Origin of the sequence: Paenibacillus sp. FSL R5-0470 (genome assembly GCF_037975205.1) — a bacterium.
GTDB lineage: Bacteria > Bacillota > Bacilli > Paenibacillales > Paenibacillaceae > Paenibacillus_AQ.
In genome coordinates this window covers 461372-519042 of the sequence record NZ_CP150238.1, presented here as the reverse complement: position 1 = coordinate 519042, position 57671 = coordinate 461372, and the positions used below count along the sequence as shown (strand labels likewise).

General features: G+C 45.2%; 55 protein-coding genes, 2 pseudogenes and 1 riboswitch (2 of these 58 running past the window's edge). Of the genes and pseudogenes, 19 read left to right on the top strand and 38 right to left on the bottom strand.

Features of this window, described 5'->3' with window-relative positions; translation table 11 throughout:
- Positions 1-100, bottom strand: the 5' portion of a protein-coding gene (locus MKY99_RS02320) for a YwbE family protein (RefSeq protein WP_042184438.1). 98 nt of this gene lie to the left of the window's left edge; 100 of the gene's 198 nt are visible here — the first part of the coding sequence; it begins with the start codon at positions 98-100; its stop codon lies beyond the left edge, outside the window.
- Positions 101-161: 61 nt separating this feature from the next.
- Here MKY99_RS02320 and MKY99_RS02315 point away from each other — a divergent pair, with 61 nt between their 5' ends.
- Positions 162-464 carry a hypothetical protein gene (locus MKY99_RS02315; protein WP_042184436.1) on the top strand — a complete coding sequence of 101 codons (303 nt, stop codon included), beginning with the start codon at positions 162-164 and terminating at the stop codon, positions 462-464.
- 28 nt (positions 465-492) lie between these two features.
- Here the strand turns inward: MKY99_RS02315 and sdaAA are convergent, their stop codons facing one another.
- The 3 genes from sdaAA to MKY99_RS02300 all read right to left on the bottom strand — a co-directional run bounded on the left by sdaAA (position 493) and on the right by MKY99_RS02300 (position 2960).
- Positions 493-1371 carry an L-serine ammonia-lyase, iron-sulfur-dependent, subunit alpha gene (sdaAA, locus tag MKY99_RS02310; protein WP_042184434.1) on the bottom strand — a complete coding sequence of 293 codons (879 nt, stop codon included), beginning with the start codon at positions 1369-1371 and terminating at the stop codon, positions 493-495.
- Positions 1368-2078: an L-serine ammonia-lyase, iron-sulfur-dependent subunit beta gene (sdaAB, locus tag MKY99_RS02305; protein ID WP_339244491.1), complete on the bottom strand. Its 711-nt coding sequence runs from the start codon at positions 2076-2078 to the stop codon at positions 1368-1370. The genes sdaAA and sdaAB overlap by 4 nt, the downstream gene beginning before the upstream one ends.
- A 300-nt stretch (positions 2079-2378) precedes the next feature.
- A complete protein-coding gene (locus MKY99_RS02300) occupies positions 2379-2960 on the bottom strand; it encodes a DUF4269 domain-containing protein (RefSeq protein WP_339268432.1) in 582 nt (193 codons plus the stop codon).
- Positions 2961-3089: 129 nt separating this feature from the next.
- Here MKY99_RS02300 and MKY99_RS02295 point away from each other — a divergent pair, with 129 nt between their 5' ends.
- Complete coding sequence (locus MKY99_RS02295) at positions 3090-3989, top strand: SDR family oxidoreductase (RefSeq protein WP_339268430.1); 900 nt, start codon at positions 3090-3092, stop codon at positions 3987-3989.
- 32 nt (positions 3990-4021) lie between these two features.
- A complete protein-coding gene (locus MKY99_RS02290; protein ID WP_094874201.1) occupies positions 4022-4477 on the top strand; it encodes a hypothetical protein in 456 nt (151 codons plus the stop codon).
- Between the two features lie 7 nt (positions 4478-4484).
- On the opposite strand, the gene MKY99_RS02285 is transcribed toward MKY99_RS02290, so the two are convergent.
- From MKY99_RS02285 to MKY99_RS02245, 9 genes are all read right to left on the bottom strand, one after another.
- Positions 4485-6107: an NAD(P)H-hydrate dehydratase gene (locus MKY99_RS02285; RefSeq protein ID WP_339268427.1), complete on the bottom strand. Its 1623-nt coding sequence runs from the start codon at positions 6105-6107 to the stop codon at positions 4485-4487.
- 46 nt (positions 6108-6153) lie between these two features.
- Positions 6154-6786 (bottom strand): NAD(P)H-binding protein, encoded by a 633-nt coding sequence (locus MKY99_RS02280; RefSeq protein ID WP_339268425.1) that lies wholly within the window; start codon positions 6784-6786, stop codon positions 6154-6156.
- A gap of 217 nt (positions 6787-7003) precedes the next feature.
- On the bottom strand, positions 7004-7417 hold the full coding sequence (locus MKY99_RS02275; RefSeq protein WP_339268423.1) for a GNAT family N-acetyltransferase: 414 nt from the start codon (positions 7415-7417) through the stop codon (positions 7004-7006).
- 245 nt (positions 7418-7662) lie between these two features.
- On the bottom strand, positions 7663-8736 hold the full coding sequence (locus MKY99_RS02270; protein ID WP_339271471.1) for a glycoside hydrolase family 88 protein: 1074 nt from the start codon (positions 8734-8736) through the stop codon (positions 7663-7665).
- A gap of 109 nt (positions 8737-8845) precedes the next feature.
- Positions 8846-10801: an alginate lyase family protein gene (locus tag MKY99_RS02265; RefSeq protein ID WP_339268421.1), complete on the bottom strand. Its 1956-nt coding sequence runs from the start codon at positions 10799-10801 to the stop codon at positions 8846-8848.
- 79 nt (positions 10802-10880) lie between these two features.
- Positions 10881-12503 carry an extracellular solute-binding protein gene (locus MKY99_RS02260; protein WP_339268419.1) on the bottom strand — a complete coding sequence of 541 codons (1623 nt, stop codon included), beginning with the start codon at positions 12501-12503 and terminating at the stop codon, positions 10881-10883.
- A gap of 58 nt (positions 12504-12561) precedes the next feature.
- Entirely contained in the window at positions 12562-13422 is an 861-nt protein-coding gene (locus MKY99_RS02255; protein WP_339244483.1) for a carbohydrate ABC transporter permease, read from the bottom strand.
- Between the two features lie 10 nt (positions 13423-13432).
- The gene (locus MKY99_RS02250; protein WP_231573375.1) at positions 13433-14353 is read right to left on the bottom strand and encodes an ABC transporter permease subunit; all 921 of its coding nucleotides are present in this window, start codon (positions 14351-14353) and stop codon (positions 13433-13435) included.
- A gap of 281 nt (positions 14354-14634) precedes the next feature.
- On the bottom strand, positions 14635-16899 hold the full coding sequence (locus MKY99_RS02245) for a helix-turn-helix domain-containing protein (protein ID WP_339268416.1): 2265 nt from the start codon (positions 16897-16899) through the stop codon (positions 14635-14637).
- 254 nt (positions 16900-17153) lie between these two features.
- Here MKY99_RS02245 and MKY99_RS02240 point away from each other — a divergent pair, with 254 nt between their 5' ends.
- Positions 17154-17462: a hypothetical protein gene (locus MKY99_RS02240; RefSeq protein WP_076285185.1), complete on the top strand. Its 309-nt coding sequence runs from the start codon at positions 17154-17156 to the stop codon at positions 17460-17462.
- Positions 17463-17569: 107 nt separating this feature from the next.
- Here the strand turns inward: MKY99_RS02240 and MKY99_RS02235 are convergent, their stop codons facing one another.
- The 5 genes from MKY99_RS02235 to MKY99_RS02215 all read right to left on the bottom strand — a co-directional run bounded on the left by MKY99_RS02235 (position 17570) and on the right by MKY99_RS02215 (position 21379).
- On the bottom strand, positions 17570-17794 hold the full coding sequence (locus tag MKY99_RS02235; RefSeq protein ID WP_042184406.1) for a YezD family protein: 225 nt from the start codon (positions 17792-17794) through the stop codon (positions 17570-17572).
- Between the two features lie 111 nt (positions 17795-17905).
- Complete coding sequence (cysW, locus tag MKY99_RS02230; protein WP_042184404.1) at positions 17906-18769, bottom strand: sulfate ABC transporter permease subunit CysW; 864 nt, start codon at positions 18767-18769, stop codon at positions 17906-17908.
- A gap of 139 nt (positions 18770-18908) precedes the next feature.
- Positions 18909-19040, bottom strand: a complete 132-nt coding sequence (locus MKY99_RS02225; RefSeq protein ID WP_339268413.1) for a hypothetical protein — start codon at positions 19038-19040, stop codon at positions 18909-18911.
- Positions 19041-19296: 256 nt separating this feature from the next.
- Complete coding sequence (gene cysT, locus MKY99_RS02220; RefSeq protein ID WP_042184402.1) at positions 19297-20151, bottom strand: sulfate ABC transporter permease subunit CysT; 855 nt, start codon at positions 20149-20151, stop codon at positions 19297-19299.
- Between the two features lie 100 nt (positions 20152-20251).
- A complete protein-coding gene (locus MKY99_RS02215; RefSeq protein WP_339268411.1) occupies positions 20252-21379 on the bottom strand; it encodes a sulfate ABC transporter substrate-binding protein in 1128 nt (375 codons plus the stop codon).
- A 388-nt stretch (positions 21380-21767) separates the two neighbouring features.
- On the opposite strand from MKY99_RS02215, the gene MKY99_RS02210 reads away from it, so the two are divergent.
- Positions 21768-24035 carry an alpha/beta hydrolase gene (locus tag MKY99_RS02210; protein ID WP_339268409.1) on the top strand — a complete coding sequence of 756 codons (2268 nt, stop codon included), beginning with the start codon at positions 21768-21770 and terminating at the stop codon, positions 24033-24035.
- A 128-nt stretch (positions 24036-24163) separates the two neighbouring features.
- On the opposite strand, the gene MKY99_RS02205 is transcribed toward MKY99_RS02210, so the two are convergent.
- Positions 24164-25213 carry a lactonase family protein gene (locus tag MKY99_RS02205; RefSeq protein WP_076300104.1) on the bottom strand — a complete coding sequence of 350 codons (1050 nt, stop codon included), beginning with the start codon at positions 25211-25213 and terminating at the stop codon, positions 24164-24166.
- 249 nt (positions 25214-25462) lie between these two features.
- Here MKY99_RS02205 and MKY99_RS02200 point away from each other — a divergent pair, with 249 nt between their 5' ends.
- The 3 genes from MKY99_RS02200 (at position 25463) to MKY99_RS02190 (ending at position 27594) form a co-directional block, all read left to right on the top strand.
- A complete protein-coding gene (locus tag MKY99_RS02200) occupies positions 25463-25723 on the top strand; it encodes a GlsB/YeaQ/YmgE family stress response membrane protein (RefSeq protein WP_042184394.1) in 261 nt (86 codons plus the stop codon).
- 235 nt (positions 25724-25958) lie between these two features.
- Positions 25959-26459: a cytochrome c biogenesis protein CcdC gene (locus tag MKY99_RS02195; protein WP_042184392.1), complete on the top strand. Its 501-nt coding sequence runs from the start codon at positions 25959-25961 to the stop codon at positions 26457-26459.
- A 172-nt stretch (positions 26460-26631) separates the two neighbouring features.
- Positions 26632-27594, top strand: a complete 963-nt coding sequence (locus tag MKY99_RS02190; protein ID WP_042184390.1) for an L-lactate dehydrogenase — start codon at positions 26632-26634, stop codon at positions 27592-27594.
- Between the two features lie 71 nt (positions 27595-27665).
- Here the strand turns inward: MKY99_RS02190 and MKY99_RS02185 are convergent, their stop codons facing one another.
- Positions 27666-29912 (bottom strand): heavy metal translocating P-type ATPase, encoded by a 2247-nt coding sequence (locus tag MKY99_RS02185; protein ID WP_339268406.1) that lies wholly within the window; start codon positions 29910-29912, stop codon positions 27666-27668.
- Positions 29913-30144: 232 nt separating this feature from the next.
- On the opposite strand from MKY99_RS02185, the gene MKY99_RS02180 reads away from it, so the two are divergent.
- The gene (locus MKY99_RS02180) at positions 30145-30906 is read left to right on the top strand and encodes a CPBP family intramembrane glutamic endopeptidase (RefSeq protein WP_076300102.1); all 762 of its coding nucleotides are present in this window, start codon (positions 30145-30147) and stop codon (positions 30904-30906) included.
- Between the two features lie 55 nt (positions 30907-30961).
- Here MKY99_RS02180 and MKY99_RS02175 read toward each other — a convergent pair whose 3' ends face one another.
- The 4 genes from MKY99_RS02175 to MKY99_RS02160 all read right to left on the bottom strand — a co-directional run bounded on the left by MKY99_RS02175 (position 30962) and on the right by MKY99_RS02160 (position 33798).
- Entirely contained in the window at positions 30962-31327 is a 366-nt protein-coding gene (locus MKY99_RS02175) for a metalloregulator ArsR/SmtB family transcription factor (RefSeq protein WP_042184384.1), read from the bottom strand.
- A gap of 109 nt (positions 31328-31436) precedes the next feature.
- Complete coding sequence (locus MKY99_RS02170; RefSeq protein ID WP_339268404.1) at positions 31437-32171, bottom strand: ABC transporter permease; 735 nt, start codon at positions 32169-32171, stop codon at positions 31437-31439.
- Between the two features lie 2 nt (positions 32172-32173).
- Positions 32174-32890 carry an ABC transporter permease gene (locus MKY99_RS02165; protein WP_076285176.1) on the bottom strand — a complete coding sequence of 239 codons (717 nt, stop codon included), beginning with the start codon at positions 32888-32890 and terminating at the stop codon, positions 32174-32176.
- Complete coding sequence (locus MKY99_RS02160; RefSeq protein ID WP_042184378.1) at positions 32887-33798, bottom strand: ABC transporter ATP-binding protein; 912 nt, start codon at positions 33796-33798, stop codon at positions 32887-32889. Before MKY99_RS02160 ends, MKY99_RS02165 begins: the two co-directional genes overlap by 4 nt.
- Before the next feature lie 113 nt (positions 33799-33911).
- Here MKY99_RS02160 and MKY99_RS02155 point away from each other — a divergent pair.
- Positions 33912-34405: pseudogene (locus MKY99_RS02155) on the top strand (NAD-dependent dehydratase); the annotation flags it as partial.
- Positions 34406-34780: 375 nt separating this feature from the next.
- On the opposite strand, the gene MKY99_RS02150 reads toward MKY99_RS02155, so the two are convergent.
- The 6 genes and pseudogenes from MKY99_RS02150 to MKY99_RS02125 form a co-directional block, all read right to left on the bottom strand.
- Complete coding sequence (locus MKY99_RS02150; RefSeq protein WP_339268402.1) at positions 34781-35836, bottom strand: hypothetical protein; 1056 nt, start codon at positions 35834-35836, stop codon at positions 34781-34783.
- The gene (locus tag MKY99_RS02145) at positions 35826-36401 is read right to left on the bottom strand and encodes a sigma-70 family RNA polymerase sigma factor (RefSeq protein WP_339268400.1); all 576 of its coding nucleotides are present in this window, start codon (positions 36399-36401) and stop codon (positions 35826-35828) included. The genes MKY99_RS02150 and MKY99_RS02145 overlap by 11 nt, the downstream gene beginning before the upstream one ends.
- Positions 36402-36727: 326 nt before the next feature.
- Positions 36728-36981 (bottom strand): annotated as a pseudogene (locus MKY99_RS02140) (hypothetical protein).
- A gap of 220 nt (positions 36982-37201) precedes the next feature.
- A complete protein-coding gene (locus MKY99_RS02135) occupies positions 37202-38617 on the bottom strand; it encodes a HAMP domain-containing sensor histidine kinase (protein ID WP_339268398.1) in 1416 nt (471 codons plus the stop codon).
- Entirely contained in the window at positions 38614-39288 is a 675-nt protein-coding gene (locus MKY99_RS02130) for a response regulator transcription factor (RefSeq protein WP_076285173.1), read from the bottom strand. The genes MKY99_RS02135 and MKY99_RS02130 overlap by 4 nt, the downstream gene beginning before the upstream one ends.
- A 148-nt stretch (positions 39289-39436) precedes the next feature.
- Positions 39437-39856, bottom strand: coding sequence for a pyridoxamine 5'-phosphate oxidase family protein (locus MKY99_RS02125; protein ID WP_042123646.1), 420 nt, complete (start codon positions 39854-39856; stop codon positions 39437-39439).
- A 161-nt stretch (positions 39857-40017) separates the two neighbouring features.
- Between MKY99_RS02125 and MKY99_RS02120 the strand changes: the two genes are divergently transcribed.
- The 7 genes from MKY99_RS02120 to MKY99_RS02090 all read left to right on the top strand — a co-directional run bounded on the left by MKY99_RS02120 (position 40018) and on the right by MKY99_RS02090 (position 46408).
- Positions 40018-41232, top strand: coding sequence for an MFS transporter (locus MKY99_RS02120; RefSeq protein WP_339268395.1), 1215 nt, complete (start codon positions 40018-40020; stop codon positions 41230-41232).
- Between the two features lie 80 nt (positions 41233-41312).
- A complete protein-coding gene (locus MKY99_RS02115; protein ID WP_042184368.1) occupies positions 41313-42764 on the top strand; it encodes a hypothetical protein in 1452 nt (483 codons plus the stop codon).
- A 149-nt stretch (positions 42765-42913) separates the two neighbouring features.
- Positions 42914-43024, top strand: a riboswitch (TPP riboswitch).
- 160 nt (positions 43025-43184) lie between these two features.
- Positions 43185-44231: an ABC transporter substrate-binding protein gene (locus MKY99_RS02110; protein ID WP_339268393.1), complete on the top strand. Its 1047-nt coding sequence runs from the start codon at positions 43185-43187 to the stop codon at positions 44229-44231.
- Between the two features lie 61 nt (positions 44232-44292).
- Positions 44293-44433, top strand: a complete 141-nt coding sequence (locus tag MKY99_RS02105) for a hypothetical protein (RefSeq protein WP_339268391.1) — start codon at positions 44293-44295, stop codon at positions 44431-44433.
- 64 nt (positions 44434-44497) lie between these two features.
- The gene (locus MKY99_RS02100; protein ID WP_036682688.1) at positions 44498-44791 is read left to right on the top strand and encodes an MTH1187 family thiamine-binding protein; all 294 of its coding nucleotides are present in this window, start codon (positions 44498-44500) and stop codon (positions 44789-44791) included.
- Positions 44788-45549, top strand: a complete 762-nt coding sequence (locus MKY99_RS02095) for an ABC transporter permease (RefSeq protein WP_076300092.1) — start codon at positions 44788-44790, stop codon at positions 45547-45549. Before MKY99_RS02100 ends, MKY99_RS02095 begins: the two co-directional genes overlap by 4 nt.
- Positions 45550-45565: 16 nt before the next feature.
- Positions 45566-46408: an ABC transporter ATP-binding protein gene (locus tag MKY99_RS02090; RefSeq protein ID WP_149646224.1), complete on the top strand. Its 843-nt coding sequence runs from the start codon at positions 45566-45568 to the stop codon at positions 46406-46408.
- A gap of 114 nt (positions 46409-46522) precedes the next feature.
- Here MKY99_RS02090 and MKY99_RS02085 read toward each other — a convergent pair whose 3' ends face one another.
- The 7 genes from MKY99_RS02085 to MKY99_RS02055 all read right to left on the bottom strand — a co-directional run bounded on the left by MKY99_RS02085 (position 46523) and on the right by MKY99_RS02055 (position 54172).
- Entirely contained in the window at positions 46523-48073 is a 1551-nt protein-coding gene (locus MKY99_RS02085; RefSeq protein WP_076285167.1) for a flavocytochrome c, read from the bottom strand.
- 292 nt (positions 48074-48365) lie between these two features.
- Positions 48366-48746, bottom strand: a complete 381-nt coding sequence (locus MKY99_RS02080; protein ID WP_339271469.1) for a RidA family protein — start codon at positions 48744-48746, stop codon at positions 48366-48368.
- Positions 48747-48769: 23 nt separating this feature from the next.
- Positions 48770-50257: a Na+/H+ antiporter NhaC gene (gene nhaC / locus MKY99_RS02075; protein WP_339268387.1), complete on the bottom strand. Its 1488-nt coding sequence runs from the start codon at positions 50255-50257 to the stop codon at positions 48770-48772.
- Between the two features lie 79 nt (positions 50258-50336).
- Entirely contained in the window at positions 50337-51512 is a 1176-nt protein-coding gene (locus tag MKY99_RS02070) for a MalY/PatB family protein (RefSeq protein ID WP_339268385.1), read from the bottom strand.
- A 36-nt stretch (positions 51513-51548) separates the two neighbouring features.
- The gene (locus MKY99_RS02065) at positions 51549-52226 is read right to left on the bottom strand and encodes a PAS domain-containing protein (RefSeq protein WP_042184354.1); all 678 of its coding nucleotides are present in this window, start codon (positions 52224-52226) and stop codon (positions 51549-51551) included.
- Between the two features lie 237 nt (positions 52227-52463).
- On the bottom strand, positions 52464-53213 hold the full coding sequence (locus tag MKY99_RS02060) for a WecB/TagA/CpsF family glycosyltransferase (RefSeq protein ID WP_339268382.1): 750 nt from the start codon (positions 53211-53213) through the stop codon (positions 52464-52466).
- A gap of 77 nt (positions 53214-53290) precedes the next feature.
- Entirely contained in the window at positions 53291-54172 is an 882-nt protein-coding gene (locus tag MKY99_RS02055) for a nucleotidyltransferase domain-containing protein (RefSeq protein WP_339268380.1), read from the bottom strand.
- Positions 54173-54357: 185 nt separating this feature from the next.
- On the opposite strand from MKY99_RS02055, the gene MKY99_RS02050 reads away from it, so the two are divergent.
- Positions 54358-55401 (top strand): YncE family protein, encoded by a 1044-nt coding sequence (locus MKY99_RS02050; RefSeq protein WP_339268378.1) that lies wholly within the window; start codon positions 54358-54360, stop codon positions 55399-55401.
- A 68-nt stretch (positions 55402-55469) separates the two neighbouring features.
- Here MKY99_RS02050 and MKY99_RS02045 read toward each other — a convergent pair whose 3' ends face one another.
- The gene (locus MKY99_RS02045; RefSeq protein ID WP_076285163.1) at positions 55470-56993 is read right to left on the bottom strand and encodes a DHA2 family efflux MFS transporter permease subunit; all 1524 of its coding nucleotides are present in this window, start codon (positions 56991-56993) and stop codon (positions 55470-55472) included.
- Between the two features lie 192 nt (positions 56994-57185).
- On the opposite strand from MKY99_RS02045, the gene MKY99_RS02040 reads away from it, so the two are divergent.
- Positions 57186-57671: the 5' portion of a TetR/AcrR family transcriptional regulator gene (locus tag MKY99_RS02040; protein ID WP_256716355.1), read on the top strand. It continues 405 nt past the right edge of the window; 486 of the gene's 891 nt are visible here — the first part of the coding sequence; the start codon lies at positions 57186-57188; the stop codon falls past the right edge of the window.

The window sequence follows — 57671 nt, the reverse complement described above, 5'->3', positions numbered from 1 at the left end:
TCACCGTACCGTGTGTTAGCTTGCCTGTAGGCTGATCCTGCTTAAGTACAATATCCACTTCAAGCCCAGGACGAATATCCGCTCTTACTTGTCCGTTCATGATGTAATCCCCTTTCATGGGTTATAATGTTGTCAACTACAATAGATAAGGATGAGAAGTTATGGCCTTCGGCATCAATAGAGAAGAATTATCCCGGTGGAAAAAAGCGGTCTCCGCAGGAGAGATCGCCTTCTTGACTCATTATTGGCTGGATCCACGCTTTCCCGGCATCACTACCGTCACCAAGGTGGGCTGTAGTGATCTTACCACACTGAAACACTGGTGCGAGGAGAACGGATTGCCTGCCCAATATATTCATAATCGTTCATCGTTTCCCCACTTTGACCTCATTGGACCTAGGCAGGCAGAAATCCTTCGACAAGAAGGTCAATGGGATCAGCTGGAACGTTTCAAACTGCTCTAAATACAAATTGTGATTTGAGACGTATTAATTACTTCTTTTTGCGTAAATCCTGCATGATTTTACGGCCGGTAGGTGTCTGTGCTAAACCGCCCCCTGCAGTCTCGCGGTGTTTCTCTGGCATAGCTGAGCCTACCTCGAGCATGACCTTGATAACTTCATCTGAAGGAATCACACTACGAACACCAGCCAGTGCCATATCTGCGGCGGCAAGTGCAGTAACTGCACCGAATCCGTTTCTAACAATACAAGGAATCTCAACAAGTCCGCCAACCGGATCACAAATCAGGCCTAAAGTGTTCTTAAGTGCTAACCCGACAGCATGCACTGCTTGTGCAGGCGTTCCGCCGCGTAGCTCGGTTAACGCGCCTGCTGCCATCCCAATGGCAGAACCTACCTCAGCTTGACAGCCGCCTTCCGCACCCGATACAAAGGAGTTATTGGCGATGACATAACCGATGGCCCCGGCTGCGAACAATCCGGATACCATGTAGTCATCATCCCAGCCAAACCGTTCCTGACAGCTGAGAAATACACCCGGAATAATCCCGCATGAACCAGCAGTAGGCGTCGCAATGATCCGGCCCATAGAAGCATTCACTTCGGATACAGCCAACGCGTAAGCCATAGCTTGACCTGCAGGTCCACCTAGGCATGGCTCATCAGCCGCGTTGTATGCTCCTACACGCTGGGCATCCATGCCTGTAAGGCCGCTGCGCGAAGTTGTATCTTCATGCATCCCGCGATGAACAGCCTCTTTCATCACGCCATAATATTCACGCATCGTGGAAAATTCATGATCACTGGAACGTCCAGATTCCGCACTTTGCTCTTCGAGCATAAGTGCTCCAATCGTGAGACCACGTTCCTCACACAATACAGCCAGCTCGCTAAGTGTTTGAAAATTCATGTTAAACTTTCCTTCCCCTTCTCATCTTGCTTACCTTCGTTTAAATTAACCAGCTTCACGGATTTCACAGCAGTGAGCGCTTTAAGCGCTTCAAGAAGCTCCGGTGTAGCCGCTTCATCCAGCTCCAGCACCGTTAAGGCTGCACCACTACGATTCTTACGATCGAGAGACATATGCCCTATATTAAACTGTCCGTTACGCATCACTTCCGTAACACTTGCCAGAACACCTAAATAATCCATATGATTAATCAGAACCGTCGGATAGATCCCCGTAAGCTTCACTCCAAAACCGTCGATATCAACAATCTCGATGTTTCCGCCACCAATAGATGTCCCTGTTAGCGTCAGTTCGCTTCCTGTTTCTTGTCCGATGAGATGCAGCTTAACGGTGTTTGGATGTGGGAACAGACCTGTTCCTTGCTTAAAAGAAACTTCCATCCCGGATTCGACCGCCAGTTCTAGGGAATCTGGAAGCCGATGATCGTCGGTAGTGAAATCAAGTAACCCTCCAACAATTGCCCGATCTGTGCCATGTCCCTGATAAGTTGCTGCAAAAGAACCGAAAAACGTTACTTCAGCCACACGCGGTACTTCACCCAACACCTGCCTTGCGGCCCTCCCGATCCGTGCCGCCCCAGCGGTATGTGAGCTTGAAGGACCGACCATCGCCGGACCAATAATTGAAAATACATCCTTAAAACGCATAAAAGACCTCCTGCCTGCAAGAATAGGCAATTATCGTACTCCTATATAGTATACTGCACTAGCAGTCGGAGTTCACCGTGACATTTGCTGTGATATCCAAATGCCTGACTTTGCGTATTCAAAGGCTAGTATTTCTATTTCATGTCTTGAGTATCACAAGATATCCTGGGAGCACAGCATAATTCCACCTCTATACTGCCAGCCCATCCCTTCCCAGAACCCTCTTCCATGTTCATTGGTTTCAATAACCATCAGGTGGCACTTGGCAATACCGGCTGCGCGGAGATTCTCAAGACAAGATCATACTTGTTCCCTCGCTTGAACAGAATGGCATAAAGCATGAAGAGCGCTCCGAGGAAGCTTTTCAAGCTCCAGCAGCGCTTCGTAAGGATCGCCCTCTAATCCCATAGCTTTCGCAAAGGCAGGCTCTGTCTTCCATCCGCTTGATTTTAAAAGAATGATCCGTTCGCGAAAATCATCATCCATCTGAGCTAAAATTTCAGCTTCAACGATCATATGCAAATAACCATTCTGGAGCTCCGTTCGCCTTGGCTGTCCAAACAGTTCGATAGGCCAGCCCTTTACCATAAAGTTAATTTTCGTTCGAGGAATCCCTTGAACCACTCGTGATTCGCTAACAAACCCCTCCATGGCTCCAAAATATCGAACAACTAGCGCCTTAAAATCCGCAGGATTTTGAACCTCACATATGATATCCAAATCGCTGCCCTCCACTTGAATTCCAAGCGGTATTGTCCCAACCAACAAAGGGTTATAGTCCTTTAGCAAATTCATAATATCGAGCTCTAAAAGAAGGTTATAGACCTCTTTCTGAACCGCGGTTCCATGAATCAAATCATCGATATTTCGCCAATCATTCATTTTGGACAAGCGCCTCCTCCGACTCGGGTTTATAAACGCATATGTATGTATTGATGACAGCGCACGCTTTTCTGGGCGCATGCATAGAAATATACGGAAGGTAGAACGCAAGGAGGTTATTTCAAAAAAATGAATCCCATCTACCCCTATTATGGGGAGCGGACAGTATGTAAAGAGCAGCCTATTGCTTTTCCTCCACAGCATCAAGATCGTCAGCCGGGCCTGGAGAGTCTGATGAATCCTCGTCCCATCAGTGAAAACCCGGAAATTATCGGCAGTGGAAAACTGAAGGGAAAGGTTGCACTCATCACCGGAGGCGACAGCGGAATTGGTAAAGCCGCAGCCATTGCTTTTGCAAAAGAAGGTGCAGACATTGCTATAGCTTATTTATACGAAGCCTCAGATGCGGAAGTCACTCAAAAGCGGATCGAAGAATTAGGGCAACGTTGTCTAAGGATTGAAGTTGATTTACGCCATAAGGAGAATTGCTTCAGGGCTGTGGAGCATACGATCCGCACCTTCGGCAAGCTGGACATTCTGGTCAATAATCACGGGGTCCAATATCCACAAAAAAGTATTTTGGATATAACAGAAGAGCAATTGTACCAGACGTTCCAGACGAATATCTTTTCATTCTTTTACCTCACTCAGGCCGCACTTCCACATCTTAAAAAAGGTGCATCCATCATTAATACCGCTTCCATTACTGCCTATCAAGGAAATAAAGAGCTCATAGATTATTCCTCCACCAAAGGGGCGGTGGTCTCTTTTACCCGCTCTTTAGCCTTATCTCTCGTAGACGCTGGCGTCCGAGTCAACAGTGTAGCTCCCGGTCCGGTATGGACCCCACTGATTCCCTCAAGCTACTCTGCAGAGGAAGTTAGTATCTTTGGTACAGATACACCCTTTAAACGTGCTGCACAGCCTTATGAGCTAGCAGGAGCATATCTATTTTTAGCGGGCCCTGATTCTTCATATGTTACCGGGACATGTATACATGTCAACGGTGGAGATATGGTCACCAGCTGATACACAACACACCACGAGAGGAATGTATACCTATGAATAAGATGCCCGATTATGATATTCCTTCAGTCCGTTTAACAAGCGGAATGTATGCCTTAACAAAATTAGCCTGCGCAGGGCTAACGTACGTCCTTATCTCTTTACTTATGCTTGGGTTTCCACAACATAACGGCATACCAGAGGGTTGGCCACTTTCGATCCCCTATGCGATTTACGCTTATGGACTACCAGCCGCACTAGTAGCCGATGTTCTGCTGCGCCTCCTGCGTTCCACTTCCCACATCGTTTCCCTTGTTGTATACGTAGCCGCAGGTTTCGGTGCAGGTCTATGGCTGGCAGCAGAACAAGGTGCAGAGCTACTGCTGTGGGGCTTGGCTGGAATTTTGGGACTGTTGCTGCTACGAGTGACGCAACTGGGTGTAGAGCGTTCCCCTCTGTTACTGCCTGTGTTTGCACTATTTCTTCCGCTGCTCTGCTTGCTGCTGCTATAAGCTGCACTCAGAGTGCTTCTATGATATCACCGGCAATGATAGCCGCTGGATTATTCCGCTGACGGGCGGCTCTCTCCCCTGCTAATCCGTGTAGATATACACCAAAAGCTGCTGACTGCGCCTCATTCAGTCCCTGAGCCAGCAGGCTGGAAATGATGCCCGTTAGCACATCACCGGCTCCACCAGTACCCATGCCGGGATGGCCTGTGGTGTTTACATAAGCTTGCCCTTCAGGCGTTGCTATAACCGTATGTGCTCCTTTTAATACAAGGGTAACCCCATGCTCTTTCGCATATCCCATAGCCAGACTGATGCGGTCCCGTTGCACCTCAGCTGTTGTTATACTAGCAAGACGGGCCATCTCACCTGGATGAGGCGTCAGAATCACCGGATGGCGTCTACTTGCCCAGCTCTTGTAATCAGCTTCAGCTAATATATTTAAAGCATCCGCATCGATCACCAGAGGACAATCCGTCTCTTCCCAGAGATTGCGAAGCCATTCTGTATCAGCCTCGAACCGACCAAGACCGGGACCAATGGCAAGAACATCTCGCTCTTTACTTAGCCTCAGCAGCTCTGAAACGCTCCCTGCTTGCCAGGTTCCATCTTCATTGCCCCCAACATCGGCTAACATGAGCTCAGGGGCAGAACCGATGATACAGGGCAGCAGCTTCTGAGGAAGCGCCCATGTCACTAATCCGCAGCCTGCCCGGAGCGCAGCACGGGCAGAGAGCAGTCCGGCGCCGCTCATTCTTAAGGTGCCGGCTGCAAGAAGGACATGCCCATAAGTACCCTTATGGCCTTCAGGCGAACGCCGGCGGGCCAGATCTACGCCCAGATGGGCATGCAGCACTTCCGGTGTCAGCAGGTGAACCTGCACACCGCTTTCAGGGGCCAAAGAAGACGGAATGCCGATGGCCCGGACCTTCACATGCCCCGCTGCGCCTGCACCGGGGTATTGCAGGAGACCTCGCTTGAGAAACGCGAGGCAAACCGTCACCGACGCATGAATGCAAGACTCATGTGTCTCACCGGTGTCCGCGTTCAGACCACTCGGGATGTCCGCAGACACGATCACTTTGCCGCTGCTATTCGCTGCGGCAATCAGCTCCGCATAGGCACCGCGCGGGGCTCCCGCGGCGCCAGTGCCGAGCAGCGCATCCAAGATGCCGCTGCACTCGGCAAGGTCCAGCCGATCCCTGCCGTATACCACGGCAGGAAGGCCCATAGCTGCAGCCGCATCGCGCTGCAGGGCGGCCTCGCCGGAGAGCGACTCCGGCGGCACCGCATAAACGAGCGTGACGGCGATGCCGGTCTCGCGAAGATACCGTGCGGCGGCGAGGCCATCGCCGCCGTTGTTGCCTTTGCCGACGAGGATGAACCATCGCTCGGTGGCGGCATTGTCCAAGGTCAGCGCATGATCTGCGCTGACCTGAAATGCATCCTTCCCAGCGTCTTCCCATCCGGCTGCATTTCTGCAGCCATCTCCACCTCTCCGCCGGCACAGCGCAACGATCTCCTCTGCGATCACTCTTCCCGCATTCTCCATCAGCGCAATAGCTGGAATCCCCAGCCGCTGGATTGTTTCTCCGTCCAGCCGCCGCATTTGCTCAGCAGTTACCAGAAACATGGTTCGGCCCCTTTCCGCTACACTTCAATCCACAACTAGCTTGATATCAATAAGCTACAGTAAATCTCGTCCGGCTAAAATTCCCTTCCTCCAGCTCGTCCACCATAGCTACAGCAAAATCCTCAACACTGATAATACTTTCGCCGTTCTCATCAAAAACGAGACGGTCGAGTCCAATGCGAAATTGACCTGTACGTCGACCGGAATGAACTACCGCAGCAGGACTGGCATACGTATAATCCAGTTCTGTGTTTTTGTAAATTTCATAAGCTTCCGCATGTGCCTCTGCCAGTGGTCTAATCTGAGCAGGAAAATCTGCCGTATCCATCAACAGCTCTCCTGATTCAGTCTTCAAACTCCCTGCACCACCCACAACTAACAGTCGATTTAGCCCAGCTTCTTGTATTCCCTCTACAATTGCCTTAGCTGCTGTTATCAAATCCTTCTCTTGGCCGAGTGCTGGACCGTATGCACTGATTACCTCTTCATGTCCACGGACTGCAGCTGCGACTGAAGCAGGATCTAGAACATCTACAGTCGTGATGTGCAGACGTTCATGTTCAAGGGTTACTGATTCTGGAGTCCGTACCGCAGCTGTTACCTCATGTTTTCTTTTTAAAGCCTCCTGTACAATCGCCTTTCCAATCGTTCCTGATGCACCCAATACTACAACATCCATCTGTCTTTTCCTCACTTTTTCCGGGTAAGGCCAGCGTGCGGCCTTCCTGCTTATTTATATTTTTCAATACTCGTCTCAATAGCCTTTCCCTTACAACCTTTAATCATTATTTATCCCCTGCGGTCCATTTGAAATCAAATCGCATCCGTTAACTTCCAAACGAAAAACCCCTTCACCAATACAAGGGGCACTCTCTACTAAGTAGCATGTCCTCACATTAAGGACGTAAAAACATTCCCTGAGAACGTGGCATGACCGATTCAAAGCCATATTGTGCATACAATTTAGAGGCTTCCCCATCCGCGATTAGACTGACATAAGCCTTGTCCGGTACAGTATGAAGAAAATCCCTGATTTCCCCCATGATCAATTTTCCTAAACCGCGACCCTGATAAGAAGGCTTCACTGCGATATCCGTAACCTGAAAAAAGCATCCCCCATCGCCAATCACCCTGCCCATCCCGACCAAGGTATCTTCCTCATACAAGGTTACTGCAAAAATAGAACGAGGCAGCCCTATCGCAGCCCCTTCTTCGCTCATTGCACTCAGACCGGCCTCTTTTCTCAGTGCTAAATACTGTTCCACTGAAGGACATTCATGACGTATATCCAGCTTTCCTGTTGTCCCCATACCTTTCTCCTCCTAGCATCCTACAATAAAATAGAATTAGCGCCGTTCAGCATTGCTGTTCCAACTATATACGACTCAATGGTGCACAGGCAAGACTTGCCTCCGTCGAATATACAATAGCCGCCTGGCACATAGGCTAGGCGGCTTTTTTTATCAATGATTTTCATTATTATGAAGTGTTATCTTCTTATTAAAAAGGCGATTACTCCCAATATTCTGGTTAACTGATCTGGTATATCGTTTTACTACCACAAGAACAAGTCGTTCCCCTTTAACTTAAAAATAGCTTCCATAAAATAATAATCGCCATAAATGATTGAAACATGAATGTCTTTATGATGATACGCTGCTGAACCGCCCATTAAAAGATGATCGGAATCGGTCGTCCAGTCGCAGCGAGTAGCGTCCACTTTTTTCACGAGCTTCAGCGCGGCGTTCAGGTAGACCTCCTTTTCGTGCTCGCCAACAACTTGGGCGATCTCGATCAGTCCGCAAGCTGCGATCACCGCTGCCGTGGAGTCTTCGTAAGCGGGCTCCTTCGGTTGCCGGAAATCGATTGGAATAACCCCGTTATCCGGAATATTAGCCATAAAATAATGCGCCACCCGTTTGGCTGCCTGCAAATACTCCGGCTTTCCCGTATGCGTATAACTGATCATAAAGCCGTATAAAGCCCAGGTCTGCCCACGTGTCCAGGACGAGCCATCCTCGTAGCCTTGGCCGCCGTAAGTTCGGACCACGCCTCCATGGAACGGATCAAACTCCACGATATGATTCACGGACCCGTCCGGCCTGATAAAAGCTTCTAGAGCGGTGTCCGCATGCCTCATTGCGATATGCGCATATCGCGGATCTTTAGTCTCTTCGCTCGCCCAATAGAGAAGCGGTAGATTCATCATGCAGTCCACGATCGCCCACCCTCTTGTATCTTCGCTGGCCGTATCATCGTTCCAAGCGCGGATAAATCCGCCTGCCAGATTAAATCGTCCAGCAAGTAAGTTGGCGGCGTGCATTGCCCTCTTACGAGATTCCGGATTTCCGGTAACTTTATAATTGGCCAAGCTCGTAGGCAACCACATAAATCCGACATCATGATGCAGACCGTAGAATTGATGGAAGCAGGCATCCAATGCATCCTCCGTAAAATTGGCGATTTCCTTGTACTTTTGAGCGCCGGTTTCATGGTACATGAGCCACATCATACCGCCCCAAAATCCATTCGTCCACCAATTGATATCTTTTTCGATCTGATTATCGTGCGTGCCATTTCTTGTCGTGTATGGAATTTTGTTTCTTGATCGTTCACATACGACGTCCATTTTGTCCGTTAGTTTAGCTATGACATTATCTACCCAAATTTGATCATCAGCCTGAAGGTTCAACAATCTGCTCACTCCTATTTTTTAACTTTCTAAGGGTCACCCCTTTTCAAGCCCGTTTGCTTATGTGCATATCTCTTTCGTTTATCGAAACCAAGTACTGATCTCCAATCTCGAAGCTAAATACACCTTCCTCTTCTTCAATAATCTGAACGGCAGGCTGTTGCCCCCCTTGAAAAGGAATAAGCACGGTCAAGAAAGTCATAGTACCGCTGTACCTATCCTGAAAGCGGACCCTTGTCGAAGGCCTTGAGATATCGGTCTCATCGGACAGCCTTCCCTCCAGAAGATCCAATTTCCCCGTATGGCTTGTCGCAATCGCCAGATTTGCAATATCGCTAGTCCCAATCACGCCGCCTAGGCTCTCTTTCACCTCGACAAAATCCAGATGGAAATAGCGCTGGACGCTATGGGCATTCAGCCCTTCTACCCGATCTGCAATAAGCACGAATCGATTATCCACTAGTGAAATATGCCGATGATGGACAACCGGATCATAGTTTGTATGGCTGGCGCTGGCGAGCTGGTAGAAGCCTCTATCCTCTACATTGTAGATTCCACCAGGCTTTTGTGGCCCAAATGTAAAGGAATTAATATACTCGAAATGATCTCGCTCATCGATCAGCAGCGTAGAGTGATAATTCGAGCTCTTAAACTGCTTACGGTCCTCATCATTCCGATAACAAAAAAATCCGGGATCGCAAATCATGTCTTTTCCGAGCGCCGTAAAATCAAAGCTCATCAGATCGATATGGGCATGGGCATTCTGAATCGGGCTTTTACATGTAAACAAAAAACTGAGAGCCTTCGAATCCCAGCCACTGCGGATAATTGCTTGATCCAATGTACGATTCCAGAATGTCGTGGGCTTATCCAATACAAACTCTCTATCCTGCAAGGAATACAGCTCCTCCACAAATTGGCGGACATCGAGCGCTCTCCATACATGCTTACTAGCTTCCCTTACAACTTCGTGTACATCAATCAAATTCGTTGCAAGCCCTAGCCAGGAGCTATCATTCAAGGCATAATACCCATAAACACCAGACATTACCGCAAGCGGATTTGCAAAAGAGTCTCCGACAGGTACACATTTCCCGGTTGGTCTTAACGAGTAGATCGAGTAATCCAAATTCTTTCTGAACCGTCCCATGTACTCCGCAGAGAACTCAAAATCGAAACGTTTAGCCAGAACGACAGCCAGCCCGAACCAGAACATGCAGCCATTATGATACGATGGACAGCCTTCAATTTGACCGCCATCCTCTGTCAGTTGCGCCATGCTGCACTTTTCGATGCCCTCTATCGCAAAAGCCTTCCATTCCTCGGCTTCTTTCAGCTCGGGAAAGTAAAGAGCAGTCGTCAGAAGGCCCAAACATTCCATTAAATAATGGTTATGATCCGCTTTAGGCCACAGCTGAGGAGACACGTTACGCAAAGCTTTTACTTGCTTGTAAATGACTGTTAAATACTTCTCCAAAATTTCTTCTGTGAACAACTCCGAAGGGCCTAGATGCTCCAGAACAAGCGGCCAAATTTTGTAGCCCCGGATACCAATCTCCAAAACCCTCAGCGGATGGCATTCCGTAAAATAGCCAATCGGCTTAGCCAGTAAGTCCTCAGGAATAGTGACCGTTTCGATCCAGTCCAGCATTTCATCGATGACCTTGAGTCCGTATTTCGCGTCCTTGGATAGCGAGTAGGCTTCCAGTAAATCCTGCCAATGCGTCATGCGATTCAGCTGCCATAAATATTCATTGTCATTATGTCTGCGCTCTAGCCAGCTAGGCGGATTCCCGACAAACTCTCTGACTCCCCCTGTACCAGGAAGCATGATCATTCCTTGATAGGCGAATTCGGCATTCGCAATCGTCTCGCGCACGTGATCAGGCATATGTGCTGCGATATAGGCGGCTTTCTCGTCCATCGGCTCAAGCCGTGAGCGCAAGTTAGCTAACAGCTCCGTCGTAGTCATCGGCTCTTTCAGCAATGATTGCAGATTCATTTATTCATCTCCATTATGTTATTTTGAATTCGAAATGCCCCCTCCGAAATCATCAAGACTCCGGAAGGAGCGATTCCAGCTATTTCATGTAACGGTCGTATGCACCTTGCTCCAGAGCAAGCAAATCCTTGATGCCCAAGCTTTCCAGCTCTTTAATATACTTGCTAAATGTCTCATCGTTTACTGGTTCCACGCCGAGCACCCAACGCTGCAGCTTTTCCTCCACATAAGTCAGTACGCCCGCATTTAACTCCTCAAATTTGGTCCGTTCATCATCTGTATAAGAAATCGGCGGATAAGCCTTCATAATATAGCCATTGTCAATGTATTCCTTGATGCCTTTCAACGCAGTTGCGTTTGTCCATTGTTCTTCGTAAGCGTAGTCTTGATGGAAGGCGAGCTCGATCTGGGCTCCCTCTTCCTGAAGCTGTTGAATGACTGTCTTTTCTTTATTTTTCAATAATGAATCTTTAAACTTCGGTTTGCCGTCCACGAGGTCGTAGTCCTTACCTTCGATGCCAAAGTTCATCAGTCTCCGACCCTCTTCGGAAAACCAGAAATCCATATATTTGATCGCTTCTACGGGATGCTTGGTAGTCGCCGAGATTCCCCATCCGCTTGCATGCGTCCCCTTGCGAGAACTTTCTTCGATTACTTTGCCTTCAGTGTTCGCTGGAGGCGTCATCGGAACAAAAGAGAAGCCTGGAATCTCAGTCGCAAGAATGTCATTGAAGTTAGCTGTGCTGGCGAACCAGTCGTGCGTCATGCCGCCGACATTGTCTCCGAGCAAAATGTTACGCGCCTTCTCTCCGCGGGTGAAAATTTCTTTATCGATCAAGCCTTCCTTATACCACTTCGCAATATTTTCGATGGCAGTCTTATAACCCGGCTCATACATGCCGTACTTGACGACACCGTTATCCGCGTAAAATCCGCGTTTGGCCGCATCGGCCCCGCCTTGCACGCCCCACTGAATCAGTAGATCGTAAATTCCATCCAGCTTGGACCGGCTGAAGTATGGGATTTCATCGTTTACTCCATTACCGTTCGGATCTTTTTCTTTGAAGGCTTTCAAGAGCGCATACAGCTCATCTACAGTTTTCGGCTGCTCTAGTCCCAATTTATCCAGCCAATCCTGACGTACAAACCAGCCTCTTGCAGCCGGTCCATCTGGCGTAAAGTTAAGGAAATACGTTTTGCCGTTATAGGCTTTCATATATTTAGCTGAATCTGGATGTTCGGAAAAGAACTTTTTAATGTTCGGGGCATATTTTTCAATCAGGTCATCTAGCTCAAGAAAGGCCCCTTCAATCCCAAGGCTGTCGTACTGCTCCTTAATTTGATGATGGACCAGATCCGGAATTTTTCCGGAAGCCATCATTGTATTGAACAGTTCTTTACTATTCGTCGAGGCCTTAGATGCAGTACCCTTTAGCTTAATATTGGTCATGGCTTCCGCTTCTTTGAAGACAGGCCAGTTATCGTCGAATATAAACTTATCTGAGTAGTGCATATGGAGCGTCAGTTCAACCGGCTCTTTAGAGATCAAGTTCCCGGATAGTTGTTCTGTATCCGACCCTTTTGAATCATTCGCTGAACTTCCACTATTTTGCGGAGCGTTATTGTTACTACAGCCTGCCAGCAGCATACCGACTGACATCATGATTATTGCAGATGATTTCATCCATTTTTTGTTACCCATATTCATGACCTCCCAATATTGGTTTCTTGATTTCATAGTAAAAGGATTGAAGTAGCCATTAGCCTTTGACGGAACCGATCATGGCGCCTTTGACGAAATATTTCTGAATGAAGGGATAAGCTGCAACAATCGGTATAATGGAGACGATAATAGTTGCATAAATGATCGTTTCCTTAGAATATACCGCCATATTCCCCATTTCGTCGCTCACGTTCATTTCTACGATGAGTTTCTTTAGCAAGACTTGTAGCGGTACCTTACTCTCGTCGCTCAGTAGGATCATCGTCCAGAAATAGCCGTTCCAGCGGTGCACCGCATAGAATAATCCGATCGTTACAAGAGAGGCTTTAGACAGCGGCAGATACACCTTCCATAAAATCGTCAGATCATTTGCTCCGTCAACCTTTGCCGCTTCCTCGAGTTCCTCCGGAATACTCTGGAAGAACGTTCTCATGAGGAAGACATAGAAGGTCGTAATCGCGAAACCGATAATGATCGTAAACCTGTTGTCAAGCATGTTCAAATCTCTGAAATTGAGATACATCGGAATCATGCCCGGTTGGAACCACATTGTCAGCGCGATAAAGAAGCTGATGGCCGTACGCCCCATAACCCGTTTCTTGGACAGGGCATAGGCGCCGCAAATGGTGAGAATTAAATTGACGATTACGCCGAATATCGTGTAATAAAACGTGTTAAAATAGGCAATCCAAATCCCCTTTTCCGATAATACCTTTGCATAGGAGTCAAAGTTAATATCGCGCGGCAGCAAGATCACCTTGCCGGTAACGACCGCATCAGAGGAGCTGATGGATGCGGATAAGACATAGACAAACGGATATAATGCAAGCAAAGCGATTATTCCAAGAAATACACAGTTAAAGATATAGAACAGCTTTTCGCCTCTGGTTTTTTTCATCTTCCATCACCTACCATAATCCAGTCTCTGTTAACTTCTTGCTCATCTTGTTGGCAAATACGACTAGAATAAATCCAACGACGGCATTGAACAGTCCCACCGCTGTCGCCAGGTCGTAACGTGCATCCTGTAAACCGGACCGGTACACGTAAGTGTTAATAACGTCGGCCGTCTCATAGGTGGCTGGCTGATACAGAAGAATGATCGCCTCATAGCCTACTTCCAACATGGAGCCCACCTTCATGACAAGCATGATTGCGATCGTCGGAATGATGGCGGGAAGCGTGATATGCCACATTTGCTTCCATTTATTAGCTCCATCGATAACCGCTGCCTCATACAAAGCCGGATTGACACCGGACAATGCAGCTATATAGATGATGGTACCAAATCCCGCTTCCTTCCAAATATCCATGGACCCGATAAAAATCGTACGGAAATAATCGGGATTGGTCAGAAAGTATTGCTTTTCTCCACCCATCATTTCGATCAGGATATTGATAATGCCGTTGCTAGGAGCCAAAAAGTTAGTAACGATCCCAGCTACGACAACGACCGAAATAAAATGGGGCAAATACGTGAAGGTCTGCACCGTTGCTTTGAATACCCCATTCTTCAATTCGTTAAATAACAAAGCGAGGATAATCGGCACAGGGAACGCAAACAGCAATTGATACAAACTGAGCAATACTGTGTTTTTTAATAGCCGCCAGAAATATGGACTTTTAAAAAAGGTCTCGAAGTGTTCAAATCCAACCCAGGGACTCGCTTCAATTCCTTTATATACACTGAAATCCTTAAAGGCGATTTGCAGGCCGTACATCGGCTTATACGCAAAGATGATATACCAAGCCAGAAACGGTATCAGGAGTAGATAAAGATAACGGTCCCTGATCAGGTTGGTTTTTATTTCTTTAAAGTTAAGCAGCACTCTCTTCTCCTCTCGCAACGATGTTTAGCTGATCCCCTCAGGAGCGCTCCCAATTGAAAGGTCAGCGTTGCAATTTAAACTATAGGAATGAATGTAAGCGCTGTCTATCGCCATTATTTCATCTAGCGGCAACTCTTTATGTCTGGGTTCATAATGTGCATTATTTTATGTATCAACAATTTCTCGTTATATAGAGAAACGCCCGTCGAACATACAATAGCCGCCTGGCAATTAAGCTAGGCGGCTTTGTTTTGAATCAACGGTTCTCATTACTTGAAGCCTCATTCCTTCTCGTTAAGCTTCTTTGCGTATTGGCCAGGAGCTAACCCTTCATACTTGCGGAACATGCGAATAAACGTGTTTGCATTGTTGCACCCGACCATTAGTGCTAAATCTCCAATTTTGATATCTTTCTGCTGACGCATAATCTCTTTAGCTTGCTGCACACGATAAAAATTCAAGTAATCTTTAAAATTTTCTCCGGAATGATTTTTGAAAGCGATACTGACATAACCAGGAGAGAAGTTAAACTCCTCCGCTATCATGCTAAGCGATAAATCCCTATTGTAGTTGTCATGAATATATTCAATCATCCGCTTTACCGTACTGTTATCCATCATTTCATTCTGCTGATCAATCGTATCCATCATGGCGCCGAACAAGGAAGTAATGGCGGAAACCATAAGCTCCTTCGATTCGCCGTGCTGTACGATGTCCAGAGATTCCTTATGAGCTTGAACGAACTCTTCGAAAGGCATATTCAACTGCTGGATAATTCGGCTCAGCGTAGCCAACACAAGCAGGCTGAACTGGTCGAGCTGCTGCCTGGTTAACTGCCTTTGCTCCAGATTTTCCGATAGCAGGCGGTTTAGCGTATTTAAAGCATTCTCCCGCTTGCCGCGAATCACATAGCTGATCAGCTCGCGTTCCGTATCGATAGGATAATAATAGCTGACCATCTGCACTTGACTGAGTTGTTTATAAGTAATGACAGAAGTCTTGTCCACTGCCGATCTCCTCTTCAGAATATCAAGCGCCTGGATAAAGGAGCGGTCAATTTCCCCAGCAGAAATTACAGGCTGGCCTACAGCTGCAGTCAATCCGTATGCATGCGCGTCCTCGATTTGAGCCATCGCTTTCATGAGCTTCTTCTGAATGGATTCTGTATCGGATTCACTGATTATGAAGACAAATTTGGTGAAATCATGATCAAGCAGTTCACAAGGGAAATGAACTTTCAACTGCTCATGAATAATCAAGGAAGTCTTTGATTTTATCGTAAGAATCGCATCTTTCGAATATTGCTCCTCCAATTCCTTAGCGTTCGAGAATGAAATCACACAAACGCTCAAGTTGCTAGAAAGGCTTTGCAGTTGATGTGCATTTAGCAGGTCATCCACCTTGTCAGGTGGAACGAGTCCATGGAGCAAATCCCGCAGGAACTTGTCTCTCATCGAGAGCTTGTGCTCATGTAGCGCGGATTTCATCTGTTCATTGGCTTTACTTATACTCGTCGCTGTCTCGTTCAAGAAAGCGAATTCATCTGCTCCCGCAGGCTCACCGTAGCTCTTGAACAATCCGACGAGATGACCCACAGGCCGGTACATACGCCTGGAAACTGCATAGGCGAACGCAAGTCCCACAAAGATAAGAATGGCTAATAGAAGTACAGCCCCTTTTAAATTAGGGGAAAAGGAGTCTACCAAAGAGTAGTTCTGTGTAACATACATATACGACCATTGCGGCATCGTATTCGAGCGGATTAAATGGAAATCGAATTCATCATTGGATAGCTTCTTATAATCCACGGTTGCCTGTTCATCCAGTTGTGCCAGTGGATAGGCAAGCAATTGCTTTTTCCGTTTATCGTCAAAGTTTGATTTAAGCGTTACGTATCGGCCATTCTCGATAATGGCAAAAGCTTCTTGCGCATCAGGCGATAGGGGTGGCAGCAGCAATTGTTCAAAGAATGAGACAACAAAAAATAATGAATTCCCTATTCCTACCCGTTCCGGATTAAGGATTCGTATGGATGCGCTTTCATTGTTCGTCGACGTTATATTTTGACTGCTCGATATCGTTATGTTTGGACTCGTACTGTCTGTACCTAATTGTGCCAAATCCTCATTAGTGATTCCCATATCTTCCATATAGCGTCTTCTATCCGACGAAATTTGCGGCGTAATAACCAAATCGTCGTTAGTCTTCATTAAATCGATGCTATAGCCGAATTCAGAGAATGCATCTATATGATTTTTCAGTGCATAAGAGGCTTGCGTGATCTCATAGTAATCGCGATCTTTTTCAGCGAATTTAACAACATGATCATCTAATCTCAATTGTGTAATTAAATTGAAAGAAACACCGAGTTTCGTGTCAATTTTGTCGCGCGATTGCATGAGAAAATTCTGCTGCTTCTGGCTTAATTCCGATCGCACATTTTGGCTGTCCTTAAAAAAAGAAAGGCAGACAGCAATCATAGTGTAAGCGAATATAATAACCAGATAAGCGATAAGTAGTTTTGTGAAAAAGGATTTTCTAAGCAATGTGATCTCCCCTTGATGATTCCTTTATAAATTGAAAATCACCCAATGGTAAAATTCGTATCCTTATTGGGTGAGCGTATATCTTTACACTCTTTTGGAAATATCTAACTCACACTATATATGAATATGAAAATACCGTCCATTCCCAAAATTCATACACATCCGCCAAAGTGGTAAGTATTATATTCTTGAATCCTATTACTCACTGTGTGGAATAGTATATATAACAATATTCTAAAAAGGTTGGTGGCATAATGTCTCCTGTAGCAAAGCTGTTTAAATGGGGAACGTGTGTGTATGAGGCATTTCTGGCTCTGCCTGTCCTCGGCGGTCTCTTTATTATAGCCAATGGTTGGGTCCCACTTGCCGTTGCCTTCTTACTCCACGCTGTAGCCATTGTAATCCTGCAAAGAGAGCGGAAACCCATCGTAGGGAATGTTCTAGGCATTATCACCTCGATTTTAGCGTTTATCCCACTCTTAGGTTGGATCATGCATGGCATCACTGCGCTCGTACTGCTCGTTGAAGGGATTTCCTCTTCACGTCAGGCAAATCGTTATTAATAAGAGCACCTAAATCGTCAGAAAAATAACCCGCCCCTATTCAGGAGTGGGTTATTAGCGTTTATTCTTAAATATGATATATACCTTTATGATTGCCCGAGATTGTATCAACGTCCTGCCGATTGGGAATCGGCCCGCCGGGTTCCACTCTCATTAATGTAACGCCCGTTTGCGTTGCCATTGCCATTCTCAAAACGTTTGCGTTCCGTACGCTCCATCTGAACAATCTGACCTTCATGCACTACGATGTGCAAGGAGCCAAATTCCATATCATCCAGAAGCCCTGCAATCCGCGTAAGCCATAAATCATCCACTTTCAGCGGTTTAGCCATTCTCTAGCCTCCCTTTCCCCATCCAAAGGATTATATCCGCCTAAATTCCATAATTCCGTTATTACCAACCCGTATACTATGAATTAACTTAGCACGGAACCAAAAGTACTGTCAATGGGCATTTTTTCGTGATAACCAGCTTTTAATAATCATCGTCACCAAAGCCAACAACAGGAGCAGTGAAGCTACTGCAAAAGAGGCTGAAAATTGATATTCATTGTACAAAATCTCAACATGCAGCGGCAGTGTATTCGTCTCCCCACGTATATGCCCGGACACCACAGAAACTGCGCCGAACTCGCCCATGGCCCGCGCATTACACAAAATAATACCGTACAATAAACCCCATTTAATATTAGGAAGCGTGACTCTGAAAAAGATTTGCCACCCATGTGCTCCGAGGGTAATCGCTGCCTCTTCCTCCTGTGTCCCTTGATCCTCCATCAGTGGAATCAACTCACGTGCCACAAAGGGAAAGGTCACAAACAGCGTGGCCAACACGATGCCTGGAAGCGCAAATACGATCTTGATATCATGGGCGCTCAGCCAAGGGCCAAACCAACCGTTGGCGCCGAAGACGAGCACAAAGATCAGACCGCCGATGACAGGCGATACTGCAAAGGGGAGATCTATCAAGGTAATGAGAAACCCTTTGCCGCGAAAACGAAACTTGGTTACTGCCCATGCAGCCGCTACGCCAAAAAAGGTATTCAGTGGTACAGTGATCGCTGCAACAAGCAACGTCAGCCGTAAAGCGGATCGGGCATCTGGATCGGTCAGAGCAGCTATATATACGTCCCAGCCCTTTTTCAGCGCCTCTGTCAGCACAACAATCAAAGGCAAGGCAATCAGCCAAAAAAGGACTAGTCCAGCAGCTCCGATCAACACCCATTTTACAGCCTTGGTTTCCGTTGTCGCTGGCGAGGACGTATTCTTCTGTAGCCGGGGGGCTTGGAGTGGGATGGTGCCTGCCACAAGTTATTCCTCCTTTAAAGGGTTTTACGAAAGCATGATTAGCTTCTGAAAAATGCCGAACAACGGGAAATATGATGTGTCTTCGAGTGAATTTGGGAGTTATCGGATGGTCTGCTATCTCCGAATTTGTTGACCCTAATTACTGGTAATGAGTCACTCCAAGGAATATTGGACTTCCGATCGCTGTTATCCTCAGATTTCCTGATTTGAACCGCTCCTCGCGGTAGAAATCCGAGGATAAAGGCGAACGCTGGCGCTTCTCCAGTTCCAAAATTCCTCTCCGCTCCTTTTTTACCAGTCATCTGGTTTCAAAACTCGAGATCGCTATCGCTCCTCCAACTACAAAGCGAATTTACTCTGCGACTCCTCAATTTACCGAGGTTCTGCATTTCATGGAAGCGAGTATGCTTCGTAAAATAAAGTCGTCATTTACCTGTTCGGATGTAGCCTCGCTAATACTCGCTCAGCAAGTTCTAATACAAAAACATTAGAGAATAGGGAATAAAATCTGAGTAAAACCGAAAGACTTACCGCGAAGTCTTACGCACCCAACGCTGGAGCGTATTAATGACTAACAGCATTAAAAAGGAAATGAGAAGCAGGAGCAACGCAACGGCGGTAGCACCAGCGTAATCATACTGCTCCAGTTTGGACATAATAAGTAAAGGAGCAATCTCCGTTCTCATCGGCATATTGCCGGAGATGAACACAACAGAGCCGAATTCACCAATACCACGGGCAAATGCCAAAGCAAAGCCTGTTAACAACGGCGGGAACAGCTCAGGCAGTACTACTGAACGAAAGGTTCTCCAGCGGCCTGCACCGAGGGTTGCCGAGGCTTCCTCCATATCTCGGTCCAAATCCTCCAGCACCGGCTGTACCGTTCGCACGACGAACGGTATCCCGATGAACATTAAGGCAAGGGTAATGCCAAGCGGAGTAAATGCCACCTTTAATCCTAGTGGCTCAAGCCACGCCCCGATCCAACCATTTGTGGCATAAAGAGCCGTCAAGGAGACACCAGCTACAGCTGTCGGTAAAGCAAACGGAAGATCGATCAGCGCATCAAATATTCTTTTGCCCGGAAATTCGTAACGCACTAGTACCCACGCCAGCAAGAGACCTAGAATAGCATCCACAAAAGCAGCAGCCGCTGCCGTAGACAGGCTGACACGATACGAAGCCAATACACGCGGATCGGTAGCTACATCCCAGAATTTCGCCCAGCTCAGCCCAGTAGAATTGAACAACAATGCTGAAAGTGGCAAGAGTACCACGAGACTCAGGTAAAGTACGCTGTACCCCATCGTTATCCCAAAACCGGGTAGTATCCTTCGCCGCGTTGTCGCCGATACAGCTGTAGTCGTTGCGGTGACATTCATCCCCTATTCATCCTTTCTCGCCTTCGGCAGGTTAGCCGATCAGCCCCTTACTAGGGACAAATCTCTTAAAGAAAAATATAATTTTCGTTTTATTAATCTGTTATTTAGCACCCGGCACATAGATCTTGTCAAAGATCCCGCCATCGTTAAAATGCTTCTCTTGCGTTTCTTTCCAGGTTCCGAATTTATCAGCCAATGTGAAGAGCTTTATTTCCGGAAACTTATCTTTATATTGTTCTTTCACGCTTTCTAGCGTTGGACGGTAGTAGTTCTCAGCCGCGATTTTTTGTCCTTCCTCCGTATAGAGATACTTCAAGTAAGCCTCGGACACTTCACGCGTATTTCTTTTATCCACAACCTTATCTACTATTGCTACCGGCGGTTCAGCCAGAATGCTCTCAGATGGATTTACGATATCGAATTTATCTGGACCAAGCTCTTCTACAGAAAGGTAAGCTTCATTCTCCCATGCAATCAGCACATCGCCAATTCCACGCTCTACAAAAGTGGTTGTAGAACCGCGCGCACCCGTATCCAGCACCGGAACATGTTTGAACAATTCTTTTACAAATTCCTCAGCCTTAGCTTCGTCGTTATTGTTGTGGTCTAGCGCGTAACCCCACGCCGCCAAGTAGTTCCAACGTGCGCCACCTGATGTTTTCGGATTTGGTGTAATCACTTCTACGCCTTCCTTAAGCAAATCCGGCCAATCTTTGATTCCTTTTGGATTTCCTTTGCGTACTAAGAATACGATCGTCGAGGTGTACGGTGAACTGTTATGATCAAATTTACTTTGCCAGCCTTCATTAATAAGTCCCTTTTCCTGCAAGGCATCAATATCATAACCAAGTGCTAAGGTCACAACATCCGCTTCCAGACCATCAAGTACAGCACGGCTTTGTTTCCCCGATCCACCGTGGGATTGTTTAATGGTGACCTTCTGTCCTGTTTCTTTCTCCCAATAGGCAGCAAAAGCTTTATTATAATTCTCGTACAATTCGCGAGTAGGGTCATAAGATACGTTCAGTAGTTCTACTGGATCTTTAGATGGAGTTTTTGTTGCTTCAGCCGCATTTGTGGCCTCCGCTGAATTGGTTGTTGCTGGTGCGTCTGTTGCCGAACTAGCACTATTGCCGTTGTTGTTATTGCTGCCGCAAGCAGTAGTAAGCCCTGCCGTCAGCAACAAGCTAAACCCTACAAGAAGCCCTTTATTCATCTTTTTCTTCATCTTTTCCACTCCCCCATGTTTTTCTTGCCATCATTTCTTTCCTGTGGATAACAAAAAGAACGGAGGAAAGCCCACGTATGGCAGGTCAAACCGGTCCTATGACACGTGTCTGCGAGCCTAATGCAGGCGTTCCTCCGTCTGTACGGTAAGAACTTTCTTCAATTATTCCTATCTACTTAGTTGGTTTATATGGATATAATACTGAAACCCTTTAACCGTGTCAAACCTTTTTTTCCAACCAATGACAAAGGAATCTTTCAAATCCCACGCTATACAGGCAATGGTGTGGGTTCCTGTAAGATCCACTTGTTATTGATGCTATAAAGTAATATTATTGCTACAGCTTATGGTCTAGAGAAATTACCGCTTAATGTCGGGAGTGAGAATCATGGGTATGGATTTAGAGTACGTCCCTGCGCCGATAAGACCACGGCTTCATAGGAGAATGTCTCAAGAAATTAGTCGAAGGATTAGGGGAACTTACCGTTATGATACAACGGTCTGGAGGACAGCAATCGCTGGTCTTTGGATCGTTTGCTTTTTAGCCTTCACCACTGCCGTATTAGGTATACCCACTGGATTAGGGGTGCCAACAGATATTGCACTTGCTGCAGGTACGAGTACCATTCTGCTGGCCATTGCCAGCAATATCATTGCTGTACTGATCGCGTTGACCGGACTGCGCATCCCACGACTATTCGCAGGCTGTGTATTGAGCGATGTTGGAGCGATTCTACTAATCTTATATTACGCAGACTTTGAGATTGAAGCTGCGGCTCTCATTGCTGTTCTACTATCCGTATTAGGTGCATTGGGCGGATTAGCCATCGGACTGCTGCGCAGCAAAAGAATAACCATGGGACTTCTGCTTACCATTACGGTAACTTTTTCCCAACTTGCTCTGGCAAACGGAGTGCAGGAAATACCTACTTTGGAACCCATTGATATCAGTGATTCTGATGTGATTCCATTGACAGCCGCAAGTCCGTCACAACCTGGCAATCAAGCCTATCAGACCTTCACTTATGCCAGCGGTAAGGATCTGCATCGGACCGAATACGGCAAGGATACCAATGTGATCTCTTCTACAGTAGATGCTTCTGCTTATATTAAGGATTGGTCAAAACTCCGCACTTTATTCTGGGGATTTGATTATAATGCACTTCCACTGAACGGCCGAGTATGGATGCCTGAGGGCGATGGTCCCTATCCGGTAGTTCTGATGGTGCACGGAAATCATATGATGGAAGATTACTCTGACGGAGGGTACGCTTATCTCGGTGAACTCTTGGCCAGCCGGGGGTTTATCGCAATTTCGCTGGATGAGAATTTCCTGAACTATTCTGCTTGGTCCGGTATTCCGGACAATGATTTCAAAGTACGGACCTGGATCATTCTGAAACACCTGGAACAGCTAGCAGCTTTCTCGGATGAACCAGACAATCCTTTTTATCAAAAAATAGATTTCACAAAAACCGCCCTGCTCGGCCATAGCCGTGGAGGACAAGCTGTTGCTATGGCAGCAGACGCCGAACGTTGGTTCAAAAATGATCCCGTTATGAAGGCAGTAGATCGTTTTAATATAGCCTCTGTGGTCGCCCTTGCCCCTACGGATAAAACGATAGACGATCAGCAAGCCCGTCTCAAGGATGTCAACTATTTGACTCTGCAAGGGGCTCGTGATGGGGATGTACATGATTTCTATGGTGACCGCCAGTATATACGTACTTCCTATTCTCCTGGATCCCCTGCTTTCAAAAGCTCGCTGTATATTGCGGACGCCAATCACAGTCAATTCAACAGTGATTGGGGCGCGTATGATCAGACATTACCTGCTGGCCTCTTTTTAAATCGAGCGCAAACTATGGATGCAGACAAGCAGCGGCAAATCGCTAAAGTGTATGTATCAGCTTTTCTAGAGACCACTTTGCATGGAAAAGACGAATACCAGAGCTTGTTCCGGGATTACCGCAGCGGACTGAAATGGCTACCGGAGACCACTTACTACAATCGATTCCAGGATGGGGGATATCGGCCTGTAGCCACATTTGACGAGGACCGCAACAAGAATACCGTTAATCTCGGAACAGCAGAAGCATCCGGATTATCCTGGTCGGAAGAGCTCGCGAAGGATCGTGAATCGAAGAGCAAAGCCACATATGGTGTCGTTCTTGAACGCACAGCCAAAAAAGACGAGGAAGCTTATTACAACATTAAGCTTAAAGACAGTGTTGTTACTGAAATGGCCCTTTCAGACGCAGATGGCCTTACATTTTCCTTAGCAAACCTCAATGGTGATATCAAAGATGAACTAAGTATTCCGCTACCTCCCAATGTAGAGGTTGAGTTAACTGACAAAAATGATACCTCGGCACGCTTGCCGTTAAGTGAGGTAATGGATATTCTTCCACTTCCGCAAACTCAGTTCACGTTATTCCCATGGCTTGAAGAACGGATTAATGATGGGAAGTACGGTGATCTGTCCGAAGCTGTATTTCAGACCTATGAGATGCCGTTCGAACAGTTTCAGGAGGAAGAACCTGAGCTAGAGCCTGAGAACCTGACGGAAATCACCTTCTACCTTGAAGCCGAGGGAGATAAAATCATGCTAGATGACATCGGCTTTTACGATCTAGGAATTCGAAATATGTTTTAAGGTAACTTGCCATTATACCATTTAAGGCCTTCCCTCAGCACATGTACAGCTGATTGGAAGGCCTTTTATTTTGATGAATTTGGGGGAATAGCCTCTAACATTGAAACATACAATAACCTATTCCCAGCCTACACGGCTTGAATACAGACCGGTGTCTTTATCTTCAGCTCGTTCCCTGTAGGAATTAATCTGCCACTGTCACTATCGATGGAGAACGAAGTAATAATATCACTATTTTGATTCGCAGCGAGCAGCTTGCCACCAATAATGGCGAAATTACGCGGAGTACGTCCGCCTGTAACCTGCCAATCTACCGCTTCAAGATGACCTGTTGAACCCTCAATATGGAACAAGGCGATACTATCTTGTCCCCGGTTTGAGACATACAAGAATTTACCACATGGCGATACATGAATATCGGAAGCTGTATCATCACTACCCGCATTATATTGCTCTGGAAGCGTGCTGACATGCTGTAAAATGCTGAGATTTCCATTCTGCTCATCATTAGCAAATACCGTTACGGTACAGTTTAGCTCATTCGCCAGATAAATCCATTGTCCTGAAGGGTGTACCGCCAAATGGCGTGGGCCTGAACCTGGTGGAAGATTAATCTCCCGATGCTTAGACAGCTTACCTTCTTCAAGGCGATAAATCAGGATTTGATCCAGTCCCAAGTCGCAAACCAGTATATGCTTGCCGCTTCCATCCGGAATGACGGAGTGTGGATGCGGAGCTTCCTGACGGTCTTCACGAATTCCTGAACCTACATGTTTCACTTGATCAGACATGACCTGAAGCGAACCATCCTCATTTACTGGAAATACGTTGGCATTGCCACCGGAATAATTAGAGACGAATATGTAATCTTGCTTAGGACTGATCGAGACATAACAAGGAGCGCCACCTTCCGTAGGACGACTTCCAAGTGGACTCAACGCTTTAGTAACAGGATCAATAGCAAAAGCATAGACCTCGCCCTCATCCTTCTCACTAACCGCATAGAGCACGCTGCCTGTGCTGTTTACTGCTAAAAACGATGGATTCTCAATGCCCTTAGTACCCTCAAGAATCTTCATTTCCCCTGATGACGGACTAAGTGAGCAGAGTAGAATAGCTTCCTCACCTTCAGGGTTGTACGTTCCCACATAAAACAATACCTCATTAAGCCGTTCCATAGTAGCGACTCCTTTGTTTGTATAAATTGTATTTACTTCTTAATTACCCTTTACTGATAGCAACTCACTCAGTATTTTATAATATTTTTTCACTATAGCATGTTTATAGTTGTAATACATTATCGAGTTCAATTTCGAAGCCATTTCCTAACTCTCCCGGCAGTAGTAAGTTTTTACAAGTGGTTTAAACATGATTGGCAAGGTTAATAGTAGACATCGAAAACAACAAAACGAAGGAGTTGAAGTAACATGAGTTTTTTATGGATGTTAATTGTTGGTGGGATCATTGGTTGGTTAGCGGGTCTGATTATGGGCAGAGATATTCCAGGCGGGGTAATTGGTAACATTATCGCAGGTATTATCGGTTCATGGCTCGGTGGCGTGCTTCTGGGAAGCTGGGGACCTAAAGTAAGTGATTTCTATTTCTTCCCTTCTTTGATCGGAGCCGTTGTTCTGATCTTTATCGTCAGCCTTATTCTTCGCTCAACAAATGGGCGTAGCCGTTCATAAGCTTAGGCTGAACCAATAATTGTTGGACTACTTATATTATTAAAAAAATAGCAGGTCAAGGTTAACTACCTTGACCTGCTATTTGGTGTTTTCGGCCTCTTTCTACTTAATGTAGTATGCAGTGCTTTTCACGGAGCTACTACCTCCATACAGCGGCTACACTTCAATGTTCTGCCATCGTTTTTCTGTTATAATGGAGATAAAAGTGACTCAAATCATAGAGAGGTCGTGAATCATGGGTAGCATTAACCCCTCACTCCTACATATCGGCTCCACTATAGGGACCTTGCTCATGGCGCTAATGGTTATTTTTATTCGTCTAAAAGCTAGCGCACGTCCGGTTACCATTCGAAAAATATGGATTCCACCTCTCGGGATGTCGACTGGCTTTGCCATGTTCGTTGTACCTGAAGTTAGGTTTCCTTTATGGTGGGCAGCACTCGCCTTTTTGATTGGCTGGTTCATCTTCGCGTATCCTCTAATACGCAGCACAAACTTCGAACAACGGGATGGACAAATTTATGCTCAGCGTTCTAAGAGCTTTGCTTTCATTCTGCTCGGACTCCTTTTAGTTCGCACCTTACTTCATGAATTTATTAATAGTTATGTCAGTATCCCTCAGTCCGGTGGATTATTCTTCATCTTAGCCTTCGGAATGATTCTTCATTGGAGATTCTTTATGTACAAACGTTATAAAGCTATGACCTCCTCGGAGGCACAGTCCTTACAGTCATAAGTATATGTTGTTATTCTAAGAAGCCATTTCAATTCATACGATTGAGATGGCTTCTTACGTGGATGAATACCATGTAGGAAAAAACATTTTTCTGTGTCCGATGTTAGGTAACTTGTGGAGGGATACGTTAAAATATATGCATACCTAACAATAGAAAGCGAGGTCAAGGCAATTGAAAAGTAAATCAAGAAAAGTTGCCATCGTCGGTGCCGGGATGGTCGGTTCCAGCTGCGCCTACTCCATGGTCAATCAGGCCATTTGCGACGAGATCATGATGATCGACCGCACCTATGACCGCGCTATGGCACAAGCACTTGATCTCTCACACTGCATGGATTTCACAAGCACACGTACCAAGGTGTATGCAGGAACCCATAGCGACTGCGCAGGAATGGATGTAGTTATCTTAACCGCCGGCGCTAATCCAAAGGCAGGGCAGACAAGACTTGACGTCCTTGAAGCCTCTGCAGTCATTACTAGAGAAATTATCACCAACATTATGGCTGGGGGATTCGATGGAATATTCGTAGTCGCCGCTAATCCAGTCGATATTGTCACTTATATGGTATGGAAAATATCAGGGCTGCCTCGCCACAGAATCATTGGTACAGGAACCTCCATTGACTCTTCGCGCCTAAAGACACTACTGTCTGATGTGTTCTCCATAGACCCACGCAGCGTTAACGGCTACGCACTTGGAGAACATGGTGAATCCCAGTTTGTAGCTTGGTCACATGTGACGATTGGCGGCAAGCCCATCCTGCAAATTATGGATCAGCATCGTGAGCGGTTCCAGCATCTGGATCTGGAGGATATCTCCCGCAAGACCAAAGATGCGGGCTGGGAGATATTCACTAAAAAAGGCTCCACACATTTCGGTATTGGCAGCGCACTGGCTTACATTACTCGTTCCATTCTGAATGATGAGCATAAGATCATTGCCGTATCCGCAATTCTGGATGGAGAGTACGGGCAAAGTGGTATATGTACCGGCGTACCTGCCATTATTGGCAACACTGGAATTCAAGAACTACTGGAGCTTAACCTAAACACCGAAGAAGCGGAGAAATTCAACGCCTCCTGCAGCATTGTTCGCTCAGGCATTGAGAGCCTACACTTGGAAGACAGCATTTAATCTCCTGCAAACGGAAAAAATCGCTCTTTGGGGATCGGTAGATAACACCAATACCCTAAAGAGCGATTTTTTTATCCTTGATCTTTAACCTTTAATGCTCGGATACTGTTCAGTACAGCCAGCACGGTTACCCCAACATCTGAGAATACAGCCTCCCACATCGTGGCAATCCCAAATGCGCCGAGAATAAGAAATATAGCTTTAACACCTAAAGCGAAAATAATATTTTGCCATACGATCATCCGTGTACGCTTGGCAATGCCGATAGCAACAGGAATCTTCGAAGGTTCATCGGTCATAATTACAATATCTGCCGCTTCAATCGCAGCATCGGAGCCCAGTCCGCCCATTGCGATCCCAACATCTGCTCTAGCTAGTACTGGGGTATCGTTAATTCCATCACCGACAAAAATAATTTTCTCGCGATGTGACTTTTCACGATCCAGCTTCTCGATGGCCTCTACCTTATGCTGCGGCAAAAGCTCCGCGTGAACCTCATCTACACCTAACTGCTTCCCAACATCTTCAGCTACAGAAGAAGCATCGCCAGTTAACATCACCGTTTTACGGATGCCAAGCTTCTTGAGGCTCTGAATAGCCTGCTGCGAGTCTTCCTTCACTTCATCTGCAATCACCAGATAACCCCCATACTGATGATCCACCGCGATGTGAACAACTGTACCGCTCTGCGCAGGCACCTCATAAGTTATGCCCTCTCGCTCCATCAGACGCGCGTTACCTGCAAGTACGGTCTTGCCTTCAATCGAAACCTCGATCCCATGACCGGAGATTTCGTTGTAATTCGAGATCGCTTCCTTAGAAATCTGTTCTCCATAAGCTGCCCTAATCGATTCGGCAATCGGATGGTTCGAATGGCTCTCCGCATAAGCAGCTGTCTGCAGCAATTCATCCTTAGAATTGCCACCTGACGGATAAATTCCTGTAACCTTAAATTGCCCCTTAGTCAACGTTCCGGTCTTATCAAAGACAACTACTTTCACATCATTCAGCGCTTCAAGATAGTTGCTTCCTTTAATCAGAATACCACTGCGTGAAGCTGCTCCAATCCCTCCGAAGAAACCAAGTGGAATCGAGACCACAAGCGCACATGGACAGGAGATTACGAGGAATACAAGCGCCCGGTAAATCCAATCTGAGAAGGTTGCCCCGCTAATCACTAGCGGAGGAACGATAGCTAGCAGCACAGCTGTGATCACTACTATAGGTGTGTAAGCTCGTGCAAACTTAGTAATAAAGTTCTCTGTTTTGGCTTTGTTGCTTGAAGCATTCTGTACCAACTCCAGAATTTTGGATACGGCTGATTCTCCAAAGGTCTGTGTAACTTGCATTGTAATAACGCCGTTCCGATTAATAAATCCACTTAATACTGTGCTTCCCGGTCCAGCCGAACGCGGTACAGACTCCCCGGTAAGTGCTGATGTATCCATCATGGCGCTTCCCTCAAGGATCGTTCCGTCCAGAGGTACCTTCTCACCCGGTTTCACAACAATCACATCACCGATCGCTACTTCCTCAGGGGAGACTCGTTTTAGATCATTTCCAAGCTTAAGGTAAGCAAATTCGGGACGGATATCCATAAGTGCCGTGATAGATCGACGTGAACGGTTTACTGCTAGACCTTGGAACAACTCTCCGATTTGGTAAAAGAGCATAACCGCTACGCCCTCTGGATACTCACCAATCGCAAAAGCACCGATGGTTGCAAGAGACATCAAGAAATTCTCATCAAATACCTGACCCCGGATAATGTTCTTAACCGCCTGCCAGACAACTTCACTACCCACGATGAGATAGGCTGCTAAGAAAATCAGCAGTTCTACTACACCCTCCACCGGTAAGAATATTCCGGCAAGCGCGAGTATCCCACCGCCACCTAACCGCAGTAGAATCTTACGGGTATCGCCTTCTCCATGCTCGTGGCTGTGGCCATGGCTGTGACCATCCGCATCATCATGCTTATGTCCGTCTGCAGCCTGATGATCGTGTTCATGGCCATGTTTGTGATCCTCTCCATGCTTATGACTACCGTTATTCTGCAGCTTGCGACTGCCCTGAGTCTTCTCTCTTACATTTACATGGGGCTCAAGCGCCTTCACCGTTTTCTTTGCTTCAACAATCGCCGATTCCTCATAACCTGCGGCGGTTTCCATCGTCATTGTCTTCGTAACAAAATTAACGGAACAAGACGATACGCCCTCGATTTTCTTCACTTTATCTTCGATTTTCCTTGCGCAATTGGCGCAATCTAAGCCTTCTAATTCCCACTGACGTTTTACTTTTCCTTGCATCGTATCCATACGGCACATCTCCTCAAATAAAAACCATATATGAGCACTTGTTCATATGTTTTCTTATTGCTATTATATTCCCTTTATTTTTGAAGGTCAATACGTCATATACACCATTTTTCTCCGCTCTCATAAAAATTAAATAAATTGATTTTTTCGTGAAAATATGGTAAATCATGTATGATTGCACCCGAGATGAATTGGCAACTAAATTACACAGAAGGAAGGATGAATGTAGACCATGTCAAAGCTAGCCAAGACGTCTTCTTTTTCACAGAAATACCCAGTTTGGACCGTTGTTATTATTGAGGTGCTGTTACTTTTAGCTGTATCTGCCGCCGGGACTTACGCTACAATTAAAGAGCTTTCGTATACCGCCCCTGTACTGATCTCCTTTATTCCAATCGCGCTTGTACTGATCATCTACTTCACGGTTAAGAACAAATGGAGTGATCTTGGCTTCCGTCCTCTGAATACCATTTCCTCTGGGAAGTGGATTTATTACGCACCTCTAGCTGTCGTCCTGATCACCATATCCTTTAAAGGTTTTCGTGAGATCAGTACGTCTGAGGTGTTGTTCTTTATCTTCTTCACCCTGCTTGTAGCCTTTGTGGAAGAAAGTATTTACCGCGGATTGATTTTCAAGACTTTACTCACTAAGGGCGCTAAAACGGCTGTGATTACTTCAAGCATACTCTTCTCTATTACCCACTTGCTTAATGCTTTATCCGGTACAGACATGACGCAAATCCTCCTACAGCTCGTATATTCTCTTCTGATCGGTTTTGTGCTTACCTTGTTGATGCTGAAAAATAATAATATTCTACCGCTGATATTGTTTCATTTTGTACATAATCTAATTCAGTTTGTTGGTAACGATAATACAAGCGAATATATGGGGATCGATCTATTCATCCTTCTCGTACTCGCTGTGCATTGTCTCTGGCTGGCTCTATCCTTTAGAAAACCAACCCTATCGAGCAACCTAAATCAATCTAGTTAACGCAAAAGAGCGGTTCTCCAATAATCGGAGAACCGCTCTTTTTTGAAAAGTACAGCTATTCATGACGGACATGTTCATGCGTCTGCAGAAAAATCTGCTCTACATGCGCATCGTTGAGCGAATAAAATACCGTCTTCCCTTCTTTACGACGCTTCACAATTCGTAAATTCCGTAAATAACGGAGCTGATGGGATATCGCAGATTGGCCCATATCAAGGATCACAGACAAATCGTGTACACATAGTTCTTTCTGGGACAAAGCGTAAATGAGCCGCACTCGTGTGGGATCACCCAACGCTTTGAACATCTCTGCCATTTTATCCGTTATTTCTCGGTCAGGCAGAATCAATGCAATGGATTCCGGTTCAAGCTCCGAACCCTTGCATGTGTTATCGCAATCTTCTAATGCCGTTGGCTCCATGCTATCGCCTCCTCCACCAGCTAGTCAGCTTTGCTGATTGTTTTCCTCAATTATATGAAAACCAGCTCTGGATGTCCATGGAGAAGGCGTTTATAAGAATCGCTGTAAATCAGACCGCTTTACGATAAAAGGAGAATAGTCCTGCCGCAAAAAATACAATAAAACTACCGCCCACTACCATCATCAGCGTTTCGAACGGTAAATTAAAAGCCCCAAACGTGTCATCACCATACGGCATCATAGCCAACATCGGTTGTACCCAAGGATAATAGGGGCCATAGGTTGAAGAATTGGCGATCAGCATATTAGGAATGGTCAGACTCACATTCAGCGCCAGCGGTGCGCCAAAACTGCTCCAGCCTTGAGAGATAGCCAGTTGCAGTGCAGCGAGTGGCAGACAGGCAATAAAGCCGCCAAATACCGAGCTAAGCAGCAGCGACCAAGGGATAGAATCCGGAATATTTCGGAATAAACCCATTCCCAGCACCATCACCAGGAACGTTAGTTGAACCGCAGCCAGCAATCCGATAATCATCACATATTTTGAGAGGTACACTGATAACCGAGTCACAGGCAGAGACAGCAACATCTTCCAGCCTCCGTCATGATGCTCATAACGACAGATCAGCGCTGCGAAAATACCCGAAAGCACAGGTAGAAACAGCAAGGCATGCATCATGGACATCACATTTAACAACAGTTCCCAACTCATCTTCTCCCCTTGATTATCCGCCAATGCCCCGGGAAGTAATGCTAAAATCGGACTGCCTATAACTAAAAGCCAGACATATGATTTAGACATTTTTAATCGTTCTGCCGACAACACTCTCCAAAATGAATTCATCGTTAATCCACATCCTTTCGTGCGAAGTGCAGTGCACCCGGCAAAAGAATCAGCAGCCCCAGCAGCAACCCTGCACCGCTAAATAAGAGACGATGCGAAGATTCCCAAGCCATATATGGCCATGTTAAAGGAACCCACTCCGAAAGTAACATGGAGAAGATAGACACCAGAGATAAGGTTATTCCAAGAGCAACTGGCAATGTCTGATTACGGTTAGCCAGAGAAAGCCACAGCTGCAAAGCGATAACCGGCAATGCTGCAATATAGGACATAAAGCCAATTCGTAACACATCCAAATACGGAATCAGTTCGACCTTGAAGCCCAAAACAAGCCCTAAACCAACTGTACCCACCGAGAGCAGCAAACAAGAAACAGCCACTAGCACCAAACATAACACCAGCTTAGCCATAAATACTGAAGTACGTGAGATAGGTAGTGCCAAGAGCTGCTTCCATGAGCTCATCTGATGTTCTACATTTGCAATCAACGAGCATACTAAGGTCCCTCCAAGAAAAAGAGCAATGGGCACAAATGCAGCTACATTGTTCAGAAGCCCACCCCATAAATCCGCACTATACTGCTCGCGAAGATAATCATAACGAAGGCCGAAGTTCAAGCCTTGCATGGCTACAAGTCCAAGCGGTCCAAGAAACACTAGAAACCAGAGTCCCTTGCCACGGATTTTGAGCCAATCCGCCGACAGTGCCCGCCACATCATGATTCCTCTCCTCCTACAACCTGCAGGAAGAAGTCCTCAAGTGATTGTCTCCGCTCCTCTACACGATAAATAGCATGCCCATTCTCTACCAACGCTTTGACTAGCAAGGCAACTCTTGCATCGATCATCCGGGAGAAGACTAGCTTTTGGTCTTGAAGTATCCCTGTGTACCCCCGTTCTTCAGCAAGACGCAGCGCGGCCTCCGGGTCCGAGACTGCTAACCGCATTTCTCCCCCGGCTTGCCGCTGCAGATTCGTTATACTATCTTGGTACACCATTTGCCCTTGACGAATAATCCCTACGGTATCCGCCATTTGCTCAATTTCACTAAGCAAGTGACTGGATACTACGACGGTAATCCCTTGTTCCTGCGGCAATCGTTTAATCAGTCCGCGAATTTCCTGAATCCCTGACGGGTCAAGTCCGTTCGTCGGCTCATCCAGAATAAGCAGCTCCGGTTCCCCGAGCAAGGCAGCAGCAATACCTAGTCTCTGCTTCATCCCAAGGGAGAACCCTTTAACTGGACGCTTCTCTTCCCCTGTTAAGGAAACAATATCTAGCACCTCAGCAATCCGTGACTTCGGAGCACCAAGGATACGCCGGATGGCTTCAAGATTATCCACAGCGCTTAAGTGCCCGTAATAGGATGGAGACTCGACAAGCGACCCTACCTTCCGCAAAATTTGCAGTTTATGCTTGCGAAGATCCTGGCCGAAGACTTCAATTCTTCCTGATGTTGGAGTGATCAGTCCAAGCAGCATACGAATTGTTGTTGTTTTCCCTGCCCCGTTCGGGCCAAGAAAGCCATAGATCTCTCCCTTGCGGATGTTCAAATTTAAATTTTCCACCGCAGCCCGGCCACGGTATTTTTTTAATAAATCCTTCGTTTCAATCACTGTTTCTTTCATGTTCCTCACCTCGGTAATAGCATAACGTCCCAAGGTTAAGAACAAGGCGGCACGAAGTTTAAGTTTTGTTTAAATTTAACGATATGGATGTTCAATGAAAATAAAGTCCTAGACCGCCGCTGTTTAATCAGCAAGATTTCTTAGAACAACGGCATAAGGGTAAGGCTTGGACTTGGTAGCCACTCCGTCCTTCTGTAGTCTGCGGCTTCTCGCAAAGGCAACAGTATGGGCGGCGATCGACGAGCGCTGTGCGAATCAGGCATTCAACATTACGAACGGCGACCTGTTTCGTTGGAATGAGTTATAGCCGAAAATCGCTCAATACTTTGGCATGGAAACAGCGCCTCCGTTGCAGATGTCTCTAGACGTTGTCATGGCGGACAAGGAGCAGCTTTGGAACAAAATGATTGAGAAGCATGGGCTTGCTCGGCATTCCTATAAAGACGTATCCTCTTGGCTATTCGGCGATTTCGTGTTTGCATGGGACTACGATTTTTTTGCCGACGGAACTACGGCTCGACGTTTAGGCTTTCACGAATTCGTCGATACCGAAGAAATGTTTATGAACATCTTTGACGACTTCCGCAAGCGTAAAGTCATCCCGTAGATTACCGTATAAATTAAGAATGCCTACCTTATACGTGCTCAACATTTGGTTTTGTTTTATGTGGTTTTAAGCTTTGCAGCGTTACTAATTTTACGCCTAAGAATCTCCGTTCTGTCCATTCGTGCTTTTGATTAAAAATCAAATGACCCGCAGGAGGGGACACTTTTTAAAAGTGTTCCATCTTACGGGTCACCATTCAGAATCGAGGTTTTTGTACTCCTATTCTCCGACCAACCCAACACTGATTGTATTGCCTTGAACAAATACCTGGAAGAACAGTTTAGTTCAGTCCTTGTCCTTTTTAGTGTAATTCAACATGATCGTTTTTGGCTCTGGATTATCCATTGGGTTCTATACCTCATGCGCCTTGACTTGTTATTTCTTCGATGGTGTTTCATTTTTGTGTTCAATAATTTGTAATACTTTTGGTTCAATAGCTTTTAACTGTTGTTCATTTGAACGATTACCTTTAGGAACTTCACCATTAATTTCACCTTGAATTTGTCCATCAACCTGTGTTTTTGCAATGACATCAATTACTTGTTGTTTAGAGACATTTTTAGATGCTGCAATCTCCACAACAGATTTACCTTTTGCTAATTCTTGTTTTAATTCTTCTGGGCTAATTTTTAGTAAAGAAAACAGTTTTGCATCATTTAGATAGGCATCAGCAGAATAATCAGGCTTACCATTTCTAGAGAAAAAACCTTCTACTTTAATGTTTGAAGGTGTAGTCTCACCTCCGATCAGAGAAACACTGATTGTATTGCTCTGAACAAATACCTGATAGAACGGTGTTTTTGATCCCTTTTTGGTGTAATTCAACATAAACGTTTTTTGATCCGGGTTCTCCATTTTCTCCATAGCAAATTCGTACTCTTCGATGTTGCCATACATTTTATCAATTAGATAATCTACCTTCGACTTGATTTCCTGATCGGATAAAGTAGTGATTGGCTTCTCTTTAGGCTCCCAGTTCTCTTGAATCACGTGTTCAATCGCACCCGTAATACTGTTTGTATGAAGGGTAATCTTTTTACCGGTTCCTTCTTTTTCCTGCAGTATGATGCTTGTTTGGACACCTTGAATGCTGCTTGCATCGATTATCTCAAAAGATTTTGTTTCGGGAAATGTGCTATACAGCTTCTCAAGTGTTGCTTTGCCAACCTCATCCACCTTGACTTGTTCAGCAGTCATTGGTGTTCTAGTAAACATTTCAATCAGGGTAGGGGCCGCATATGCTGCGGTTGGAATTAAAATCGCAGCAGCAACTATTCCACCAATCAATCGTTTTTTCATGGTTATTCCGCTCCTTTTTGGTTGTAAATATTGAAAATAAGACTGTTCTATACGTTTGGAAATAACCGGGGGGCACTCCATAGTTTCTGCCTCTTTGTGCAGATGTTCACGGATTTTGCGTTCAGTTAGCATTGATCTTTTCCATCCTTTCTGGGGGGAGATTCCATAAGTTTTTTCGAAGCGCCTGAAGGCCAGCATGATACCTGGACTTGACTGTACCCAGCGGAATATCGAGCAATGTCCCGATTTCCCCAAGAGTATAGTCGTGAAAAAAGCGGAGGATGATCACCATTCGTTGTTTGTCGGTCAGTTTTTGGATTGCCTTCGATATCATTTGGTTCGTCCCATCCATCAACACAGCAGGTTGATCCCAATGAGACTCTTCCCGAGAGAAGGCACGAATGCGTTCAAAAATTCGGAATCTCCGCCAGCTCTTGACCCGAAATCTCTGCACTTGACGGATTACCAAGCCGTGTAGCCAGAAGTGGAAAGGTCGGTTCGTATCGTAGTTAGCAAGTGATGTCCACATTTGCATATAGATCTCATTCATGACATCTTCCCGATCCTGCTGATGATCCACCAGAAAGGAGACTGTCCGGTAGACGTCCTGATAGGTGGCATCATACATCGTATGAAACGCCTGTTGATCACCGTCTTTCATTTTTATGAGTAACTGGTACATGTATTCACTTTGCATTCAGAGGGCCCTCCTAAGTAAGCTGCTTACACACTATATTGTCTCTCTATCAAAAAAAAGTTCGGTTTCCTTTGTTTTTTTTGCAAAAGGCTGATTGTCGGCGGCCATCGATCAGGAAGACTACCAGAAGTGCAACGCCCCATATGGCAGCCATGGCCTGTCTAGTGCTTTATTTTCCAGTCTAATCACACTGATCACTGGCTATCGTAAAGGGGTATCAAGTATTAAACATTACGTCCACTACGAGAATAAAACAAAAGCCGGATTCCCTAGAGTAGGAAAACCCGGCCTTTAAACTATTGAATAGTCCTTAGTGTATATTTTCGTTAAAATGTTGGCGGGCCCCCTGTAAGCATTGAATTAGCCAGAACGGTAGCCTTTCCCTCGTACTTTCTCTCTATATGCGAATCCCCCCAACGGCACATCAGATGTAGGAGTTCCTTTAGACTCCAGCTCTTAAATTCATTATTACGTTTCTTACCGAATGTCAGATGAAAGAGAATAACAGGTTTCCATTTCCCACCATCACCTCTAAAGTTGCCTCTACTGCAGTGTTGTATATTTTTTCAGTCTTTTTCACACAACTTGCCCCTTTTCGAAATATTTCAACACAGGTCATTGGTAACTCCTAAGAATTGGAACCATTAAATGGCCCTATTAAACATTATAACTACAACCAAATATATTACGCTATTCTGCTCGTTATTTGTTAAAACGGGTGCCGTTGAGCTCGTTTTTATTGACTATTTTTTCCCGTGAGAGCTTAATGACACTGGTAAGTCTAAGATTTTATTTTCTTTCTACAGTGGATTAAAGATTACTACGGAAGTTCCATCTCCTGTACTCTCCATATCCCACTCTAACTCCATATGCTTCATTAACAGATCCACGATGGACAGCCCTAATCCTGCCCCTTTGTAATCGGATGGACTCTGGATACCTCTGCCGTGATCCGTAATCAAAATAACACGTTGCCCATTACGGGACTCCGTAGAAATCCCTACATAAAGACCACTGCTGGCATGACGTACAATATTCTGAAACAGATTATCAAGAATACGGCGGAACCAGACCTCATCCACCATCCAGAACAGCGGATCAGCCTCCAAGTCAATATCGATCTCGAAGTTCTCTTTTTCCCATACGGGGTACCAAGCAGCAGCACTTTCCCGCAACAAGCGCAAGACATCTTTACGCTCCTTCTTCAAAGTGATCCGTCCGCTGTTGAGGAGATTGTAGGATAAAAGATTCTCGATCAAGACGCTAAGATCCGCTATACGCTTATCCATTAGCTCTAAGGACTGTTGTCCTTGCGGGGTTAAGCTCTCTTTAGTCATTACATGGATGTGGCTGCGAATAACCGTTAGTGGTGTACGCAAATCATGAGATAGGTTAGATACTAGACGCTTACGAAGCTCTTCCTCTTCGATTTCCCTCTTTCGACTTTCGTCAAGCTTCGCCACCATCGTGTTAAAAGCTTCCTCCAGTCTGCCAATCTCATCCAGCTTGCCCGTCATAATAGACTTAGGCATTCTATCCGGTCCCGTAATCGTCATCGCGGTTTGCAGCTGTAGTAGCCGTTTACGTATTTTTCTAAAGAACAGCAAAGAAACCAGTGCGAACCCTCCAAAAAGTACAAAGAGCACAAAGTAATACAAAGCCCAAGCCCCGACTCCCCCATAAGCCCCTTTGTTGAGCAGCTTGTTTGGAATTTGCATTACCATAAACCCTTTACCCGCATCCACTCGGTCTCCCATGAAGGCGACGATGGCTAAAGGATCACGCTTTGTACTTTCTTTCATAAAAAAAATAGCCTCAGCCGCCGTCCACTGCTCCGGAACTCCGCTGCCATGATCCGGATTGCCTTCATCAGGTGTGAGAATCAACTGGGTCATTCCCTGCCCATCTACCCAAAACATAGTAGCCTCAGTGTATTTCCGGCTCATTTCATGTAGCCGCTCATTTATGCCTTCTGAAGAAGCAGCTTCCAATTGAAGCGCCTCTTTATGCCACATGGTCTCCAGCGCTGCAACACTCGAATACAGAGAGGTGTCTACAGGTGGAGCCCCTTTAGTCACTTCATTAACCATATTGTAGAGAACAAAAGATAACGGCAGGACCACAGGGATAAAAAGCAGTGCAGAAACAATAATAAGCAAATATCCCGATAGCAAAGAGGAGTTACGCTGCTTGCGAATGCGCCCTAACCCCCTCATGCTCTTACCCGATATCCGATCCCCCGGACAGTTTCTATAATTTCGGGATTGCCCGGATCAAGTTCTAACTTTTCGCGCAAATATCGTATATGTACCATCAAAGTTTTGTCCCCTTCGAGATAGGCTTCTCCCCAAACGGCTTCATAAATCTGCTCCTTCGTCATAATCTGGCCAAGATGACGCAGCAAATAAGAAAAAATCTGAAATTGCTTACCCGTAAGCATGACTTCTTCCTGTGTCTGAGCATTTATTACTCGGTTATCCCCTTCATATACGACTAGGTGTTTAAGCGTGAGCGAATCCTGAACAGATGCCCCATTCCGCCTGAGCAGCACTTCAATTCTGGCAGCCAATTCATCCGGATGAAAAGGCTTCGTCAAATAATCATCGGCGAATTCAAGCCCCTGCAGTTTATCATCAATAGAGGTTCGCGCAGAGAGCATCAAGATCGGAAGCTTAGGGTACGCCCGCTTCAATCGTTGTCCGACAGTAAAGCCATCCAGGCCCGGAAGCATTACATCCAGAATGGCTAATTGACAAGGCGCCGCTTCCTCCGTCGCTCCCTCCCCGCTCCGCAGCCAACGCACACTATAACCACGCTCACTTAAATCCGCAGACACGACGCTGCCGATTTCATGGTCATCTTCAATATATAACAGAGTAACGGTCATGTATTTTAAGTCCTCCCCTGAGAAATTACGTAAAAAGTTGAAGTCATTATAACATGTTTTAACAGGTCACTCAGGGACTTATCTTTTAAAAAAGCCCTCCTAAACCCGTGGGGGATAGGAAGGCTTTCGGAATCGATTTTAAATTGGTTTAGGGAGTCCACACGCCGTGCTCTTTATTACTGCCAACATACTCAATACGCGTTGGAGTAAGTTCAAGAATCACATAATTAGGGTCATCAGGCCCTGTAAACCATGGCTCCAGCTCTTTGTTCCACACCTTTGTGCGCAGCCCTTCATCTTTAGAAACGGCAACGGTGGCTTCAATCTCCAGCACGTCTTTGCTTCCGCCTGACTCATATCCAAGCAGCAAAAAAGCATTCGGATTATTCGATAATTCCTCCACCTTATGAGTTTTGCGATTCGTAGCTAAATAAATCTTCAAACCCTCATGGAAAATGGCCATGTAACGTACTTTCGGCTTATTTCCTTCTTCGATCGTACCAAAGGAACCAAACTTGTTGTCATCCAATGCTCTAATAATGAGTTGCTCCAGTTGTTTGTTATCCATTACGTAAATCTCTCCCTTCAAGCATGTAAACAAAAGTTTATATATCCAAGCTCACCGTTTGGATTTATCATAACAATGGTGCTTATTATAATGTACCCTTCCGGTTCACATTGAATCCGACCTTACTCCATAAACTACTTTCAATATAAGGAGCTTACTTCGTGAAAAAACTGATCTGGATCGGCTGTCTTTCCTACTTTGTCATTGGACTTGCTCATGTAGTGCTGGGATCTATTCTTCCCGTTCTGCTACAGCATTATGACCAAAATTATAGTGCCGGCGGGCAATTAATCTTTAGTCAATTCGCTGGTTTTCTGGCTGGTGTGCTTGTCTCTCCCCTACTCAATCGCCGTTTCGGGAAACGAGGAGGCATTATTATCGCCACCGCTCTTCTCCTGACTGCTGAGATTGCGTATGCTTTTCTACCCCCTTGGGAGTGGATGTATGTCATTGCTGTTGCGGCTGGCTTTGGTTTCGGTATGATCGAAGCCGTCATCGGCACCATCATTATCGGAGCTGTGACAGAAGGAACCGCGATCGCGATGAGCCGACTTGAAGTCCTATTTGGGATAGGAGCACTTGTAATGCCTCTTATCGCCAGTCCGCTCATTGCTAACGGAGCATGGAGATTGGCATTCCTAATTGTCGCTGGCTTCTCATTACTTTCCCTCATTCTCTGGGGAAGAGGCCATTTTGGGAATCTGCAGCGCATACTGGACGAGCGAGCACCCCGCAAAGTCTCAGCATCCGCACATTCCTCGCAGTCCAGCACACAGCTTCCGTATAAAGGGAAACAATGGATTCTGCTGGGCATCTTCATCCTTTTCTTCTTTCTTTATGTAGGTACGGAGATGAGTCTGGTCAACTTTATGCCCGCCATCTTTATCGCAAAGCTAGGGATGACAGAATCTGCTGCGGCGCTGACAGTCACTTTCTTTTGGCTAGCTATGTCTACGGGAAGATTGTTTGCTGGAGTGATTGCAGAGAAAATTTCTTACCGTGTATATATTTTAAGTAGCTGTTTACTGACCTTGTTACTGCTGGCTCTTTTTCCGTTCACAGATAATCTATTAGCTGCATTCATCGTAATTATGCTACTTGGGCTATTTATGTCCGGTATTTTCTCCATAGCTCTAGTCTTCTCCAGCAAGATGCTGCCAGGAGCCGAAGAATCAACACCCAGCATAATGATCGCTGCTGGAGGTGTCGGTGGAGCTCTGCTGCCCCTATTCATGGGCTGGTCTATGGACCATCTAAAGGTGGTACAAACTGCTGGATTACTTGCCGGTTTTGCCGCCTTCTTGTTCTTGCTGAGCATTGCCGCATGGAGGTTCCAATCCAGGCAAGCAGTCCAAAGAAAGAGTTCCAGTATTTAGAATGTTAAAATGGTATCAACCTAATCCTTTTAGGGTAATGTCATCTATAAGCATATTCTGAGCACAAGGATGGACGATGAATGGATAAGCTTTCAACTGAGCCTTTATTACATACTGCGCTTATGCAGTTTATTTTTCCCTTTTCAATAAAAAAGGGTGATTCTAAGAAGCTTATCCAACAATTGCAGGATGATGGCTTCACACGTTTTTTTCTGGATAATAAAGAGTTAGAAAATGCCTATTACGGAGAAGATCACTGTGTTTCCCATGAACGGATGGAGCGCACCTATTTACCGTTTGCTGCACACATTCTTTTTCCACGCAAGAAGGATGTAGACTCTTTCCGCCGCTTTTCCAGAGTCAATAATCTGGACTGTATTCTAGAGATTCCTCAGCAGTCTATATTTTTTAAAATTCTCTCGACGGATATATTCATATGTCCTTTTCAGCTTGGATTTGTGACGATACGTGTCCAGCTTGAGGGGGATTCGATACCCTTTAGTATTGCACTGGAATTCGCGGACCGCTTCCGGACGCTTGAGAATACCTTCGTACAGGATGACTACACCTATATCCATTGCGGGGAACAGACCTATGAGATGGTAGAGGATTTTGTCTTCCGAAATCTGGTGGATGGACTGGAGCCTTTTCTGGATCACTCGGATATCAATGGGGCTTATTTCGAGACCCTTCCCTTTTTCGTAGATGAAAGAATGCAGGTGCAAGCCTTTTATGGCTTTCAGAGTGAAGGGGATTCTGATGAGATTAGTATAAATATACGCTATCGCGCCTCTCAGCTTGATGGAATTGATCTGAACGGGAAGCCCTATGCCAGTGCCAGCGATCCAGCGTATATTGCGAACTACTGTCATGAGCATTCCTATAATCGATGGGGCCCAGACTCGTATTATATGATGAATGAGCAGACCTTTTGCTGTCTAACCCGAGCTGAACCAAAGATCGCCGTTAGCCTCGCCAACCAGATGTACGGGCAATATTATTACGGATTTCTACTCAATATTTTCCACAAAATCGTTCTGCTAAAGCTGGCAAATATGCATTCCCGACTACGCATAAACCACGATTATGATGAGATCGATAATTTAATCTACTCGATTAATAAATTCTCGGCAAAGTTCTATTTCTTGGAGCTGATTTCACAGTCGCAAGGACGGGAGATTTTTCTTCAGCTGCGTAAAGTATACGGGAACGACGCTCTGTTCGAGGAAGTAAAAGAAACCTTGACTGACCTGTTTCAGTATCAAGATAAGTTCCAGTCGAAGCGCCGGGATAATCTGCTGATGATCCTCACTGTATTTACGGTGGTAAGTGGGATTTATGGCATGAATCAAGTCATTGACGATCTGGATGGAAAGATTCAATGGAGTAAGATGGTTAGCTATTCCCCCTTTGAGTTTCTTGCTCTTTTCGTGATTATGAGCGGGATAATGATCAGTGTTGTCCTTACGCTAGGTGCTCTGGTTACTGAGCTTAAGCGGCGTCATCGCAAGAAACATAAAGATCTGGATTAATGAAAACGGACGGAGAGATTTGAAAAATTTAGGAGCGTGCTACTAGACATTCCGAGAACAGCCGTCTATAATACACCGTATGCAAGCATAAACGCCTTCAGCGTCCTTATAAAGACGATTAGCGTTTAAGCGAGAAATACCCGTTAACTTCATAGAACCAGGGGTGCTGGAATTGGCCGGCTGAGATTGTATCCCACAAGATACTGACCCTTATACCTGATCTGGATAATGCCAGCGTAGGAATCGCCAATTGGTTTTGGTCCCTGTGACCTTTACTAACCTTGCGCCAAGCCAGCGTCCCGATCACTCGGGGCGCTTTTTTTGTGTAGATCACAAAAGATGTAGAAGAAATGTACATACTACACTTTATGGTTCATGTTGGATGACGGGATCTGGCAACCTTAAAGGAGAGAAGAAGACATGCAAGTCAAAAAAGTACTTATGCTTAGCCTCACCTGTATGCTCATTCTTGCGATTGCCGGATGCGGCAGCAACAATGGGAATACAGCCGGAAACAAAGATGCTGCGGAATCGAATGCAGCGACCGGATCAAATGTTCCAAAAGAGCTTACCAAAGTTAAGGTTGCACTGGATTGGACACCGAATACGAACCACACCGGTCTATACGTAGCCAAGGATCTTGGTTATTACGCGGAAGAAGGTCTGGATGTAGAAATCGTTCAACCTGGCGCAGCGGGTTCTGATACGATGGTTACCTCTGGCGAAGCTGCTTTTGGAATCAGCGCTCAGGAAGGATTGACTCTAGCTCGTCTACAAGGCGTTCCCCTTGTCTCGATTGCAGCCATTATTCAGCATAATACTTCGGGATTCGCCGCTCCAGTGGATCGCAATATTAAATCACCAAAAGATTTTGAGGGTAAAACTTACGGAGGTTGGGGCTCTCCCGCTGAGGAAGCAGCCATGAAGGCGATCATGGACCCTGTTGGTGGCGATGTGAAAAAGGTGAAGCTAATCAGTATTGGTGAAGCTGACTATTTTACTGCAGTCAAACGTGACATTGATTTCGCTTGGATCTTCTACGCTTGGACCGGTATTGAAGCCGAACTGCGTGGTGAGCCTCTGGATATGCTCTACTTGAAGGATTATGCGCCTCAGCTCGATTATTACACCCCTGTGCTGACCACGAGTGAGAAGCAGATTTCTGAGAATCCAGATTTGGTGAAGGCTTTCCTGAAAGCCACATCGAAGGGTTATCAATATGCGATTGATCATCCAGAAGAGGCTGCCTCTACATTATCCAAGGCTGTGCCTGACCTTGATGCCGAGCTTGTCCTAGCTAGCCAAAAATGGCTTAGCCCGAAATATAAGGACGACGCCCCACGCTGGGGAGAGCAAAAAACCGAGGTCTGGCAGAATTACGGCGACTGGATGTATGATTTGAAGCTGCTGGACAAACCGCTGGATGCAGCTAGTGCATTCACGAATGATTTTTTACCGGCGGAGTAAATAACAATAATAAATGAAACACTTCGTTATCAAAGTTGGCCTTTTGAACTTACCTATTTCAATGAGAGTTCAAAAAGTCAGCTTTCAGAACCAAGAAGGTTGGACGTTACTTGAGGAAGGAGGAACGGAGCGTAGTGATGTGCTACGTGAGTACCGGACTTCCCAAGTTCGTTCAAGATTCGACGTCGAATCTGCTTCCTGAAAACACTTCGTTATCAAAGTTGGCTTTTTGAACTTACCTATACAATTTGAGAGGATTGATTATTGTGGCTAACACATTATTAAGCATTCAAGTAATTCCTAAGACTCCAAACAATGAGGACTCCATCCCATACGTAGATAAAGCGATTGAAGTTATTCAGAAGTCCGGTGTTAAACATCAGGTAAATCCACTGGAAACTACTATGGAAGGTGAACTGAGCGAGCTCCTGGAGGTTGTACGTCAAATGCAGGAGGCACTGATCGAAGCAGGTAGTCCAAGCGTGATCTCCCAAATCAAAATCGCTCATAACCCTAACGGAATCAGCATGGATAAATTGACGGAGAAATATCGGCCGTGAGATCGACCTGGAAGCTAATATGGCCGCCCCTTGTGGCGGTCGTCTTCTTTTTAACCGTATGGCAGTTATCTGTTTCTCTATTCCATATCGAATCCTGGATTCTGCCGAGTCCTGCTGATATTGCTCGCGAATCCACCAGTAATGCCTCAGGTCTCTGGGCTCATACGATGGCTACGCTCCGACTCACATTAATCGGTTTTCCTATTGGTACAGGTGTAGGCTTGATCGTCGCTCTACTTTTGCATCTTTTACCTTGGGCTAGACGGGCTTTTTATCCACTCATTATTCTGAGTCAAAATGTTCCCTCTATCGCACTCGGACCACTGCTTATCATCTGGTTTGGCTTCGGTCTTTTGCCCAAAATCGTGCTGATTACACTGGTATGCTTCTTCCCGGTAGCTGTCGCTGCAATGGGCGGCTTGTCTCAAAGTGATCAGGTCATGATGAATTATATGAAAATGGCTGGCGCAAGCAAGTGGCAAATCTTCACCAAGCTGGAGCTTCCGTCTTCTATCCCGGCACTATTTTCCGGTGTGAAAATATCTGCTACTTATGCGGTTATGGGAGCCGTGGTCGCTGAGTGGATTGGCGCGGATAAAGGGATTGGCTATTATATGCTGCTGCAAAAATCGGCTTACCGTACGGATCGGATGTTTGTCGCTATTGTTATTATTGTGCTACTTAGTCTTGTGCTTTTTGCGATTATCGCCTTGCTCGAAAAATGGTTAGTTCGCTGGAAACCGCGCCGTAACTCATAGAAAGGAAGATGCCTGTATGTCTCAAGCGACGCAAATAGAGCAAAGAACAACTGAAATCATAAGCTCTCCTGAAGCTCATACTGCACCACCTGCTCTTGAAGTAAGCGGCATCTCCAAGTCCTTCACCCATCGTCGCCGCGAGACGAACGTGCTGAACAACGTTTCTCTTAAGGTAGAACAGCAAGAGTTCGTTTCGATCGTCGGTCCTTCCGGCTGCGGAAAAAGCACCTTATTCCATATGATCGGCGGACTAGTGAAGCCCGATGCAGGAACGATCCGCATGAACGGCAGAGCCGTTACGGGTCAACGTGGTGAAATCAGTTATATGCCGCAGCAGCCTGCGCTTTTTCCTTGGCGAACGATTGAAGATAATGTACTTCTAGCCGGGGAAATTAAAGGCGCTCTGCAGGATGGAGCTCGTGAAGAAGCGCGCCAGTGGCTCGCCAAGGTTGGCTTGAATGGATTCGAACAGGCTTATCCGCATATGCTGTCTGGTGGGATGCAGCAGCGTGCTGCTTTTCTCAGAGCATTGCTGGCTCCGCAGGAGTTGATGCTGCTCGATGAACCTTTCAGCGCATTGGATGCACTAACTCGCAGTGAAATGCAGCGCTGGCTGCTGGAGCTGTGGGAGGAGAATCGCCGCTCCGTGCTATTCATTACCCATAACATCGAAGAAGCGTTGCTGCTCTCGAATCGTATTTATGTATTCTCGGGTCGCCCCGGCTCCATCCTACATACTGTTGATGTGCCATTTCCACGGCCACGCCGCGATGAGATTACGGATTCCCCGGAATTCCTTAAACTCAAACGCCAGCTGTCACAGTGGATGCGAGAAGAACAAGCTAAAAGCGAGAAATAGCTTTTTGAATAGAGGTCACTCCACTCACTTTAAACGAGAGATTAAACAAAGAACCGCCCGGGCTTCAATTAGCCCAAGCGGTTCTTTTGTTTTAACCAGAATAGCAGTTAAATCTTATTGTGCTTGTACAAACTCAGCAGATTTAATCCCTGCTTGACGGCCGAAAATAATGATTTCAGCTACAGAGTTACCACCAATCCGGTTTTGACCGTGCAATCCACCTGTAACTTCACCAGCCGCATACAGGCCAGGAATAGCAGCGCCGTCTTTATTTAATACTTCTGTGTTCGTATTGATCTTCACGCCGCCCATGGTGTAATGAATCCCTGGGGCGATCTTAATAGCGTAGTAAGGACCCGCGGACAAATCGTTGTCCATCCCTGTTGTTCTGCCGAATTCAGCATCGTTCTTGTTCTTTACCGCGCTGTTCCAAGTATCAAGTGTCGCTTTTAGCTTATCGGCTGGAACACCGATTTCTTTCGCCAATGCTTCGATGGTATCCGCTTGGATCACGAAGCCCATTTTGTCATATTGTTCAATTGCTTTCACGCGTGATTTGACACCGGAATCAAAGACAAGCGTAGCCGCTTTTTCAGGAAGTGCATTGATCGCTTCGGTAACTTTATCACGTGTAGTCAATTCGTTTACGAACCGTGTGCCTTCGCTATTTACGAGGATAGAACCTTCGCCGCGTACAGCTTCCCCGATCAGATAAGATTTTTCTTGTTGAACTGTTGGGTGAACCTGGATTTGATCCATATCAACGGTCGTTCCGCCAAGTGCCTCAATCATCTTGATTCCGTCGCCGGTACTGCCGATTTGGTTAGTCGTTACGTATCCTTCCAGATCAGGTCTAACTTTTGATATCATATCCATGTTGGATCCAAAACCACCTGTTGTTACAACAACTGCCTTCGCTGTAATGGTTTTTTCATCAGCTTGGTTAAAGAGTACTTTGACGCCGTTAGCCTTACCGTCTTTTTGAGTAATTTCTTTAACATCCGCGTTCACAAACAGTGGAATTTCTTTTTCTTGTACGTTTCTAACCAATCCTTTGACAAGGTATTGGCCTACCGCAGAGCCGTCTTCTGGACGGTGGGTGCGTTTTTCACTCATACCGCCTGTGATTGTAATATTGTTCAGCTTGATTCCGATCGAATCCAACCAATCGATTGCACTTGCGGAATTGTCAACGAAGAAACGAAGCATCTCTTTATCGTTCGTGTCATGGCCGCCCTTTAGTGTCTCTTCATAAAACTTATCATTGCTATCTTCAATGCTTTGCTCTTTTTGAAATTTCGTTTGGGAAGCGTTCATTCCTGAGGAGGATTTACTTGTATTCCCACCTGCAACCGGCATTTTTTCTAAAATAACAGGGTTCAAGCCTTTGGCCTTAGCTTCCAGTGCAGCAGACATTCCTGCACCACCAGCACCAACAATAACGATATCATAATTATCTTTTAATTGATCCAGTGGTGTGTAACTAGCTTCTGATGCACCTGATACGGCTTCAGCTTTATCATTTTTGGCCGTCTCATTTACCTTACTTTTGTTCTCGTTGCCATTACTATTACCTGCGCTGTTGCTATTACTGTTACCGCAGCCTGCGATTACGAGCATGACAGAGAGAATGAGAATGAGAGCAGTACTTGTTGTCTTCTTCATCTTTATAACGCCCCTTTGTGAATGTTTTCACATTTATAATAACGCAAAGATGCTGTTTTGGGAAGTTTTTTATGTAATTAGTTATGGTTACTGTTACATTTCCATGAATATTTTCATTTAAATTTTCATAAAAATTCTTACTTTCAATATTTCCGCTGCTTACTACTCAAAAAAAGCCACCCTTTCCAGGGCGGCCATCTGCCTTATTTTCTAATCCTTTTTCCATACAGGGTGTGCAGGCTTAACTATCTGAAATTCTAAGCAACCCGTAATTTGAGCGTTACTGGATCACTTATGGTATATAAGCAATAACTTCAATTTCTACGAGCCCATCCTTAGGCAGACGTGCTACTTCAACAGCGCTGCGAGCAGGGTATGGCTGAGCAAAAAACCTTCCATAAATCTCATTCACCTTAAGAAAATCATTCATATCCTTTAGGAAAACGGTCGTCTTTATTACCTGATCCATGCTTGTACCCGCCGCTTCCAGTATGGCTTTGACATTCAGCAACGACCGTTCCGTCTGTTCCTCAACCGTAGCAGGAAAAGTCCCCTTAACCGGGTCTAGTCCGAGTTGTCCTGAAGTATATAGGACATTCCCAAGCTTTACAGCTTGAGAGTAGGGTCCAATTGCACCTGGTGCATCCGTTGTTATTACAGTTTCTTTATGCATATTTGTCATTTTAAAAGACTCCTTTATCCAGCTTGTTCATTAGTGTTACCGTCATATTCCTTTAGCATTTCTGCCTGTTGCTCTGGCGTTAACTTTGCGATACCGAATCCCGTGAAGCCCCATATCGTCGCAAAGATTATTCCTGTCCAACAGAGAACAGCCCAAGGTAAATAATCTAGCGTTGCAACACCCAGCGTACCCGCCATATAAGCACCTGCAGCTGTCCAAGGCAGAATAGGCTCGGTAATCGCCGCTGAATCCTCGATGGTACGTCCCAAGTTCTTCGGATGCAAGCCCCGACGGATATATGCTTCACGCAGCATTTCACCTGGCATTAAGATGGATACCTGACCATTACTTGTAACTCCGATCATCGTAAGACCTGTAACAATTGTTGCTACGATCATTGAACCTGTGGAATGGACGAACTTCAAAAGCTTATTAACAATCAATTCCAAGGACTTCGTCAGAGATATGGTTCCAGCGAACGTGATCGCACAGAAGCAAATGAGAAGTGTACCCATCATGGAGTTCATTCCGCCACGATTTAGGAGACGGGGTACATCTTCAATAACGTTGGCAGAATCAAATCCAGCTACTTGAACCATAGAAATATTGAATCCATTAACAACAGAAGAAACAACATCATTCAACGTAAAGCCCTGAAATATAAGTGCGTTGGCCATAGCGAACATAGAAGAGATCAGCATGACCGGTATTGTCGGTTTCTTCGTAATCGAACCATACAAGATGATTAATACAGGTACTAAGAGCAGCAGATTAAAGTCGTAAATGGTATCCAATGATCCCATGATCGTTCCAACCTTTTCCGGAATAACAGCACCCGCGGCATCTGTGTTTAGGCCTGTGATAATAAAGACAACGCTTGCAACGATAAAGGATGGAAGTGTGGTATACAGTAAATGTCCAATATGTTCATATAGATTGACACCTGTTGCTAACGCAGCAATATTTGTTGTGTCTGAAAGCGGTGACAATTTATCGCCAAAATAAGCACCTGCAACAACAGCACCAGCCACTGCCGCTAGGTTCGCATCCATACCCGCACCAACGCCCATAAATGCAACTCCGATCGTTCCCGCTGATCCCCAAGATGTGCCCGTACAAAGCGAAACGGCAGCTGTCGCCATAAATGCGGTAATAAGCAGGAATTGTGGACTAATGATTTTCAATCCATAAAAAATCATCATCGGGATCGTTCCGCCAACCATCCATGCCCCAATCATAAAACCAACCATGATCAGAATAAGAATGGCAGGCATCGTCTTCGCGATCTTACCAGCGATAGATTCTAGTATGTCGTTGTAGCTATAACCAAGAATAATCGCGATAATACCAGCAACAACCGCAGAGGTAATAATAAGTGGCTCTGGTGGTAATTCATACAACACATACCCTAAACTAAGTAGCACAATCATCGTAATAATCGGTAATAGCGCTAAGAACATCGTCGGCTGTTTCTTGACTTTTGGTGTTTCTGATTTGGACATGATTATTATCCCCCTTGATACGGATCTGAGAAAGGCTACTAACGAGGTCTTTCAAGGTCATTGATAAAGAGTTTTTTTATTATGAATTTTTTAATGGATAGGCTCGGTACAGCCGATGAAAAGCTTCTTGCAACATGGGCAGTGGCGTTGCAATATTTAAGCGAATAAAGCCTTCTCCTGATGCCCCAAAACCTGTTCCAAAGCTCACACTAACCTTCGCATCGGACTCAATCCATTGCTTTAGCTCTGCTTCGTTGGTGCTAATTGCCCTACAATCCACCCATAACAGATAGGTTCCTTCTGATTCGATCACGCGAAGCTCAGGCATATGTTCAGTTATATAAGCATTCACCCAAGCGATATTGGCTGTGATATACCCTCGTAATTCTTCCAGCCATTCATCGCATTCCGTATAAGCCACTTCTAATGCAGGTACTGCAAAAAAGGTTGGGTTATGACAGCCTGCTTGCTGTAAGCAATGTCTGAATTTCTCACGCAGCTGATCATTCGGAATCACGATGTTAGCAATTTCAAGGCTTGCAAGATTGAAGGTCTTCCCTGGGGAAGTACAGATAAAGGATCGCTGCTCTGCCTCAGTCGATATCTTTCCGATTATCGTATGCTCATGGCCTTCATGGATAAAATCGGCATGAATATCATCCGATACAATATAAGCATCATACTTTGTACACAAGCTAACGATTCGTTCTAGTTCAGCTCGTGTCCATACTCGTCCAACCGGATTATGCGGTGAGATGAGCAGTACAATTTTAACCCCTGCTTGCATCTGCAACTCCATATCAGCAAAATCTATCTCATAACGCCCGTTCACTTCACGAAGTGGACTTTCCACTAATACGCGGTTATTTAGTTCTACCGATTTAGCAACCGGCTGATAGGCTGGAGTATGGATTAACACTTGATCACCTGGTTGAGTGAAGTTCTGAATGATCAGAGAAACCGCTTGCACAATACGAGGGCAAAACACGATCCATTCTTGCGGAACCTCCCAATCGTAAGCTTTTTTAATCCATCCCTGAACTGCCTCATAATAAGGTGGAAAAGGATCGGTATATCCATATATGCCATGCTTCGCCATCTCCGTTACTCGCTCAATCACCTGTGGAGGGGCTTGAAGATCCATATCCGCGACGGAAAGCGCTATCATTTCTCTACCCAAAACTTGCGCCATGCCATCCCATTTAGCGCAATTGGTCCCATATCGGCTAACAACCTTATCAAATTCTATTGACATCTAGCCCACTTCCTCTCTTGAGAGTTCTGTTTATTCTCACTTAATTTTTTGCAAATAACGATAAACTGTTGGCTCAGATATCATCAAGGTCTTAGCGACTTGAGAAACTCCACCTTTAAGTAGAAACACGCCCTGCTCGTTAAGTACTTTCACAAGTTCAATCTTCTCTTTCGAGGACAATCGCTCTGCCGGGACATTAATTTTACCGAGCACCGAATCAATCATGTGCTGGAGCAGGTCATCTACGTTTCCTTGTAAATACTCTTCCGTCTGCTTCTCTACAACCTCTTGTTGTGGTATTAACGGTACTGGTGGAAGTGTTGATCCTCCTTGCAAAATGTTTTGTATCCACTCAGCTGCAACCTCCATATGCGTGACATCAATGTTAATACACATCATACCGACCAATTCGCTGCTGCTGTTTTTAATATAATAAGTAGCGGAGCGAAATACCTGACCTTGCGAACCACGCGCTTTATAGTTAGCAATAAACGGTTGCTCACGGTAGGACTCATCTTTCAACAGCTTAAGCACGAGATCTGTTGAACTATCGCCTACTTTACGCCCACTAATGTATCCGTTCTCAATAAAAATAATTGAACGCTCTGGATTGCTTATATCATGAATAACAACCTCACATTTTGAACCTATAATTGAAGCAATAAAAGAAGCGATTGGAAAATAGGACTCCAGGCAGCTGCGATCTTCTAACATGTGAGCATCTCACTCCTTTCGTTTTACGTCTTTTCTATTTTGATAATAATTTATTATCTTGATAAGATTTTATTACAACATTCTTAAAAAAGCAATCAGTAATATATTGGAATTGTTCCAGCCAATATTCTCTCTTAAATACTTAGGGCATATTTCCTGTAAAGCGACAACAAAAAAAGTCTTTCACTATTTCTACAAATTGCAGAAATAGTGAAAGACGATATTTACTGCTGTATCTTATTTCCTAATCATAGCTCGATACACGAATTTAGGAAGAACTGCTTGCCTACGCCAGCGCGACTTTTGTCCTTTGGCCACAGGTGCGAATAAGAGTCGATGCAGCCACTCCAAATTGAATTTCTTCCATATCGCAGGGGCTGGAGTCACTTTTCCCGCTATAACATCCAAGCTTCCCCCCACGCCAAACACAACCTTAACCTGAGAAAGCTCCTGTTTATGCTTATAAACCCACTTGTCAGAGTATGGAGCCCCCATCGCGACAATCAGGAAATCTGGCTGTGCGTGCTGAATCTCTGCCACAATGGCCGGTTCCTCTTCTTTAGCAAGAAAACCATTATGTCTTCCGGCAATTTTCACATTCGGATATAGCTCTGTAATCTTTTCGACCGCTTTACAGCTGGTATGCTCATCCGTGCCTAAGAAATAAAAGCTCCAGCCCAGCTTATTCCCTTGTGCGAGCAGCTCAAGAAGTAGTTCATACCCCGTAACTCGTTCAGCTATAGGGTCACCTTTTCTTCTCGATGCCAGCACAATGCCAATCCCATCAGGAGTAATCAAATCTGCCTCATGGAGTATGGTTCGAAGCAGCTCATCCGATTGGCTTGTTATCGTAATTTCCGGGTTCGCCGTAATCAAATGAAATAGCTTCGGTTCTCCGGATTGAATATGTTTTGTTAGATGAAGTGTTGTCTCGTTTAGTGTTAGTTTTGAAAAAGGAACGCCTAATATAGAGACTGTCCCAGCCATTTAATCACCTCTTACTGAAAAGTTCATTCCAGTATACCTTACCGTAATCAAGAAGGATAGTCAGCGTCATTACTCCGTTATTCCTCCAAAAACTTCCACCACTCTATTAACCAAGGTTCATCGATCCCCCGCAGGCGGAATTCCTCCAAAAGTATCTTTCGAAATTGTTTTTCCATTTTGACAAAATTATTGTCCTCCTGGTACATGGGAGCAAAGGATTCATCCTCTCTAAGATAACTCCAAAAATCGCCTGCACACTCCAAAATCTTTCGACCTACGACCGTTTGCTGCGCTACGGGAACAAGCCATTTGTCATAGGGATACGGATAACCTTCAATAGTGATTGCACAGCGTAAAGCCTCTTTATAAAGGGAAACCGCTAAGAACAAGATTGGAAATGCGTCGCCACGAACTACAGGATTATCTAGACTTCTGGCATAGCTTCTTAGCTGTATGTATGAATTCTTACGAAATTTCATTAGTACTTCAGATTGGAGTGGAACATAGGAATGAAAAATTGACTTCAGATCCAGCTGATCGTAGTAAATATAGGACACCGATGCATTCCACAGCCATTCCATATCCCCGCTCATTAAAGCTTCTTTGATATCAGATATTTTATGGAGTGTATAATGCCCTGTCTTCCCACTCGGAAGCCTTAAATCCATAAAAAAACTACTGTGCTCCGGAATCAGCCCTGCTTCCTCGAACCGATGATTAATACTGTTGTAAGACTCATCCTCACAAATAATGATTATATCTACATCCGACTGCCCATCTACCACCCCGAGTGCGGTCGATCCATCTAGGATAATGCTTACCCTCTGACGATCTTCTTGCAATAACGGATGATTTAGGATCTCTTGCGTAATGAACTTTCCAATCTCCTCTAGTAATTCGCGATGAAGTAGCAACTTATCAGGTGTTAGTAAAATATCCGACAATACTGATTTCATCATCGTATCCATCAGCCTCCAATCGATCTCAATCCCCTTGTAAATATAGCGCTTACATTTAATCTGAAATGTGGATTTTGGAATATCATTCTATACTCTAGAGATACATCTTGCAACGATATATAGTACCCTTTTGCCCTTGCCCAAATATAATGAATCATCTAGTCATTTGAAGAGGGGGTTATATCATGGCGTTACCCACCATCATAACCACAGTTCCTACATCCGTACCTGTCGGAGATATTGAGGTAAATCCCATCACCAATCGGGTATACTTCGTAAATCCTAACACTACAGCCGGAACTGTTGGTGTATTAAGCACCCTGACCAATCGGATCATTGCAACCATACAAGTAGGTAGATTTCCGCTCAAGCTTGCCATCAACCCAAGAACAAACCGTGTGTACGTCACCAACTTCCGCGATGGAACGGTATCTGTAATTAGCGGACGGACAAACCGTGTAATCAAGACCCTCCAAGTGGGCAGGAACCCTGATAGTGTTAACGTTAATGTTCGAACGAACCTGATTTATGTGTCGAGTGCCTCTGGCATCGTAACCGTCATCGACGGCAGATCGAACTGCATTCGGACTACTATCCAGATCGGCGGCCGCCCTTCCGCTATCGTCATTAATAAACGTACCAATCGCATTTATGTAACGAATACGATAAACAATTCCGTATCTGTCATTAACGGTAGTACACAAACTGTAATAGCAACCATCAAGGTTGGCAACAACCCAGTAATCACACCTGCGCTAAATCCGATTACGAACCGTATTTATGTAGCGAACAACTTAAGCCGCTTTCTTTCCGTGATCAATGGCCGCACCAACAAGCTCCTCAAGAATGTACAGCTTGGACGGTTACAAAGCGAGGTCATCCTTAATCCGCTTACAAACCGTGTTTACGTGTCCAGTGCTCAACAGGTTAAACAAGGGAAGCTTTTTGTGCTTAATGGAAATACCAATAAAGTGATTGCAACTAGAGTGTTATCTTCCTCCTCCAGCACATTCATCAACCCGATTACAAATCATTTATTTGTCAGTAATTTCAATAAGAACAGAATGTCCGTGTATAACGCCAGTACGTTTAAAAGAATCGCGGTATTCCCCTCCGTAACAGGCGTAAACATCGCACTTAATCCACTAACGAACAGGTTATATGTCGCAAACGACAATTCCATCACAGTCATTCAGGATGGTCCAAGATTAACACATCATTATAAGTAATCTTTACTTTCTTATATTTGCAAAAAAAGGCGCTTCACCTATAAGGTGAGCGCCTTTTTGAATATAGACTAATGCGTTGTAACTTGCTTAGCAGCTACTTTCTTTGCAGTCACTTTCTCTTCTGCCGTTTCCTTAGGCTGTACACCTCTTTTAATAAAGAAGGCTAGAATAAATGCAATAATCGCTACGCCTACAGATACCAAGAATGCATCGTTAATTCCTTCAATAGTAGCTTTCGCAATGACTTGATTTTGTATACCAAGCAATTGGTCTGCCGAAGGTTTAGCCGTTAATTTACTTACAGCATCAGCGACCATATCTTTCACATGTGAAGTGGTACTGTTAGACATAATGGTTACGAGCAGTGCCCCACCTATCGCCCCTGATACTTGCTGAATCGTACTGTTCATAGCTGTACCATGCGGCGTATATTTGGCTGGGATAGAATTCAAACCATTGGTCATAACTGGCATCATCACCATAGAGATCCCGAACATTCTCACCGAATATAGAATCATGAGTGTCGAATATTTAGTAGTTTCAGTCAGATCACTAAAGAAATACGTACTAATCACTACAATCGCTAGACCAATTAGCGCTAATACCTTACCGCCGAATTTATCGAACAATTTACCTGTGATTGGAGACATAACACCCATAATTAACGCACCAGGCAACATTAGAAGTCCCGAATCCAGTGGTGAAATCCCTCTAATATTTTGCAGGTAAATCGGCATTAGCATCATCGCTGAGAACATTGCCATATTCAGTGTAATCGAAATCGCTGAGGATAAAGCGAACATCGGATATTTGTACACTCTGAAGTTAAGCATAGGCTCCTTCATCTTCATTTGGCGCATAATGAAGATCACTAATCCAATCGCTCCGATAATAAGCGCGGAGTAGACCATTGGATCATCCCATCCTTTGTTCCCAGCAGAACTGAAGCCGTATAGGAGACCCCCGAAACCAATCGCTGATAGAACTACAGATAAGAAATCGATCTTAATAGCCACATCTTTTTTAGGATCATGCAATTTGAAGAAGGCCAGAATGAACACCAATACAGCGATTGGGGCAATCATAAAGAATAGTACAGGCCATTCATAGTGCTGAATAATCCATCCAGATAATGTAGGTCCGATAGCTGGTGCAAAAATCATAACCAACCCGAACATCCCCATAGCTGAACCACGTTTCTCAGGTGGAAAGGTAGTGAACAATACATTCATTAATAATGGCATCATGATCGCAGCCCCTGAAGCCTGAACCATTCTGGCGATCAGCAACACAGGGAAGCTTGGTGCTAATCCGCCGATAAAGGTTCCTATCGCAAATAATCCAATCGCGATTAAGAACAACCGTCTCGCGGTATACTTTTGAATCAAAAAAGCTGTTGAAGGAATCATGATCCCGTTCACCAGCATATAGCCCGTTGATAGCCACTGTACCGTTGAGGCACTGACATTAAAATCCTTCATAATCGATGGTAAAGCTATATTGAGTAGGGTATTACTCAGTAAAGCAACAAATGCACCAATCATGAGGATTGCCAATATCCCGTAAGATGCTTTACTTTCTTTTGCTTTCATTTTGGAATCCTCCATTCTATAATCATACTAACGGTTCAAAATTGAACTCGTGTTATAATCCGGTGTAGAATATATTACTCCCTTATTTCTCGCTTGGCAAGACAAAAATCACTTAAAATTGAAATTGTATTAAGTGGAAATATACGCTAGTCTATATTGGAACAAAGAGTTCAGCTTAAAGGGGCACCTCAGATGATAAATAAACGAAAAGAGCAAGTGGTTCATAAAGCGCATGAATTATTTATTGAAAAAGGCTACCACGCCACATCCATTCAGGATATTTTGAATCATAGCCGGATCTCCAAAGGATCTTTTTATAACTATTTCCCTTCAAAAGGGGATCTCTTTAAGGCTGTATTTACGTCCATTCACGATCGACTTGAAGAAGGGCGAAATTCCCTGCTCATAGGTCAAGATCCTTCTGACATTAAGATATTTGCCGAGCAGATTCAGCTGGTCATGAAAATCAATAAGAAAAATAAATTGTTACAGCTCGTAGAAGATGCTTTGGTCTCCAATGACCCAGACTTAATAACATTTATCAAAAAAACAAAGTTCAACCTCCTTACCTGGGTACATGAACGTTTCCTTCATATTTTCCCTGAGGATAAGAAACCCTATTTACTGGACGGAGCCATCATTTTTACAGGAATTCTACAAAATATGCTACAAATCAAC

Coding starts and splice junctions, on each gene's coding strand:
- MKY99_RS02315 (WP_042184436.1), top strand. CDS start 162: ATGGCCTTCGGCATCAATAGAGAAGAATTATCCCGGTGGAAAAAAGCG.
- sdaAA (WP_042184434.1), bottom strand. CDS start 1,371: ATGAATTTTCAAACACTTAGCGAGCTGGCTGTATTGTGTGAGGAACGT.
- sdaAB (WP_339244491.1), bottom strand. CDS start 2,078: ATGCGTTTTAAGGATGTATTTTCAATTATTGGTCCGGCGATGGTCGGT.
- MKY99_RS02300 (WP_339268432.1), bottom strand. CDS start 2,960: ATGAATGATTGGCGAAATATCGATGATTTGATTCATGGAACCGCGGTT.
- MKY99_RS02295 (WP_339268430.1), top strand. CDS start 3,090: ATGAATCCCATCTACCCCTATTATGGGGAGCGGACAGTATGTAAAGAG.
- MKY99_RS02290 (WP_094874201.1), top strand. CDS start 4,022: ATGAATAAGATGCCCGATTATGATATTCCTTCAGTCCGTTTAACAAGC.
- MKY99_RS02285 (WP_339268427.1), bottom strand. CDS start 6,107: ATGTTTCTGGTAACTGCTGAGCAAATGCGGCGGCTGGACGGAGAAACA.
- MKY99_RS02280 (WP_339268425.1), bottom strand. CDS start 6,786: ATGGATGTTGTAGTATTGGGTGCATCAGGAACGATTGGAAAGGCGATT.
- MKY99_RS02275 (WP_339268423.1), bottom strand. CDS start 7,417: ATGGGGACAACAGGAAAGCTGGATATACGTCATGAATGTCCTTCAGTG.
- MKY99_RS02270 (WP_339271471.1), bottom strand. CDS start 8,736: ATGGACGTCGTATGTGAACGATCAAGAAACAAAATTCCATACACGACA.
- MKY99_RS02265 (WP_339268421.1), bottom strand. CDS start 10,801: ATGAATCTGCAATCATTGCTGAAAGAGCCGATGACTACGACGGAGCTG.
- MKY99_RS02260 (WP_339268419.1), bottom strand. CDS start 12,503: ATGGGTAACAAAAAATGGATGAAATCATCTGCAATAATCATGATGTCA.
- MKY99_RS02255 (WP_339244483.1), bottom strand. CDS start 13,422: ATGAAAAAAACCAGAGGCGAAAAGCTGTTCTATATCTTTAACTGTGTA.
- MKY99_RS02240 (WP_076285185.1), top strand. CDS start 17,154: ATGTCTCCTGTAGCAAAGCTGTTTAAATGGGGAACGTGTGTGTATGAG.
- MKY99_RS02235 (WP_042184406.1), bottom strand. CDS start 17,794: ATGGCTAAACCGCTGAAAGTGGATGATTTATGGCTTACGCGGATTGCA.
- cysT (WP_042184402.1), bottom strand. CDS start 20,151: ATGAATGTCACCGCAACGACTACAGCTGTATCGGCGACAACGCGGCGA.
- MKY99_RS02215 (WP_339268411.1), bottom strand. CDS start 21,379: ATGAAGAAAAAGATGAATAAAGGGCTTCTTGTAGGGTTTAGCTTGTTG.
- MKY99_RS02210 (WP_339268409.1), top strand. CDS start 21,768: ATGGGTATGGATTTAGAGTACGTCCCTGCGCCGATAAGACCACGGCTT.
- MKY99_RS02205 (WP_076300104.1), bottom strand. CDS start 25,213: ATGGAACGGCTTAATGAGGTATTGTTTTATGTGGGAACGTACAACCCT.
- MKY99_RS02200 (WP_042184394.1), top strand. CDS start 25,463: ATGAGTTTTTTATGGATGTTAATTGTTGGTGGGATCATTGGTTGGTTA.
- MKY99_RS02195 (WP_042184392.1), top strand. CDS start 25,959: ATGGGTAGCATTAACCCCTCACTCCTACATATCGGCTCCACTATAGGG.
- MKY99_RS02185 (WP_339268406.1), bottom strand. CDS start 29,912: ATGGATACGATGCAAGGAAAAGTAAAACGTCAGTGGGAATTAGAAGGC.
- MKY99_RS02180 (WP_076300102.1), top strand. CDS start 30,145: ATGTCAAAGCTAGCCAAGACGTCTTCTTTTTCACAGAAATACCCAGTT.
- MKY99_RS02175 (WP_042184384.1), bottom strand. CDS start 31,327: ATGGAGCCAACGGCATTAGAAGATTGCGATAACACATGCAAGGGTTCG.
- MKY99_RS02170 (WP_339268404.1), bottom strand. CDS start 32,171: ATGAATTCATTTTGGAGAGTGTTGTCGGCAGAACGATTAAAAATGTCT.
- MKY99_RS02165 (WP_076285176.1), bottom strand. CDS start 32,890: ATGATGTGGCGGGCACTGTCGGCGGATTGGCTCAAAATCCGTGGCAAG.
- MKY99_RS02160 (WP_042184378.1), bottom strand. CDS start 33,798: ATGAAAGAAACAGTGATTGAAACGAAGGATTTATTAAAAAAATACCGT.
- MKY99_RS02150 (WP_339268402.1), bottom strand. CDS start 35,836: ATGCTAACTGAACGCAAAATCCGTGAACATCTGCACAAAGAGGCAGAA.
- MKY99_RS02145 (WP_339268400.1), bottom strand. CDS start 36,401: ATGCAAAGTGAATACATGTACCAGTTACTCATAAAAATGAAAGACGGT.
- MKY99_RS02135 (WP_339268398.1), bottom strand. CDS start 38,617: ATGAGGGGGTTAGGGCGCATTCGCAAGCAGCGTAACTCCTCTTTGCTA.
- MKY99_RS02130 (WP_076285173.1), bottom strand. CDS start 39,288: ATGACCGTTACTCTGTTATATATTGAAGATGACCATGAAATCGGCAGC.
- MKY99_RS02125 (WP_042123646.1), bottom strand. CDS start 39,856: ATGGATAACAAACAACTGGAGCAACTCATTATTAGAGCATTGGATGAC.
- MKY99_RS02115 (WP_042184368.1), top strand. CDS start 41,313: ATGGATAAGCTTTCAACTGAGCCTTTATTACATACTGCGCTTATGCAG.
- MKY99_RS02110 (WP_339268393.1), top strand. CDS start 43,185: ATGCAAGTCAAAAAAGTACTTATGCTTAGCCTCACCTGTATGCTCATT.
- MKY99_RS02105 (WP_339268391.1), top strand. CDS start 44,293: ATGAGAGTTCAAAAAGTCAGCTTTCAGAACCAAGAAGGTTGGACGTTA.
- MKY99_RS02090 (WP_149646224.1), top strand. CDS start 45,566: ATGTCTCAAGCGACGCAAATAGAGCAAAGAACAACTGAAATCATAAGC.
- MKY99_RS02085 (WP_076285167.1), bottom strand. CDS start 48,073: ATGAAGAAGACAACAAGTACTGCTCTCATTCTCATTCTCTCTGTCATG.
- MKY99_RS02080 (WP_339271469.1), bottom strand. CDS start 48,746: ATGCATAAAGAAACTGTAATAACAACGGATGCACCAGGTGCAATTGGA.
- nhaC (WP_339268387.1), bottom strand. CDS start 50,257: ATGTCCAAATCAGAAACACCAAAAGTCAAGAAACAGCCGACGATGTTC.
- MKY99_RS02070 (WP_339268385.1), bottom strand. CDS start 51,512: ATGTCAATAGAATTTGATAAGGTTGTTAGCCGATATGGGACCAATTGC.
- MKY99_RS02065 (WP_042184354.1), bottom strand. CDS start 52,226: ATGTTAGAAGATCGCAGCTGCCTGGAGTCCTATTTTCCAATCGCTTCT.
- MKY99_RS02060 (WP_339268382.1), bottom strand. CDS start 53,213: ATGGCTGGGACAGTCTCTATATTAGGCGTTCCTTTTTCAAAACTAACA.
- MKY99_RS02055 (WP_339268380.1), bottom strand. CDS start 54,172: ATGATGAAATCAGTATTGTCGGATATTTTACTAACACCTGATAAGTTG.
- MKY99_RS02050 (WP_339268378.1), top strand. CDS start 54,358: ATGGCGTTACCCACCATCATAACCACAGTTCCTACATCCGTACCTGTC.
- MKY99_RS02045 (WP_076285163.1), bottom strand. CDS start 56,993: ATGAAAGCAAAAGAAAGTAAAGCATCTTACGGGATATTGGCAATCCTC.